The sequence below is a fragment of the Trabulsiella guamensis ATCC 49490 genome, from assembly GCF_000734965.1.
GTDB classification, from domain to species: Bacteria; Pseudomonadota; Gammaproteobacteria; order Enterobacterales; family Enterobacteriaceae; genus Trabulsiella; species Trabulsiella guamensis.
The window spans coordinates 57672-115342 of record NZ_JMTB01000091.1 but is presented as its reverse complement, the minus strand read 5'-3'; the positions used below and the strand labels follow the sequence as shown (position 1 = coordinate 115342).

The following is a 57671-nucleotide window of genomic DNA, read 5'->3' as shown; positions in this document are numbered from 1 at the left end:
CTGGAAGTTACCTCAGGCGCGCAACAGCGTTTTGAGCAAGCTGACTGGCACGCCGTGCAACAGGCCATGAAGCAGCGTATTAATCTCTATGATCACCACGTCGGTCTGGTGGTGGAGCAACTGCGTTGCATCACGGGTGACAGAAGCACGGATGCGAGCTTCTTACTGGAGGTAAAAGCGCATTACACTCGTCTGTTGCCCGACTATCCTCGCTTTGAGATTGCCGAGAGTTTTTTTAATTCGGTTTATTGCCGTCTCTTTGATCACCGTTCGCTGACCCCGGATCGGCTCTTTATTTTCAGTTCGCAACCCGAACGCCGTTTTCGCACCATGCCACGCCCGCTGGCAAAAGACTTCTTTCCCGATCGCGGTTGGGGGACGTTATTAACCAACGTCTTGTCCGATTTGCCGTTGCGGTTGCCGTGGCAAAATAAAGCGCGGGATGTGGAATATATCATCGCACATCTGACAGAAACCTTCGGTGCGCAGACGCTGCAACAGAGTTATTTGCAGATGGCAAATGAGCTGTTTTATCGCAACAAAGCCGCCTGGCTGGTCGGGAAACTTTTCACCCCGACGGCGACGTTGCCGTTTCTGTTGCCTGTTCACCGTAGCGATGACGGCGAGCTGTTTATTGATACGTGTCTGACTACCAGCGCTGAAGCCAGCATTGTTTTTGGTTTCGCCCGTTCCTATTTCATGGTTTACGCGCCATTGCCTGCCGCTCTGGTGGAGTGGTTACGCGAGTTGTTGCCAGGGAAAACCACGGCAGAACTGTATATGGCAATTGGGTGCCAGAAGCACGCAAAAACCGAAAGCTACCGTGAATATCTCAACTACATCCATAGTGCAACGGATGAACAATTCACCGAGGCACCGGGCATTCGTGGCATGGTGATGCTGGTGTTCACGCTGCCCGGGTTTGACCGTGTCTTCAAGGTGATTAAGGACCGTTTCGCTCCGCAAAAAGAGGTCACGGCGGCGCATGTTCGTGCCTGCTACCAGTTAGTGAAAGAGCACGACCGAGTCGGGCGCATGGCGGACACACAGGAGTTTGAAAATTTCGTACTGGAAAAACGGCAGATTGACCCGGCGCTGATGACGCTGTTGCTGACAGAGGCGCCGGAAAAAATCACTGATCTTGGCGACCGCATCAGCATCAGCCACCTTTACATCGAACGCCGCATGGTGCCGCTCAATATCTGGCTGGAACAGGTGGAAGGCCAGCAGTTACGCGATGCCATTGAAGAATATGGCAATGCCATCCGCCAGCTCGCCGCGGCCAATATTTTTCCGGGCGATATGCTGTTCAAAAACTTCGGCGTCACGCGCCACGGGCGAGTCGTGTTCTACGATTACGACGAAATTTGCTACATGACGGAAGTGAATTTCCGTGACATTCCACCGCCGCGTTACCCGGAAGACGAGCTGTCTGGCGAACCGTGGTACAGCGTCTCGCCCGGCGACGTCTTTCCGGAAGAGTTTCGCCACTGGCTGTGCGCTGACCCGCGTATCGGGCCGCTATTTGAAGAGATGCACGCCGATCTGTTCCGCGCCGACTACTGGCGTGGCCTGCAGACGCGCATCAAAAACGGTCACGTCGAAGATGTCTATGCTTACCGCAGGCGGCAGCGTTTCAGCGTCCGCTACGGTAAGCAACCACAGACCGATCAGGCGTAAAAATAGCGCACCACGTGAAAGAAGACCGGCGCGGCAAAGCACAGGGAATCAATGCGATCCATCATCCCGCCATGTCCTTCCAGCATCGCGCCAAAGTCTTTCACGCCACGGTCGCGTTTAATCGCAGACATGCACAACCCACCGGCAAAACCCAGCAGCGTGATCAGCAGAGAGATGAAAAAGGCTTCCACCACATTGAAGGGCGTTACCCAGAACAACGCGGCGCCGACGAGGCTGGCGCTCAGGATCCCACCGACAAAGCCTTCCACTGTTTTATTCGGGCTGAGTTTCGGCACGATAGCGCGCTTGCCCCACAGTTTACCGAACACATACTGCAGCACGTCGGAGATCTGCACGACAATCATCATAAACAGCACCAGCTTGATGTTTTCCCCCTCAAAACCGGGAATGGAGAGCATCAGCAACGCAGGCGCATGGCTGACACAATACACGGCGATCATCAGGCTCCACTGGATTTTGGCGCTGCGTTCCAGAAATTGCCGGGTATCGCTGGCGAGGGCAATGCGTGCAGGGATAAAGAGAAAAGCGTAGACCGGAATAAACACCACAAACAGGTTATACCACTCAATGCCGACCAGCAGGTATTGCAGCGGCAGAATGACGAAAAAGCACCAGAACAGCGCCTCGTGATCTCCACGCCGGGTGGGCGTCAGCGTAACGCATTCGCGTAATGCAAAGAAAGACATCAGCGCAAACAGGATAACGGAACCGATGGGGCCTACCAGCAACGCGATGACGGAGATGGTGCACATCACCCACCAGGCCCGAATTCGGGCGTTGAGATTGGCAATGGTGGCGTTTTGCTTTTTTCTCGCCAGCAGAAAGCCAATAAGACTCGCAATGATCAGCAGGCTAAATAACCCGGCGAGCAGGAGCATTAATTCATGATCGGTATTACGCATGGGAAAGCGCCTCCAGCGCGACTTTGGCGCGATCCAAAAATTCCGCTTTGGTTTCATGTTCTGCAGGGCCGCTTAGCGGGGAGCCAAACGTTGCGCTGCAAATAATGGGAACGACCAGTTTCGAGCCTTTTGGCAACACGCGATTCAGGTTTTCCAGCCAGACCGGGATCAATTGCGCCTCCGGGTAGCGTTGCATCAAATGATAGAGCCCGCTTTTGAATTCCCCCAGCGCTTCGCCGCTTCCCCGGGTACCTTCAGGAAAGAAAATCAGCGACTCCTGCTTTTCCAGCACGTCGATGAGCGGAACCAGGGGATTTTCGTCTGGCAGCGGTTTACTGCTCTTGCCGTTACGCGCGATCAGCACTGCGCCAAAGATGCGTGAGGAGAGATAACGGCGCAGGCGGCTCTTTTGCCAGTAATCGGCAGCAGCTACTGGATGGACCTTATCGCGCATCGCGGCGGGCATACTGGCCCAGATCACCAGTCCGTCAAGGTGGCTGCTGTGGTTGGCGAAGTAAATCGTTGGCCGTTCCGTTTGCGGAACGGATTGCCATCTGGCCTTAATGCCCGTCAGTAAACGGCAAAGACTGACCAGTAAAGCGCGCACGAGGGTTTTGTCCGGCGAGAAACTCATGAGCGTTCTCCTGCATGTAAATCGCGGATAATTTTCCGGGTACGATCAATACAGGTGATCACCGTGCCCGCCAGAATGATGATCAGCACCGTCAGGCCAATGTGCTGCCCCCACTGCGGCACCACCGCAGCGACCAGCGCGCCCACGGTCAGCAACGCCATACGATGCTGTTTGGCCATTGGGCCGCTGAAGCGCTGTGTCAGACCGCAGGTGCCTCCCAGCAAACGGATATACGCCGTCGCAATGGCGAACAGCGCGCAGGCCCAGCCCAGCACGACGCCAGACGGAAAGTGAAGAAGGCCATAACCCATGCCGAGTAACAGCAGGGTATCGGAGATGCGATCAGGAAGTTCGTTATATACCGCGCCTGCCGGGCTTCGTAAGCCACCTTCAACTGCCACCATGCCATCCAGCAGATTACAGATGAGCCGACCCTGAATACCGGCAGCGGCGATCACTAACAGAATGCGTTGCGTGAGCGGGTTGTCACTGTGCCAGACCAGCAAAAAGCACAGCGCCGCGACCGCAGCGAAAAGAATGCTGAAGAGTGAGATGCCGTTGGGCGTACAACCTTTACGGCGGAGAAAGCGGGCGGCGGATGCTGCCCAGCGCGTTTCGCGCGCCCGGATGGGGCGGCGGTCCTGGATATCCTTTTCCATCAAAAGTGCTCATTTTTGGCTGTTGTTGAGCACAGATTATACAGCGTTGGCGGGAGATTAACGAATCCCGCCGTAGGCCAGCGTGACCTCTTTTGCGGCTTTGATCACTAACGCGCCCAGTTCTGTCACCCGATCGTCAGTGATTCGGGAAATAGGTCCGGAAATGGATATTGCGGCGAATGGTTCACGGTGTTCGTCAAAGATACAGGCTGCAATGCAGCGCAGCCCCAGCGCGTGTTCCTCATCATCGAACGAATAGCCGCGTTTACGCGTTTGCGCCAGGTCTTCTTTCAGGTGTATCGGTGACACCAGCGTGGCGTGAGTATACGCGTGCAGCCCCTTGCGATGCAGCAATGCGCTGACCTGCTCTTCGCTCAGTTGTGATAAAAAGGCTTTCCCGGCACCCGACGCGTGCATTGGCAGTTTGCCGCCAATCGGCGCGGACATGCGCATCAGTTGGGTACACTGCACCTGGTCAATAATAATGGCCTGATGATCGCTCTGATCCAGCACCGCGAGATTGACTGTTTCGCCGGAGGTTTCCATTAGCGAGCGTAAAATGGGGTGCACAATGGCCAGCAGGTTGCGGCTCTGCAAAAAGCTGCTGCCGACGATAAACGCATGCGCGCCCACCGTCCAGTGCCCCAGATCGCCAGTCTGGCGCACGAAGCCGAGTTGCTGCATGGTGGTCAGCAGGCGGTGAGTGGTGGAATTAGGCAGTCCTGCCTGTTGCGCCAGTTCGGTCAGCGCCACGCTGCCGTGGGATTCCGCAATCCACTCCAGCAATTTCAGGCCACGGGTCAGCGACTGGACTTGTCCGGCAGGCTGAGCGGCGACAGGGGCGGCTTTTCTACCGCGTTTGGCGGGAACGGTGGCAACCATAGCGGACTCCTTTTCTGTATCGTGGAAATCATTTTCGTTTTATTTAATGATAATGCAACCTATATCCTTACTCATCGGATGAGTTATTGCAGGGAAAATGAACTTGTCTCATGTTAAGGCCGTGTGACTTTTCCGTACTGCCGGTTTATGCCAGTATGGACTGCTGGCCTGTCGGCCTGGTTGATCGTTGTCGGGAGCATGTGTGAGCAACAAAGTTGAACAGCTGCATCAGCAGTTAAAAGAACGCATTCTGATTCTGGATGGGGGCATGGGCACCATGATCCAGAGCTATCGTCTCGAAGAGCAGGATTTCCGCGGTGAACGCTTCGCCGACTGGCCCTGTGATCTGAAAGGAAACAATGACCTGCTGGTGATCACCCAACCGGAAACGATCGCCGCTATCCACTACGCGTACTTTGAGGCGGGTGCGGATATCATTGAGACCAACACCTTCAACTCGACGACCATCGCGATGGCGGATTACCAGATGGAATCCCTGTCGGCAGAAATCAACTTTGAAGCGGCAAAGCTGGCACGCGCCTGTGCGGATGAATGGACCGCGCGCACGCCGGAAAAACCGCGCTATGTGGCGGGCGTGCTCGGCCCGACCAACCGCACGGCCTCCATTTCGCCGGACGTTAACGACCCGGCATTCCGTAATATCACCTTTGATCAACTGGTGACGGCATATCGTGAGTCCACTCGTGCGCTGGTGGAAGGCGGCGCAGACCTGATTCTGATCGAAACCATCTTCGATACACTCAACGCCAAAGCGGCGATTTACGCGGTAAAAGAAGAGTTCGAGGCGCTGGGCGTTGAACTGCCGATCATGATTTCAGGCACTATTACCGACGCCTCCGGGCGTACGCTGTCCGGTCAGACGACTGAAGCGTTCTACAACTCGCTGCGCCACGCCGACGCGCTGACCTTTGGGCTGAACTGTGCGCTCGGCCCGGATGAGTTGCGCCAGTATGTACAGGAACTGTCGCGCATTGCCGAATGCTACGTCACCGCGCACCCAAACGCCGGGCTACCGAACGCCTTTGGTGAATACGATCTCGACGCTGAGACCATGGCAAAACAGATCCGCGAATGGGCTGAAGCCGGGTTCCTTAATATCGTCGGCGGCTGCTGTGGCACCACGCCGGAACATATCGCCGCCATGAGCCGCGCGGTAGAAGGTCTGGCACCACGCCAGTTGCCGGAATTACCGATAGCCTGTCGTTTGTCTGGTCTCGAACCGCTGAATATCGGTGATGACAGCCTGTTTGTGAACGTCGGTGAGCGTACTAACGTCACTGGCTCTGCGAAGTTCAAGCGCCTGATCAAAGAAGAGAAGTACAGCGAAGCGCTGGATGTCGCGCGCCAGCAGGTGGAAAACGGCGCGCAGATCATCGACATCAACATGGACGAAGGGATGCTCGACGCCGAAGCGGCGATGGTGCGTTTCCTCAACCTGATTGCCGGTGAGCCGGATATCGCGCGCGTACCGATCATGATTGACTCCTCGAAGTGGGAGGTCATTGAAAAAGGGCTGAAATGCATTCAGGGTAAAGGCATCGTCAACTCCATCTCGATGAAAGAAGGCGTTGAGGCGTTTATCCATCACGCGAAGCAGGTGCGTCGCTACGGTGCGGCTGTGGTCGTCATGGCGTTTGATGAAGTCGGCCAGGCCGATACCCGTGAGCGCAAAATCGCCATCTGCCGCCGTGCCTACAAGATCCTGACCGAAGAGGTGGGTTTCCCGCCGGAAGATATCATTTTCGACCCCAATATCTTCGCGGTAGCGACTGGCATTGAAGAGCACAACAACTATGCGCAGGACTTTATCGGCGCCTGCGAAGACATCAAACGCGAGCTGCCGCATGCACTGATTTCCGGTGGCGTTTCCAACGTCTCTTTCTCCTTCCGCGGCAACGACCCGGTGCGCGAAGCTATCCACGCAGTGTTCCTCTACTATGCCATTCGTAATGGCATGGATATGGGTATCGTCAATGCCGGTCAACTGGCGATTTATGACGATCTGCCTGCCGAGCTGCGCGATGCGGTCGAAGACGTGATCCTCAATCGTCGCGACGACAGTACCGAGCGCCTGCTGGAACTGGCGGAAAAATATCGCGGCAGCAAGGCTGACGATGGCGCGAATGCTCAACAGGCGGAGTGGCGCTCATGGGATGTGACCAAACGTCTCGAATATTCGCTGGTGAAAGGCATTACCGAATTTATCGAGCAGGACACCGAGGAGGCGCGCCAGCAGGCGGCACGGCCCATCGAAGTGATTGAAGGGCCACTGATGGACGGCATGAACGTGGTCGGCGATCTGTTCGGCGAAGGCAAAATGTTTCTACCGCAGGTGGTGAAATCCGCCCGTGTGATGAAACAGGCGGTGGCGTACCTGGAACCGTTTATCGAAGCCAGCAAAGAGAAGGGCTCCAGCAACGGCAAGATGGTCATCGCCACCGTGAAGGGCGATGTGCACGATATCGGCAAAAATATCGTTGGCGTGGTGTTGCAGTGCAACAACTACGAAATTATTGATCTCGGCGTGATGGTCCCGGCGGATAAAATCCTCAAAACAGCCAAAGAGGTTAACGCCGACCTCATCGGCCTCTCCGGACTTATCACCCCGTCGCTGGACGAAATGGTTAACGTGGCGAAGGAGATGGAACGTCAGGGCTTTACCATTCCGTTGTTGATTGGCGGCGCCACCACCTCGAAAGCGCACACGGCAGTGAAGATCGAACAGAACTACAGCGGCCCGACGGTTTACGTGCAGAATGCCTCGCGCACGGTTGGCGTGGTGTCATCATTGCTTTCTGCCACACAGCATGACGATTTTGTTGCCCGTACCCGCAAAGAATATGAAACGGTGCGTATCCAGCATGCACGCAAAAAACCGCGCACGCCGCCGGTGACGCTGGAAGCGGCGCGTGAAAATGATCTGGCCTTTGACTGGAGCAGTTATACCCCGCCAGTGGCGCACCGCCTCGGTGTGCAGGAGGTGACGGCCAGTATTGAAACGCTGCGCAATTACATCGACTGGACGCCATTTTTCATGACCTGGTCGCTGGCAGGTAAATACCCGCGCATTCTGGAAGATGAGGTGGTGGGTGAAGAGGCTAAACGCCTGTTCCAGGATGCCAACGACATGCTCGACCAGCTCGGCGCGGAAAAACGTCTGACACCGCGCGGCGTGGTGGGGCTGTTTCCGGCTAACCGCGTGGGTGATGACATCGAAATTTACCGCGATGAAACCCGTACTCATGTGCTGACAGTAAGCCATCATTTGCGCCAGCAGACGGAAAAAGTGGGGTTTGCCAACTACTGTCTGGCCGATTTCGTCGCGCCGAAACTGTCCGGCAAAGCTGACTATATCGGCGCGTTCGCCGTTACCGGCGGGCTGGAGGAAGATGCGCTGGCAGAAGCGTACGAAGCGCAGCATGATGATTACAACAAAATTATGGTCAAAGCGATTGCTGACCGTCTGGCCGAGGCGTTTGCGGAATACCTTCACGAACGGGTGCGCAAAGTTTACTGGGGTTATGCGGCGAACGAGAATCTCAGCAATGAGGATCTAATCCGCGAAAATTATCAGGGTATCCGACCGGCGCCAGGTTATCCGGCGTGTCCGGAACATACCGAAAAAGGCACTATCTGGCAGTTGCTGGACGTAGAAGCGCGTATTGGTATGAAACTCACCGAGTCCTTCGCCATGTGGCCTGGCGCGTCGGTGTCGGGCTGGTACTTCAGCCATCCTGACAGCAAATATTTTGCCGTGGCGCAGATCCAGCGCGATCAGGTAGAAGATTACGCACGTCGTAAAGGAATGGGCGTGGCAGACGTGGAGCGCTGGTTAGCGTCGCATTTAGGCTACGACGCTGACTGATTCATAAAACTGTCATCTTTCTTTACAACAAACAGGGCGCTCATGAGGCGCCTTGTCTCTTTATTAGTGGTAAACCCTTATACTAGAAGGAGACCTTACGTCTCAGAATCATAAGAATAAGGAGAACCTGCATCCGTGTTGACGTTGTTACACTTGCTCTCTGCTGTTTCCTTGCTGGTGTGGGGCACTCATATTGTCCGCACCGGCGTGATGCGTGTTTTTGGTGCGCGTTTACGTACCGTACTGAGCGGGAGTGTTGAAAAGAAACCGCTCGCCTTCTGCGCGGGTATTGGCGTGACTGCGCTGGTGCAGAGCAGTAACGCCACGACGATGCTGGTGACGTCATTCGTGGCGCAGGATTTGGTGGCGCTCACCCCGGCACTGGTGATTGTCCTGGGCGCGGACGTGGGGACGGCGCTGATGGCGCGGGTGCTGACCTTTGATCTTTCCTGGCTGTCGCCACTGCTGATTTTCATCGGTGTGATTTTCTTTCTGGGCCGTAAACAGACTCGTGCCGGGCAACTGGGGCGCGTGGGGATTGGCCTCGGCCTGATCCTGCTGGCACTGGAGCTTATCGTCCAGGCGGTGCACCCGATCACCGAAGCGAGCGGCGTACAGGTAATTTTTGCCTCGCTGACTGGCGACATTATGCTGGATGCATTGATTGGTGCCGTCTTTGCGCTGGTCAGTTACTCAAGCCTCGCCGCCGTGCTGCTGACCGCCACGCTCACCGCCGCGGGGATCATCGCCTTCCCGGTCGCGCTTTGTCTGGTGATTGGCGCCAACCTGGGCTCCGGCCTGCTGGCAATGCTGAATAACAGTGCCGCTAATGCCGCTGCCCGCCGCGTGGCGCTGGGCAGTTTGCTCTTTAAGCTGGTGGGCAGCCTGATTATCCTGCCCTTTGTTCACCCGCTCGCCAGCGTGTTGCATGAGCTACCGCTGCCTGAATCGGAACTGGTGATTTATTTCCACGTGTTTTACAACCTGATCCGCTGCCTGGCGATGGTGCCTTTCGCCGAGCCGATGGCGCGGTTCTGCAAACGCGTGATCCGTGATGAGCCTGAGCTGGATGCGCGCCTGAAGCCAAAACATCTCGACACCACCGCGCTGGATACCCCTGCGCTGGCGCTGGCCAATGCCGCGCGTGAGACCCTGCGCATGGGCGATGCCATGGAACTGATGTTAGGCGGCCTGCATAACATCATGCACGGCGAACCGCGCGAAGAGAAAGAGCTGCGTAAGCTGGCGGATGATATCAACGTGCTGTACACCGCCATCAAACTCTATCTGGCGCGGATGCCGAAAGAGGAGCTGGCGGAAGAGGAATCCCGCCGCTGGGCGGAAATTATTGAGATGTCGCTGAACCTGGAGCAGGCATCTGACATCGTGGAACGCATGGGCAGCGAGATTGCCGACAAGTCGCTGGCCGCCCGCCGTGCGTTCTCGATTGAAGGGCTGAAAGAGCTGGATGCACTGTACGAACAGCTTCTCAGCAACCTGAAGCTGGCGATGTCGGTTTTCTTCTCCGGTGATGTCCCCAGCGCCCGCCGTTTGCGCCGCAACAAACACCGCTTCCGTATTCTGAACCGCCGTTACTCACACGCACACGTTGACCGGCTTCATCAGCAGAATGTGCAAAGTATTGAAACCAGTTCACTACACCTGGGCCTGCTCGGCGACATGAAACGCCTGAACTCGCTGTTCTGTTCAGTCGCCTACAGCGTGATGGAGCAGCCGGACGAAGACGATGAGCGGGATGATTATTAATGCTGAAGTGATTAAACGCCCGCAACCTGCTGGCGTTTTTTTGGAAAACGTCTCGTAAAACTGACACCACACCAATGACCTGAACAGCCTTCTGAGATACCTTTTTGTCCGCAATAAATGTTTGTATAAAATTTTATACAAGGATGTGTTATGCTGGCAAAAACAGCGGAATTGAAATCGTTGATATGGATGGGAAGCTCGCTGGAGGATTTACGTGCCTTTCCTGAACAGATCCGTAAGGATGCAGTTTACATTCTTCATTGTTTCAACAAAAAGTGCCAACGAACCCGCCAACAGGATAAAACCATTGCCAGCGCCCGCTACCAGGTCGTTCAGCGATTCAGGAGTATGCAATGAAACAGAACATAGACTGCACTGTCAGGCATATCACTTCGGCGGAAGGCAATATTTTTACCGATCTTGGTTTTGATGCCGATGAAGCACAACGGCTCAAGCAAGAAGCCGAACATGACGTTGAGCAATTGCTCGCCATTAAACGTCAACTGATGCAGGAAATTTCAGGCTGGATTTCGGAGAATCAACTGAAGCAAGCTGATGCAGCCTCCCGACTGCAGATTTCCCGCCCCCGGGTCTCTGATGTCGTAAACCTGAAAACGAGTAAATTTACTCTGGATTCGCTGGTGATGATGCTCATGAAACTGGGAAAACCGGTATCGGTTCTGGTGGGATGAAAGCGATGTAGAGAGTGTGCTTTCAGGCTGGTCGCCAGGAAACAAGACCATTTGTGCCAGCGCCAGGGTAAGGTATATTTCGCTTTTACAGGAGAAACTATGCTGCCAACCCAATCAACCCGATTAAACAAATACATTAGCGAAAGTGGAATTTGCTCACGTCGCGAGGCTGACCGCTACATCGAACAGGGGAACGTGTTTATCAACGGTAAACGCGCCACCATTGGCGATCAGGTCGTTGCTGGCGATGTGGTGAAAGTGAATGGTCAACTCATCGAGCCAAGAAACGAAGAAGACTTGGTGTTTATCGCGTTGAACAAACCGGTTGGCATTGTGAGTACGACGGAAGAGGGCGAACGGGATAACATCGTCGACTTCGTTAACCACAGCCGCCGTATTTTCCCGATTGGTCGCCTGGATAAGGACTCGCAGGGGCTGATCTTTCTGACCAACCACGGTGATCTGGTCAATAAAATTCTGCGTGCCGGTAATGACCATGAAAAAGAGTATCTGGTGACGGTGAATAAACCGATTACGGATGACTTCATTCGCGGCATGGGCGCAGGCGTGCCGATTCTTGGTTCCGTCACAAAGAAGTGCAAAGTCAAAAAAGAGGCGCCGTTTACCTTCCGCATCACCCTCGTGCAGGGGCTGAACCGGCAAATTCGCCGCATGTGCGAGTATTTTGGTTTTGAAGTGACGAAACTGGAGCGTACGCGAATTATGAACGTCAGCCTGAGCGGGATCCCGCAGGGCGAGTGGCGTGATTTAACTGACGATGAGTTGATTGCGCTTTTTAAGCTTATCGAAGATTCGTCGTCGGAAGCGAAGCCGAAAGCAAAGGCGAAGGCCAAACCGAAAACACCATCCAGTGCGGCAAAAAAACCGGCCACCAGCGGCGGGAAAAACATGGCCAAAACGCCTGCAGAAATGGCCAATCGTAAGCGCTTTACCTCGCCGGGGCGGAAAAAGAAAGGGCGCTAATCAGCGCCTTCCACGGGTAGGGGTATTAGCAGACCAGGAGAATGTCGCGTTCTCATCCGGTTTATAAGCCTGCTGCTTTTTCAGCTTGCGGGCTTTTTTGGCTTCAGCGTCACGCTGTGCCATCAGCTTATCGATGTACTCTCTTTTGACCTGATTGGTTTCGGCGTTGGTCAAGGGACGGCCATGTGAGATGCGAGCGCGGTCGAGCAATGTTTTCAGCTCGCGCTGCTCGCTTTCCGTCATGTCTTTTTGGGTTAATCGTGCTGTGGACATCACTGAAGCCTCCAGGTGGGTAGGCTTCAGTGTAAAGCAAGCACGTTCAGCCGCGAAGCGAATTAGCCCTGTTTCGCCACTTCTTTTTCCGGTTTCTCATCAACCGGCTTACCGGACCAGTACCCCGCCAGCAGCGAGCCTGACAGATTGTGCCAGACGGAGAACAACGCGCCGGGGAGAGCCGCGAGCGGGCCGAAGTAGATTTTGCCGAGTGCGGCGGCGAGTCCGGAGTTCTGCATACCCACTTCAATCGCCAGCGTGCGGCAGGTGGATTCATCGAAACCGAACAGGCGACCGCCCCAGTAACCGCCAAGCAGGCCGATGCTGTTATGCAGAATGACAGCGACAACCACCATCAGACCCACAGACGCGATATGCGACGCGGAACCGGCCACTACAGCGCTGATGATCGCCAGGATGCAGATCATGGAGAACGCCGGGAGATAAGGCTCTACCGCTTTCACTACGCGCGGCAACAAATGGTGCACCACCAGCCCTAAGGCAATCGGGATCACCACGATTTGCAGAATGCTGAGCAGCATTCCCATCACGTCTACCTGAATATGGGCGTCGACGTACAGGCGGGTCAGCAGCGGGGTCGCGACAACACCCACCAGCGTTGATATCGACGAGATAGTCACCGACAGCGCGACATCGCCTTTTGCCAGGTAGATCATGACGTTTGACGCCGTGCCGCTGGCAACGCTGCCCACCAGTACCATGCCTGCGGACAACTCTGGCGGCATGCGGAAGGCCAGCGCCAGCAGCCAGGCAGCGAGCGGCATTACCAGATAGTGCAGGAAAATCCCTGCGGCAACCGGCGCCGGGCGTGACAGCACGCGTTTGAAATCATCCACTTTCAGATGCACGCCCATGCCAAACATGATCAGCATCAGCAGCGTGGTGACCCAGGGGCCGATTGGGGTAAAGGTCGAGGGCGTGTAATAGGCAAGAACAGAGAGCAGCAGCGCCCATAACGGGAACAGCCTGGTGAAGAGTCCTGACATGATGTATTCCTTGCGATCGTGTAATTGTCGTGTTGTGTTTTTATAGAAAAGCCGGGTTCGAGCCCGGCCATAGGTATGGTTTATCGCGTGTTCGAATTTTATTCAAACAAATTATGATGAAGTTTCTGCACGACTTTTTCTGATTCGTTACCCGGCACGAGGAAACACAAGTTGTAGCTGGAGGCACCGTAGCAAATCATGCGGATGTTGAACGGCTCCAGCACGCCAAACACCTCTTTACCAACGCCACAGGCTCTGGAGAGGTGATTACCAATCAGCGCCACCAGCGCCAGCCCCTCTTCGACTTCAACGCGGCACAGGGAAGAAAGCTCCGTCAGCAGCGCTTGCGTCAGCAGGGTATCGCCCGTTGACGTGGAGCCGGTGGTATCCAGCGTCAGCGCAATGCTGACTTCTGAGGTGGTGATAAGATCGACCGAAATATTGTGACGCGCCAGAATGCCAAACACCTCCGCCAGGAAACCGCGGGAGTGCAGCATATTCAGACTGTGCAGCGTTACCAGCGTCTGGTTGCGGCGCAACGCCAGCGCGCGGAACAGCGGCGGGTTCTCGGTTTTATTGCAGACCAGTGTACCGCCAGCTTTCGGATCTTTGCTTGATCCCACAAATACTGGAATTTCGCTGCGCACGGCTGGCAGCAGGGTCGCCGGGTGGAGCACTTTCGCGCCGAAGGTCGCCATCTCGGCAGCTTCCTCAAAGGCGATTTCATTGATGCGCCGTGCGGCAGGCACAATGCGCGGATCGGTGGTGTAAATGCCCGGCACATCAGTCCAGATATCCACACGTTTCGCTTTCAGGGCTTCGCCCAGCAATGCGGCGGTATAGTCGCTGCCACCACGGCCAAGGGTAGTCGTGCGACCTTTGCCTTCGCTGCCGATAAAGCCCTGGGTGATGACCATGTCTTGAGCCAGGCGTGGTGCAAGCTGCTGGATGCAAAGCTCAGACAGCGCTGCGACATCCGGCTCGGCGCGACCAAAACGATCGTTGGTGCGCATCACTTTGCGCACGTCAAACCACTGCGCCTGCACCCCGCGCTCGCGCAGAATTTCCACAAACAGCAGCGTGGACATCAATTCGCCGTGGCTGACCAGTTCATCGGTTAGCGCGTTAGACGTCGCCAGCGACGCGGCCTCTGCCAGGGTGGTGATATTTTCCAGCAGGCGCTCAATCTCTTCGCGGATCACATTGGGATTCTGCAGGCGATCGAGAATATCGAATTGAATTTGACGAATGGCGTCGAGTTTTGCGAAACGCCCGGTAGCGTCCAGGCCTTCCGCCAGCGCCACCAGTAGATTGGTAATGCCTGCGGAAGCGGAAAGCACCACCAGGCGGGTATTGGGATCGGTGAGCACGACATCCGCGCTACGGTTCATTGCGTCGAAATCTGCAACGCTGGTACCGCCAAATTTGGCGACGACTAAATCTGTCATAACAACCTCGTGTCAGGGAGTGAAAATAGTGACCTTGGCACAAGAGCAGAACAGTAATCGAACCAGGCGCAGGTACCGTATTCATAAATAAAATGTGAGGCCGGGGGCTGTCAACGCTTAGGTTATGCGGATTTTTTATGCTGAACCAGAATTCAGAAACCAGTCTTATAAAAGTGTGAGCGGCAGGCATTTTTTAGCCGCTTTTGCCCTCATCCTGAAAAAGCATCACAATTTTTGTCCGCAGGCGCTACAATCGAGCGAAGTCACAATTTTCAAATCAGATGAGTATTGCTATGAAAAATATCAATCCAACGCAGACTTCAGCCTGGAAGGCACTACAGAAACACTACGAGGAGATGAAGGACGTCACTATCGCGGAGCTGTTCGCGAAAGATAGCGACCGTTTTTCGAAATTTTCCGCGACCTTTGATGATTTGATGCTGGTGGATTTTTCCAAAAACCGCATCACGGCTGACACGCTGGCAAAACTGCAGGATCTGGCAAAAGAGACCGATCTGGCAGGCGCCATCAAATCCATGTTCTCGGGTGAAAAGATCAACCGTACGGAAGACCGTGCCGTGCTGCACGTTGCGCTGCGAAACCGTAGCAATACTCCGATCATGGTGGATGGCAAAGACGTGATGCCGGAAGTGAATGCCGTGCTGGAAAAGATGAAAGGCTTCTCGGAAGCGATCATCTCCGGTAGCTGGAAAGGCTACACCGGCAAACCGATCACCGATGTCGTGAACATTGGTATCGGTGGTTCTGACCTCGGCCCGTTCATGGTGACCGAAGCGCTGCGTCCGTACAAAAATCACCTCAACATGCATTTCGTATCTAACGTTGATGGTACACACATCGCTGAAGTGTTGAAAAAAGTGAACCCGGAAACCACGCTGTTCCTGGTCGCGTCTAAAACCTTCACTACTCAGGAAACCATGACCAATGCCCACAGCGCGCGTGACTGGTTCCTGAAAACTGCCGGTGACCAGAAACACGTGGCTAAACACTTTGCTGCGCTGTCTACCAACGCCAAAGCGGTCGGTGAATTTGGCATCGATACCGCCAACATGTTTGAGTTCTGGGACTGGGTCGGTGGCCGTTACTCGCTGTGGTCCGCCATTGGTCTGTCGATCATTCTGTCTGTGGGCTTCGACAACTTTGTGGAACTGCTCTCCGGCGCGCACGCGATGGACAAGCACTTCTCCACCACGGCACCAGAGAAAAACCTGCCGGTGCTGCTGGCGCTGATCGGTATCTGGTACAACAACTTCTTTGGCGCGGAAACCGAGGCCATTCTGCCGTATGACCAGTACATGCACCGTTTTGCTGCCTACTTCCAGCAGGGCAACATGGAATCCAACGGTAAGTATGTTGATCGTAACGGTAATAAAGTGACGCACCAGACCGGGCCGATCATCTGGGGCGAGCCGGGCACTAACGGTCAGCACGCGTTTTACCAGTTGATTCACCAGGGAACCAAAATGGTACCGTGCGACTTCATCGCGCCATCCATCACCCACAACCCGCTGTCTGATCACCATCCGAAGCTGCTGTCTAACTTCTTCGCCCAGACCGAAGCGCTGGCGTTCGGTAAATCCCGTGAAGTGGTTGAACAGGAATATCGTGACCAGGGGAAAGATCCAGCAACGCTGGAACACGTAGTACCGTTCAAAGTGTTCGAAGGCAACCGCCCGACCAACTCCATCCTGCTGCGTGAAATCACCCCGTTCAGCCTGGGGGCGCTGATCGCGCTGTATGAGCATAAAATCTTTACCCAGGGTGTTATCCTTAACATCTTCACCTTCGATCAGTGGGGCGTTGAGCTTGGCAAACAGCTGGCGAACCGCATTCTGCCAGAGCTGAAAGATGACAAACCCATCAGCAGCCATGACAGCTCAACTAACGGTTTGATTAACCGTTATAAGCAATGGCGTCGGTAATTAATATTTCATAAATAATGCCGGCGAAATGCCGGCATTTTTTTATCGGATAATTCCGGTTGTCCGTTACGTAGCGCAAATTTCTGTTCTGAGTTTAATCTGAAAAGACTATTTAACCTGTTAATCACCGCGGGTTATTTTAGGATTTTACGGAGAATGGAATGTACATATTTATATTATAATTGATTGAATTTTCGTGTTTTAATAAATTTCAAGTTGCCGCTTAATAACCCTTTCATCCATTAATCCGAAAACCGCCACGCTATTTTCCCCTGCGCTAATTCGCCTGCTTTAGTTGTGTATACTCGATCCCGTCTGAATTTCTTTTCAGGCATATCTCCATTCATTCAATGAAGGGAAGTAGTTATGAAGAAAATCCTGTATGGCATTTTTGCCATATCCGCGCTTGCGGCGACCTCAGCTTATGCAGCACCTGTGGAAGTGGGTGAGGCGGCTGGGTCGGCAGCGACGTCTGTGTCTGCGGGCAGTTCGACCGCAACCAGCGCCAGCACCGTAAGTTCGGCCGTGGGTGTCGCACTGGCGGCGACCGGTGGTGGTGATGGCTCCAATACGGGAACCACCACCACAACAACCACCAGTACCCAGTAACAGCGGGTGCTTTAACCATAACCACACTTCGGTGTGGTTATTTTGCCCCTTCGGAGAAGAGTCGTGAAGCGACCCATTATTATCCTTCTTTGCCTGCTGCTTCAGGCATGTTCAGCCAGTACAAAAGGACTGGGACAATCTCTCTGGGATAGCCTGTTTGGCACACCCGGTGTCCAGCTTACCGATGATGACATCCGGAACATGCCCTATGCCAGCCAGTATATGCAGCTCAACGGTGGCCCTCAGCTGTTTGTGGTGCTCGCTTTCTCGGAAAACGGACAGCTGAAATGGGTGACGCAGGATCAGGCCACCCTTGTGACCCGACACGGTCGCATCATAAAAACGCAGCTTGGCGGCGACAACCTCCTCGAGGTGAACAACCTGCAGGCCGACCCGCTGACGAAACCTCAACAGATTGTCGATGGTACCAGCTGGACGCGCACAATGGGCTGGACAGAGCACAAGCAGGTGCGCTACGCCACTGCGCGTTCCGAATTTCACTGGGAGGGCACCGATACCCTGACGTTAGCGGGTGAAGAGACACAGGTGCGAGTGCTGGAAGAGACAGTCAGCACTGATCAGGCCCGCTGGCGCAACCGCTACTGGATCGATGACGAGGGGCAAATTCGCCAGTCTGAGCAGTACCTCGGGGCGAACTATTTCCCGGTGAAAACCACCCTGATTAAGGCGGCAAAGTCATGAAAAATCGTTTAATTGCCGCGTTGATTGCCTCGTTCATCGCACCATTAACGGCTTTTGCCGCCGGCAATGTGGATGTCTATATCAACGGCGCGACGCAGCCGAAAAAACTCACCGATGCCGAACATCTGGCCGATCTGGTCGCGCAGCCACGGCTGGCAGACAGCTGGTGGCCTGGCGCGGTCATCAGCGAGCGTCTCTCCACCGCCACCGCGAAACAGCAGCATCAGGCGTTGCTTGCCCGGCTGGCGGCGCTTGCCGCCGAAGAGGGGGGTGACGACGGTGCGGCGATTAACGCGCTGCGCCAGCAATTACAGAGCATCAACGTAACGGGACGCCAGTTAGTGAGTCTCGACCCTGACGCTGTGCGGGTGAAACCGGGCGCAAACCCGCCGCTACAGGGAGATTACACCCTGTGGGTCGGCCAGCAACCTTCCACGGTGCGTCTGCTCGGTTTAATCAGTCGTCCGGGTACGCTGCCGTTCACGCCAGAGCGTGATGTGGCGAGTTATCTCGACGATCAAAGCCTGCTCAGCGGTGCCGACCGCAGCTACGCCTGGGTGATTTACCCCGACGGGCGGACACAAAAAGCGCCAGTGGCGTACTGGAACAAACGCCACGTGGAACTGATGCCAGGAAGCCTTATTTTTGTCGGTTTTGCCGATTCCCTGTGGACGAAGAAATACGACGAGCTGAACGCCGACATTCTTCACTCACTCACACAGCGGATACCTGAATAATGAAAAGAAGATTTCTCTATAGTCTGCTGGCGTTGGGTGTGAGCGCGGCCTGCCATGCAGAAACGTATCCGGCGCCTGTTGGACCGTCACAGTCGGATTTTGGTGGCGTGGGGTTGATGCAGACGCCTACTGCGCGTATGGCGCGGGAAGGTGAGATGAGCATCAACTATCGAGATAACGATCAGTATCGCTATTACTCCGGTTCGATACAGCTCTTCCCCTGGCTGGAAACCACTTTGCGTTATACCGATGTGCGTACCCGACAATACAGCAGTGTTGATGCCTTCTCCGGCGACCAGACTTACAAAGATAAAGCGTTCGATCTCAAACTGCGGTTGTGGGAAGAGGGCTACTGGCTGCCGCAGGTGGCGGTGGGCGCACGGGATATCGGCGGGACCGGTCTGTTTGATGCGGAATACATCGTCGCCAGCAAAGCCTGGGGACCGTTCGATTTCTCGCTGGGGCTCGGCTGGGGTTATCTCGGCACCAGCGGCAACGTGAAAAACCCGCTCTGTTCCTACAGTGATAAATTTTGCTACCGCGACAATAGTTATCGTGAAGCGGGCTCGGTGGATGGCAGTCAGATGTTCCACGGCCCGACCGCGCTGTTTGGCGGCGTTGAATATCAGACCCCGTGGCAGCCACTGCGCCTGAAGCTGGAGTACGAAGGTAACAATTACAGCGATGAATTTGCCGGAAAAATCGAGCAGAAAAGCAAGTTTAACGTCGGCGCCATTTACCGTGTCACTGACTGGGCCGACGTTAACCTGAGCTATGAGCGCGGTAACACCTTTATGTTTGGTGTGACGTTGCGGACCAATTTTAACGATCTGCGCCCGTCTTACAACGACAACGCCCGGCCGAAATATCAGCCGGAACCACAGGACGCGATCCTGCAACATTCCGTGGTGTCGAACCAGTTGACCCTGCTGAAATACAACGCTGGTCTGGCGGATCCACAGATTCAGGTGAAAGGCGACACGCTGTACGTTACCGGCGAGCAGGTGAAATACCGCGACTCGCGTGAAGGTATTGAGCGCGCTAACCGGATTATCATGAATGATCTGCCGGACGGGATCCGCACCATCCGCATTACTGAAAACCGTCTTAATCTGCCGCAGGTGACCACCGAAACCGATGTCGCCAGCTTGCGCAATCATCTGGAGGGCGAGCCGTTAGGTCACGAAACGCCACTGGCGCAGAAACGCATCGAGCCGGTGATACCGGAGAAAACGGAGCAGGGCTGGTATATCGATAAGTCGCGTTTCGACGTGCATATCGACCCGGTACTGAATCAGTCCATCGGCGGCCCGGAAAGCTTCTACATGTATCAGCTGGGCGTGATGGGTACTGCGGACTGGTGGGTGACCGACCACCTGATCACCACTGGCAGCCTGTTCGCCAATCTGGCCAATAACTACGACAAATTTAACTACACCAATCCGCCGCAGGATTCACATTTGCCGCGCGTCAGAACCCACGTGCGTGAGTATGTGGAGAACGATATTTACGTCAATAACCTGCAGGCCAACTACCTGCAGTACTTCGGCAACGGTTTCTACGGCCAGGTGTACGGCGGTTATCTGGAAACTATGTTCGGCGGTGCGGGCGCGGAAGTGCTCTATCGTCCGGTCGACAGCAACTGGGCGTTTGGTATTGATGCAAACTATGTGAAACAGCGTGACTGGCGTAGCGCGCAGGACATGATGAAGTTCACCGATTACAGCGCGAAAACGGGTCACCTGACCGCCTACTGGACGCCGCCGTTTGCACAGGATGTGCTGATCAAAGCCAGCGTCGGGCAATATCTGGCAGGCGATAAGGGCGGTACGCTCGAAGTGGCGAAACACTTCGACAGCGGCGTAGTGGTGGGCGCATACGCGACGATCACTAACGTGTCACCGGAAGAGTACGGGGAAGGGGATTTCACCAAAGGCGTGTATGTGTCTGTGCCGCTGGATATCTTCTCGTCAGGCCCGACCCGCAGCCGTGCCGCCATCGGCTGGACACCGCTGACGCGTGACGGCGGTCAGAAACTGGGACGCAAATTCCAGTTGTATGACATGACCAGCGATCGCAGCGTGAATTTCCGTTGATGTTTTATTGCCGGGTGGCGCTGTGCTTACCCGGCAATAAGCATAAATAAAAAATATAGATCTCCGTCACACTTTTGCGTTATACAGGAGGCTCGCCACTGCGATAAAGGTGCTGTTATGACATCACTCACTCGTCCCCGTGTTGAGTTCATCTCCACCATCCTGCAGACCGTGTTGAATCTGGGTCTGCTGACCCTTGGGTTGATTCTGGTCGTTTTTCTTGGCAAAGAGACGCTGCATCTGGCAGATGTTTTGTTCGCCCCCGAGCAAACCAGCAAGTACGCGCTGGTGGAAGGGCTGGTGGTCTATTTTCTCTACTTTGAATTTATCGCTCTAATTGTGAAGTATTTTCAGTCAGGCTTTCACTTCCCGCTGCGCTACTTTATTTACATCGGGATCACCGCCATCGTGCGGTTGATCATTGTTGATCACAAATCCCCGCTGGATGTGCTGATCTACTCGGCGGCGATCCTGTTGTTGGTGATCACGCTATGGCTTTGTAACTCTAAACGGCTGAAACGCGAATAAAAAAGGGCGGCCCGGAGGCCGCCTGAACAGTCACAATTATTCGCAATGAACAGCATTTGAGGGTTGCAGTGGCATAACAATGAAACTTATCCTTTCACGCCCCCCGACGTCAGACCGCTGACCAGCCAGCGCTGTGCCAGCAGGAACACAAGGGTGATGGGGATGGCGGACAGCACTGCCGCCGCGGCAAAATCGCCCCACAGGTAGTTTTGCGGGTTCAGGTATTGCTGCATACCTACCGCCAGCGTGTAGCTGTTGACGTCACGCAGCAGCAGCGAGGCGACTGGCACTTCAGTGATCGCCGCGATAAACGACAGAATAAACACCACCGCCAGAATCGGCACTGACAGGGGTAACAGCACCAGACGGAAGGCCTGCCACGGTGTCGCGCCATCCAGCGCCGCCGCCTCTTCCAGAGAACCGTCGATGGTTTCGAAATAGCCTTTAATAGTCCAGACGTGCAGCGCAATACCGCCCATATAAGCGAAGATCACCCCGCCGTGCGTGTTGAGGCCGATAAACGGAATGTACTGACCGAGACGGTCAAAGAGGGCATACAACGCCACCAGTGACAGCACCGCCGGGAACATCTGGAAAATCAGCATCCCTTTCAGCAGCGTGGCTTTGCCTGGGAAACGCATACGGGCGAAGGCGTACGCACAGGTGGTGGAGAGCGCCACAATGCCGATAGCGGTGATCCCGGCAATTTTCACCGAGTTCCACAGCCACAAGAGCACCGGGAACGGCGGCGGTGTGACGCGGCCGTCGGCATGCTCAACGCTGAATCCGAGCGCCAGCCGCCAGTGCTCCCAGGAGATATTATCCGGGATCAGGCTGCCAGTGGCGAAGTTGCCTTCACGCAGGGAGATGGCGATCACCATCAGCAGCGGAAACATAATTGCCGCGATGAAGACGAGCAGCAGCAGGTGCGTGATAAAGAGGCGCAGCTTCTGAGATTTCGGTTGTACCATTGCCATCGTCTGTCCCTCCTTAGTCAAATTTCATTCGTGTGGCTTTCAGGTTCACAATCGCCAGCGCGCCCACCAGCAGGAAGATGATTGTGGCGATCGCCGCCGCGAGTCCAAAGTCCTGCCCGCCGCCGCCTTCGAAGGCGATGCGGTAGGTGTAGCTCACCAGCAAGTCGGTATAACCCGCCGGGGTGGTGGTGCCGAGACGATCCGGCCCGCCATTGGTCAGCAACTGGATCAGCACGAAGTTGTTAAAGTTAAACGCAAAGCTGGCGATCATCAGCGGAGTCAGCGGTTTGATCAGCAGCGGCAGGGTGATCCTGAAGAAATTCTGGAATGGACCCGCGCCATCCATCGCCGATGCTTCATAGAGATCGTCCGGGATCGCCTTCAGCAGCCCCATGCAGAGGATCATCATGTACGGATAGCCCAGCCAGGTGTTGACGATGATGATCATCGCGCGGGCGGTGGTTGGGTCGCTGAACCACGCCGGTCGGATGCCAAACAACGTGCTCAGCATCATGTTGATTTCACCAAAGCTCTGGTTGAACAACCCTTTGAAAATCAAAATAGAAATGAACGATGGCACCGCATAGGGCAGGATCAGCAGTACACGATAAATCGCTTTGCCTTTCAGCGCTTCCCATTGCACCAGGCAAGCCAGTACCATGCCGACAGCCACCGTCAGCAACACGGTCAGTACCGAGAACACCACCGTCCAGACGAAAATTGCCAGGAACGGTTTCTGAATACCTTCGTCGGTAAAGACGCGGGTGAAATTATCCCAGCCAATGGTCACGGTATAGCCAGGGCTGAGTTTCTCGTCACCCCAGCCGCCATCGGCATTGATCGCCTGATAAAACCCGGCACTGTTGTTTGGGCGATATTTTGTGCCGCTTTGATTGTTGGTCAGGACACCATCGTCGCTAAGCGTATACAGCGGGCGCGTACCGGAAAATTGACGCAACGAGCTCATCACCACTTTGCTTTCATCGGGCAGGATCGCGGTCAGCTGGTTCAGCGCCTGGCGATTCTGGGTGATGACACGCAGATTTGCCCGCTCGCCTTCAGGCAGAGCATTGGCTTCTTTTACCGTCAGCTTTTGTTCGCCGCCCAGTGTAAAGGCGTCAGAGAGATAATTTTTCCCGCTTTCCCCGTCGGTCAGCGCCAGCTTCCACTCATTTCCCGACGGATATAAACCAAAGTTGAAGCTTTTCCCGGCCTGGTACACGCGGTCCATCAGTACCTGTTGCGCACGTTCAAACGTCAACTGGTTAGTGCTGCTGTAGTTGGTGAACGCAATAGCGATGGTACAGATCAGCGGAAACAGAACAAACAGACCCATCCCGGCGACGCCAGGGTACACATAGCGCCAGGCATAGGCTTTGCGATTCGCAAAGATATAAAGGCCAACAGCGCTTAGGATCAGCGTCATGATGGCGAACAGGTACTCTCCCTGGGCGTACATTAAAACAACAAGGTAACCAACCAGCAGGCCCAGCACGCCAATGATCAACCACTTCAGGGCGTCGCTTTGCCACCAGTGCTTCTTTTTAATGACATCCATGGGGATCTTCCTCTACAACGGTGAACATGTTCCTGAACGACAGCAGGCGGGTAAGCGAAGTGCTACCCGCCGTTTTTCTGATTTACTTCGTGATACGTCCCTGTGCGTCTTTCAGCGCCGCGTCGACGGTCTGACGACCGCTGGCTGCGTTGATCACCGCCGTGCGGGTGGCATACCAGAAGGCGGCCATCTGCGGGATATTCGGCATGATTTCGCCTTTCTGGGCGTTATCCATCGTTGCCGCAATGCGTGGATCCTTCGCTAATTGATCCTGATACGATTTCAGCGCCACAGCGCCCAGCGGTTTATCCTTGTTCACCGCTTCCAGACCCTGATCGGTCAGCAGGTAGTTTTCGAGGAACTCTTTCGCCAGCTCTTTGTTCGGGCTTGCCGCGTTAATTCCCGCGCTCAGTACGCCAACGAACGGTTTGGAGGGTTTGCCTTTGAAGGAAGGCAGCAGGGTGACGCCATAGTTGATCTTACTCTTATCGATATTCGACCAGGCCCACGGACCGTTGATGGTCATCGCGGTTTCGCCTTTGTTGAACGCCGCTTCTGCGATGGAGTAATCGGTATCAGCGTTCATGTGTTTGTTCTTGATGAGGTCAACCAGGAATGTCAGACCGGCTCTCGCGCCTGCGCTGTCGACGCCGACGTCTTTCACGTCATATTTGCCGTCTGCATATTTAAAGGCGTAACCGCCGTCAGCGGCGATCAACGGCCAGGTGAAGTACGGTTCCTGCAGGTTGAACATCAGTGCGGATTTGCCTTTCGCTTTCAGTTCTTTATCCAGCGCCGGGATCTCTTCCCAGCTTTTCGGCGGGTTCGGCACGAGGTCTTTGTTATAAATGAGCGACAGGGCTTCGACAGCGATCGGATAGGCGATCAGCTTGCCGTTGTAACGAACGGCATCCCAGGTGAAGGGATAAAGTTTGTCCTGGAAGGCTTTATCCGGCGAGACTTCCGCCAGCAGGCCAGATTGGGCATAGCCGCCAAAACGGTCGTGCGCCCAGAAAATAATGTCCGGACCGTCGCCCGTGGCCGCAACCTGCGGGAATTTCTCTTCCAGCTTGTCCGGGTGCTCAACAGTCACTTTAATGCCCGTATCTTTTTCGAATTTCTGACCAACCTCGGCAAGGCCGTTGTAGCCTTTATCGCCGTTAATCCAGATAACCAGCTTTCCTTCTTCAATCTTGGCGAGGGCAGAGGCGGAGAACATCATGGTGGTCAATGCGGACAGCGCGAGGATGCGAGCGCCAGTTTTAATTTTCATATATCCCGTCCTTTTTGGTGTGTGCTCGTGGATACACTTCGGTGGCTTAACGACGATGAGTTTCCTTATTTAGCAACCCCTTTCCATCCTCCCTTTGTCTACGCCCCAACCCCGGTTTGTGTGATCTCTGTTACATAAAAATGAGTTATGGGTGCCAGCGCACATAAAAACGTCCCCTTTTTTGTAATGACCATCACAAAAATCCTCTGCGCCTACTGTCTCCGGTGGCAGGGCCTGCTCTCTCATCCTCCCGCCTCCTCCCCCATAAAAAACCACGGGGGTGGAGGATTCACGCCCGTGATCAATGGCGCATAGTCAGCGCAACTTGAATGTGTCTGTTGGTGACAGGTTGTAACGAAGGGAGAAGGGCATGGCGAGCGTACAGCTGCGAAATGTAACGAAAGCCTGGGGCGATGTGGTGGTGTCAAAAAACATCAACCTCGACATTCACGAAGGGGAGTTCGTGGTGTTCGTCGGTCCGTCAGGCTGTGGTAAATCGACGCTGCTGAGAATGATCGCGGGACTCGAAACGATTACCAGCGGGGATCTGTTTATTGGCGATACCCGAATGAATGAGGTTCCCCCTGCCGAGCGCGGCGTGGGGATGGTTTTCCAGTCCTATGCGCTATATCCCCACCTTTCCGTCGCGGAAAACATGTCGTTTGGTCTCAAGCTGGCGGGCGCGAAAAGAGAAGTGATTCAACAGCGGGTGACACAGGTTGCTGAGGTGCTGCAACTGGCGCATCTGCTGGATCGTAAGCCAAAAGCGCTCTCCGGCGGCCAGCGCCAGCGTGTGGCGATTGGCCGGACGCTGGTGGCGGAGCCGAATGTGTTTCTGCTCGATGAGCCGCTGTCGAACCTGGATGCGGCGCTGCGTGTACAGATGCGCATCGAGATTTCCCGTCTGCACAAGCGGCTGGGACGCACGATGATTTATGTCACTCACGATCAGGTCGAAGCGATGACGCTCGCTGACACCATCGTGGTGCTGGATGCAGGGCGGGTCGCACAGGTGGGCAAGCCGCTGGAACTGTATCACTACCCGGCAGATCGTTTCGTCGCGGGTTTTATCGGCTCGCCGAAGATGAATTTCCTGCCGGTGAAAGTCACGGCCACCGCCATTGAACAAGTGCAGGTGGAACTGCCAAACCGTCAGCAAATCTGGCTGCCGGTAGACAGCGCGAACGTGCAGCCAGGCGCCAACATGTCGTTGGGTATTCGCCCGGAACACCTGTTACCCAGCGATATCGCGGACGTCACGCTGGAAGGCGACGTACAGGTCGTCGAACAACTTGGTCACGAAACACAGATTCATATCCAGATCCCCGCCATCCGACAGAACCTGGTGTACCGCCAGTCTGACGTGGTGTTGGTAGAAGAGGGAGCCACATTCGCCATTGGTTTGCCGCCAGAGCGTTGTCATTTGTTCCGTGAGGATGGCACAGCTTGTCGTCGGCTGCATAAAGAGCCTGGCGTTTAAATCCCATAAAAATCAAGAGAAAAGCAATGATCTCAGGAGATAGAATGATGATTACTCTGCGCAAACTTCCACTGGCAGTTGCCGTCGCAGCAGGCGTTATGTCTGTTCAGGCAATGGCCGTAGATTTCCACGGGTACGCCCGTTCTGGCATTGGCTGGACCGGCAGCGGCGGCGAGCAGCAATGCTTCCAGGCCACCGGTGCTCAAAGTAAGTATCGTCTCGGTAACGAATGTGAAACCTACGCCGAGCTGAAACTGGGACAGGAAGTCTGGAAAGAAGGCGATAAGAGCTTCTACTTCGATACTAACGTAGCTTACTCCGTTGCTCAGCAGAACGACTGGGAAGCCACCGATCCGGCGTTTCGTGAAGCGAACGTTCAGGGTAAAAACCTGATCGACTGGCTGCCAGGCTCCACTATCTGGGCTGGTAAGCGCTTCTACCAGCGTCATGACGTTCACATGATCGACTTCTACTACTGGGATATCTCCGGCCCGGGCGCTGGTCTGGAAAACGTGGATGTTGGCTTCGGTAAACTCTCTCTGGCCGCTACCCGTTCTTCTGAAGCAGGCGGTTCTTCCTCCTTCGCCAGCAACAGTATTTACGACTACACCACCCGTACTGCGAACGACGTCTTTGATGTGCGTTTAGCGCAGATGGAAATCAACCCGGGCGGCACACTGGAACTGGGTGTGGACTACGGTCGTGCAAACGAGCGTGACGGTTACTACCTGGTGGACGGTGCATCGAAAGATGGCTGGATGTTCACTGCTGAACACACTCAGAGCATGTTGAAGGGCTACAACAAGTTTGTGCTGCAGTACGCCACTGATTCTATGACCTCTCAGGGCAAAGGTCTGTCGCAGGGTTCCAGCATTGGCACCAGCGATAACATCAACTATGCCATGAACAACAACGGTAGCCTGTGGAGAGTATTGGATCACGGGGCAATCTCCCTCGGCGACAGCTGGGACCTGATGTACGTTGGTATGTATCAGGATATCGACCTGGACAGCAACAACGGTACCAAATGGTGGACCGTCGGTGTGCGTCCGATGTACAAGTGGACGCCAATCATGAGCACTCTGCTTGAAGTCGGCTACGACAACGTGAAATCCCAGGAAACTGGCGACACCAACAATCAGTACAAAATTACCCTGGCGCAACAGTGGCAGGCAGGCGACAGCATCTGGTCTCGTCCGGCTATCCGTCTGTTCGCTACCTACGCCAAGTGGGATGAAAAATGGGGCTATGCACCGGCCGGTAATGGCACTATCGCGGGTTACACCCCGGGGCAGGCCTATGCTGACACCGCTGCACGCACCTTTAGCCGTGGCGACAACGACGAGTGGTCCTTCGGCGCCCAGATGGAAATCTGGTGGTAATAGTAAGTTAACCCGATGTAATGACCTGAAGAGGGGCGCAAGCCCCTCTCTCCTTAGGTTCAGCGCGCCATTGCCTGGCTACCGACTGGACCCTGTTTGAGGGAATAACGATGAAAATGAAAAAAAGTCTCGTCGCACTGAGTCTCTGTGCAGGTTTACTGGCCAGCGCTCCGATGATGACGCTCGCTGATGTGAATATTGTGCCGCAGAATACCTCTGCCGCACCCACCATCCCGACTGATGCACTCCAGCAACTGACCTGGACGCCAGTCGATCAATCCAAAACGCAGGCGACCCAACTTTCCACGGGCGGCCAGCAGCTTAATGTTCCAGGCATCAGTGGTCCGGTCGCCGCGTATAGCGTACCGGCTAATATCGGTGAGCTGTATTTGACGCTCAGTAGCGAAGTGGATAAGAGAACGCAGGTCTTTGCGCCGAACGTACTCATTCTTGATCAGAACATGACGCCTTCTGCGTTTTTCCCGAGCAGCTATTTTACTTACCAGGAGCCAGGCGTCATGAGCGCCGACCGTCTGGAAGGCGAAATGCGCCTGACGCCAGCGCTGGGTCAGCAGAAAATTTACGTGCTGGTCTTCACTACGCCACAGGATCTCCAGCAGACCACCACGCTGCTTGATCCGGCAAAAGCCTATGCGAAAGGTACCGGCAACGCGGTGCCTGACATCCCGGATCCGATTGCCCGCCACGTGACTGACGGCACGGTGAAACTGAAAGTGAAAACCTCTTCCGGCTCCAGCGTGCTGGTCGGCCCGCTGTTCGGCGCCTCTAAACCTGGCCCGGTCACTGTCGGCAACACGGCAGCACCGGCCTATGCCGCACCGGTTGCGGCAGCGCCTGTAGCACCAGCGAAACCGAGCGCACCGGTACTCAATGATACGGAAGCCTATTTCAACAACGCCATTAAGCAGGCGGTTGCCAAAGGTGATGTTGATAAAGCCCTGAAACTCCTGGACGAAGCTGAACGCCTCGGCTCGACATCTGCTCGTTCCACCTTTATCAGCAGTGTAAAAGGCAAGGGGTAACCGTTTCCCCGCAATGCTGATGTTTAGGCGAAGCCTTTCGGTGCGTCCACCCCGGGCGCACCTTTTTTATTATTAAGGTTCGTTACATGCCTGTTACGCTAATGATCGTATATTGACGTTTCCCCGCCCCCGAAATCGCTTTTCTGCGTTACAATGCCACAAAGTTATGTATTGGAGACGTCAGGCATGACACATCCGGCACTCACGCAACTGCGTGAGCTACGCTATTACGACGCAATTCCCTCTCTGGATCCGCAACTGCTGGACTGGCTGCTGCTGGAAGATTCCATGACCAAACGTTTTGAGCAGCAGGGCAAAACCATCACTGTGACGATGATCCGCGAAGGCTTTGTGACACGCGATGCCATCGAAGAAGAACAGGCATTGTTACCCGACGAGCCGCGTTACTGGTTGCGGGAAATTCTGCTGTGTGCTGATGGCGAACCGTGGCTGGCGGGGCGCACCGTGGTGCCTGAATCCACGCTGACCGGCCCGGAGCTGGCGCTGCAGCAGCTCGGGACCGTGCCGCTGGGTCGTTACCTGTTTACGTCGTCATCGCTGACCCGGGATTTTATTGAAATCGGTCGCTATGCAGAGCTGTGGGGGCGTCGTTCCCGCCTTCGCCTGAGCGGGAAACCGCTGTTACTGACAGAGCTATTTTTGCCTGCATCGCCGCTGTATTAAGAGGTACAAAAAAATGGAGTGGAGTCTTACGCAGAATAAGCTTTTGGCATTTCATCGCCTGATGCGTACCGACAAACCAATTGGCGCGTTGCTGTTGCTATGGCCGACGCTGTGGGCGTTGTGGCTGGCGGCGCCCGGTCTGCCGCCGTTGTGGATCCTCGCCGTCTTTGTCGCTGGCGTCTGGCTGATGCGTGCGGCAGGTTGCGTGGTCAACGATTATGCCGATCGCAAATTCGATGGCCACGTTAAACGTACTGCGCATCGTCCGTTGCCCAGCGGTGATGTCACTGAGAAAGAAGCGCGTACGCTGTTTGTCGTACTGGTTATGCTCTCATTTTTGCTGGTGTTGACGCTTAACACCATGACCATTCTGCTCTCTGTGGCAGCGCTCGCGCTCGCATGGGTTTACCCCTTTATGAAACGCTACACTCATCTGCCGCAGGTGGTGCTGGGCGCAGCGTTTGGCTGGTCCATTCCGATGGCGTTTGCGGCGGTCAGCGAATCGCTGCCGCTGAGCTGCTGGCTGATGTTCCTCGCCAACATTCTGTGGGCAGTAGCTTACGACACGCAGTATGCGATGGTTGATCGCGATGACGACCTGAAAATCGGCATTAAATCGACGGCGATTTTGTTCGGGCAATACGACAAGCTGATCATTGGTATTTTGCAGGTCGCGGTATTGGCGCTGATGGTCGCTATCGGCATAATGAATCATCTCGGCTGGGCGTTTTACTGGTCGGTGGCCGTCGCTGGTGCGCTGTTTGTATATCAACAGAAGCTGATTAAAGATCGCGAGCGCGATGCCTGTTTCAAAGCGTTTATGAACAATAACTACGTCGGTCTGGTGCTGTTTCTTGGGCTGGCGATGAGCTTTATGGCATAAAAAAAGCCCTCTCCAGGGAGAGGGCTCTGTCATGAAAGGCGTGTTATGCGTCCTGACTGACGCTTTCAATCGTCAGGCGAACATCCGAAGTAATCAAATCCGCCAGAAGCTGGTACACCTTCATCGTCTCTTCCGGCTCGGCGTCACCCGTGTCGCTGATATAGCCTTCATCACGCAGCGTCAGCACCAGTGTACTGAATACTGCCTTGTCAAAGAATTCCGGTGCATTAATGCCGTGTAGCACCGACAGCCGCTGTGCCACGGTGCGGCTCTCTTTTTCCAGCGTACTACGGTTAATCGACGGATTCGAGCTGAGCAACCAGAAGGTGATGGCATAGCGCTGCAGCGTTTCACGTGCGCCTGCTGCCAGCAGTTGCAGCGTCCGGGAATGTGACGGATTGATAGCGATCTCGCCGTCGTGTTGGGTGATCAGCGCCTGACGCTGCATTTCCGCCATCAGCGCATCAATGACATCAACTACGTCATCGTTTTCCCAGCGCAGGAACAACTCTGCTTTCAGCAGCGGGTAAAGGATTTGGACATGACGCAGAATATCGTCGCGGGAAATGTGGCGATGCTGCGTGACGATAGCCGCCAGCAGCGACGGCAGCATCAACATATGGGCGATGTTGTTGCGGTAGTACGTCATCAGCACCGCCTGCTCGCGCGGCAGAATGATGATATCGCCGATGGTGTCTTGCTCGACTTCGAACTTGTTCATCTGCAACGCGTGGTCGATCAGCGCGCTGGCGGATACAGACGGCACGGTTGAATCCGGCGAATAGGGCACGTTGCGCATCAGTTCAAGGTAGCAATCCAGCTGTTGCGTTAACTGCTCACGGGTCAGAGAACGCTGACGAGAAGCCAGCAGCGCCGTACAACACAGGTTCATGGCGTTGGCGGCCCCGGCGTTGTTAATGCGCACCATCAGGTCAGCGGCGATATCGTTGACTGTTGGCGTCAGCCAGGCCGGACGCACCGCTTCGATAGGATCGATAGCCTCGCGCCAGTTTGGCACATGGTGATTCAGGTATGTCATCAGCGGTAGCGGCTCGCCAAAGTTGACATAGCCCTGACCGAGATTACGCAGCTTACTTAAGCCTCGTATCATCTGCGGCAGACTCTCTTTCTCTTTGGTGGCGCCGCGTAACTCTTTCGCATACGTACCCACTTCCATCACATGCTCGTAGCCGATGTAGATCGGCACCAGCGTGATCGGACGTGTTCCGCCGCGCAGCATTGCCTGAATGGTCATCGACAGAGTGCCGGTTTTCGGATCCAGCAAACGGCCGGTACGCGAACGCCCGCCTTCCACGAAGTACTCCACGGAATAGCCACGGCTGAACAGCTCGCCCAGATATTCGCGGAACACGGTGGAGTAGAGCTTGTTGCCCTTGAAGGTACGGCGGATGAAGAACGCACCGAGGCGACGGAAAATCGGCCCGGCAGGCCAGAAGTTAAGGTTAATCCCCGCAGCGATGTGCGGCGGCACCAGCCCCTGGTGATAAAGCACATACGAGAGCAGCAGGTAATCCATGTGACTGCGGTGGCAGGGCACATAGACGATTTCGTGCCCGTCATGCGCCAGCTGACGCACACGCTCAGCATTATGAACGTTAATCCCCTGGTACAACCGGTTCCAGGTAAAACCGAGGATGCGATCGGTCAGGCGAATCATCTCATAGGAGAAGTTTGCAGCAATTTCTTCCATCAGGGCGATGGCATTCTGTTGGGCTTTCTCGTGGGATATTTTTTTGCTGCGCGCTTCGTCTTCCACTGCGCGGGCGATCGCTTTCGAGGCCAGCAGCTTATTGAACAGATCCTGACGCGCCGGCAGACGCGGGCCGACGGCCGCCAGACGCTGACGGGCAAAGTGCATCCGCGCCACGCGCGCCAGTTTCTGAGCGATGGTTTTATCCGTGCCGTGCTCCGTGGCCATCCGGCGCAGGGAGACGGAAGGGGAGAAACGCACGAAGCTGTCGCGACCAAGCCAGGTGACGGCGAAAAATTTCTGAATGCCATTCAGCATACGCAGTGGTGGGTTCTCTTCACCCTTATCACGCCCTGGCGAACGACCAAACATCACCGAAACCGGCACCATCTGCACGTCGAGATCCGGATTGCTGCGATGCAGATCCAGATAGTTATGGAACAGTTTGATGGACTCTTCTTTCGGCGCGTAATAGGTGAAGACGCGCGGACCACCGTGGATGAACACATAGCGCGGCAGCACGGTGCCGTCGATTTCAAGCGGCTCCAGCGGATCGGGGAGATCATGCGCCAGACATTGAGCGCGCAAGGTCAGCAAGTCTGCCTTAGAGTTATAAGGTAAAACGTACATAATAGGGCGCGATGTATCGAGCCCTAACTCCTGAGCAGGTTCTGCCGGAATCGACTTGCTTTTTACCAGTACGCTTAATGGTAAGTTCAGTAATTTGTAGTAAATTCGTGGCCAGCCGGACATAAACGATGTAAAGCCTCTGGTTAATAATGCAAATGCGCGGCAAGAATAACAGAAAGCGTACAGAATATCTGTGGTAAGCCGTCATACTTCATGCCGCGATAGTGTAGGCCGAAGCGTGAATTATTCCGGTTAATACCCGTACTTGTCATTGACGCACATAACAAAAGGTTCTTTTTGATGGCTAATAATACCACCGGGTTAACCCGAATCATCAACGCAGCTGGATATTCCTGGAAAGGGATACGCGCTGCGTGGGTCAACGAAGCCGCGTTTCGTCAGGAGGGCGTTGCCGCCATCGTTGCGATTATCATTGCCTGCGTACTGGATGTCGATGCCATCACGCGGGTATTACTGATTAGCTCTGTTCTTCTGGTGATGATAGTGGAAATCATCAACAGCGCGATAGAAGCAGTGGTGGACCGCATCGGAACGGAACGCCATGAGCTCTCTGGCCGGGCAAAGGATATGGGCTCGGCGGCGGTTCTGCTGGCGATTATTATCGCGCTCATCACCTGGGTCACGCTGTTGTGGTCACATTTTCGATAATGCTTCCAGAATTGAAGAAGACTCTGGTTTTTGTGCTTTTTGTGGTTTCAAATTGGGCGTTAACTGTATATACTCACAGCATAACTGTATATACACCCAGGGGGCGGAATGAAAGCGTTAACGACCAGGCAGCAAGAGGTGTTTGATCTCATCCGGGATCACATCGGCCAGACGGGCATGCCACCGACGCGTGCGGAAATCGCTCAGCGTTTGGGGTTCCGTTCCCCAAATGCCGCTGAAGAGCACTTGAAAGCGCTGGCGCGTAAAGGCGTCATTGAGATTGTCTCTGGCGCCTCTCGCGGCATTCGCCTGCTGGTTGAAGAGGAAGAAGGGCTGCCGCTGATTGGCCGTGTCGCAGCAGGTGAGCCGCTGCTGGCGCAGGAGCACATCGAAGGCCATTATCAGGTGGATCCGTCCATGTTCAAACCGAGCGCGGATTTTCTGCTCCGCGTCAGCGGAATGTCCATGAAAGACATCGGTATTATTGATGGCGACCTGCTGGCAGTTCATAAAACGCAGGATGTCCGCAACGGCCAGGTGGTTGTCGCGCGCATTGATGACGAAGTCACCGTTAAACGCCTGAAAAAACAGGGCAACACGGTTGAGCTGTTGCCAGAAAACACCGAGTTTTCCCCTATCGTGGTGGATCTTCGCAACCAGAGCTTTACCATTGAAGGGCTGGCCGTCGGCGTGATTCGCAACGGCGATTGGCTGTAACCTCCCTTTTCCTACTGCGGCGCACCCGGTGCCGCAGTATACGTATTGTTTTACCTCAGGTTTTCCCCATGCAACTTTTCAACGCAGCTGACAAGGCGCTGTGGCGTCTGGCGTTGCCGATGATCTTCTCTAATATCACCGTGCCTTTGCTTGGGCTGGTAGATACCGCCGTGATCGGTCATCTCGACAGTCCGGTTTACCTCGGTGGTGTGGCGGTCGGGGCGACAGCGACCAGTTTCTTGTTCATGCTGCTGCTGTTTCTGAGGATGAGTACCACGGGTCTCACTGCGCAGGCGTTTGGCGCGAAAGATCCACTGGCGCTGGCGAGAGCACTGGTGCAACCGTTGTTGATGGCGCTGGGTGCCGGGGCATTAATCGTCGTGTTGCGCGGGCCAGTCATTGAACTCGCCTTGCATATTGTCGGTGGCAATGATGCAGTGCTTGAACAGGCGCGGCGATTCCTGACGATCCGCTGGCTAAGTGCGCCTGCGTCGCTGGCGAATCTGGTATTACTGGGCTGGTTGTTAGGGGTTCAGTATGCCCGCGCCCCGGTGATCCTGCTGGTGGTTGGCAATATACTGAATATTGTCCTCGATCTCTGGCTGGTGATGGGCCTGCATATGAACGTCCAGGGCGCGGCGCTGGCAACGGCCATTGCCGAATATGTCACGTTCATCATCGGCCTGCTGATGGCGCGCCGGGTTCTGGCGCTGCGTGGCGTCTCGCTGGCATTACTGAAACAGGCGTGGCGCGGCAATTTTCGGCGGCTGCTGGCACTCAATCGCGACATCATGCTGCGCTCCCTGCTGCTGCAACTGTGCTTTGGCGCCATCACCGTTTTCGGTGCGCGTCTGGGAGGCGAAATCGTGGCGGTCAATGCGGTGTTGATGACCATGCTGACCTTCACTGCCTACGCGCTGGATGGCTTCGCCTATGCCGTGGAAGCCCATTCCGGGCAAGCGTACGGCGCGAGAGACAGCAGCCAGTTGTTGCACGTCTGGGGCGCGGCGTGTCGTCAGTCCGGGCTGGTGGCACTGGCGTTTGCGCTGGTTTATCTGGTGGCGGGCGAGCAGATCGTTGCCATGCTTACGTCTTTACCCTCCCTGCAACAGCTGGCTGATCGCTATGTCATTTGGCAGGTCATCTTACCGGTGATCGGTGTCTGGTGTTATCTGCTGGACGGCATGTTCATCGGCGCCACTCGCGGCGCAGAGATGCGTAACAGCATGGCTGTAGCGGCGGCAGGGTTTGCTTTAACGCTGCTGACGGTACCGACGCTGGGCAACCATGGTTTGTGGCTGTCGCTGGCAGTCTTCCTGGCATTGCGCGGATTGTCACTGGCGTGGATCTGGCGGCGTCACTGGAAACACAACACATGGTTTGCCTGACGGTTAAAAATTCTGAATATCGAATCGGGTGTAGCAGTCTCGTCTAAACTTATTATTACGTTCAGCAGAAAGCGAAGGTCAGCAGAAAGCGAAGGGCTGACGAGAATTTTTTAACAACCGAACGATGAGGATTTGACGATGAATAAAGACGAAATCGGCGGTAACTGGAAACAGCTGAAAGGTAAAGCGAAAGAGCAGTGGGGTAAACTCACTGATGATGACTTCACGGTGATTGAAGGTCGTCGCGATCAGCTGGTTGGTCGTATTCAGGAACGTTATGGCTACGCGAAAGACCAGGCTGAGAAAGAGGTTAGTGACTGGGAAACCCGTAACGACTATCACTGGTAATAGGGCTCTTACCCGAGCGTACACGGATGTACAACCCTCAGGGCGGCTTTTTGCCGCCCGCTCTGTTTTTAGCGTGGTTTTTTCTTCACCTGAATGGAGTGATCGTGCCCGCATTCGCCAGGGTGACGGCAGGCTTCAACTTCAACGCAGTCCGCGCACAAGCCATGGGCTTCAATGACGTTATGACGCAATGCGAACCCCATTCTGGCCGCCAGCGTATGCAGAATATCTTCGACCCCTTCCGCCCCTTCTTCTTTAACGACGCCGCATCTGTCGCAGATAAACATCGCTGAGGTGTGTGTTGGCTGATCGAACAGATGGCACAGCACATAGCTGTTGGTAGACTCGACTTTGTGCACGAAGCCCTGCTCGAGTAGAAACTCCAGCGCCCGGTAGACGGTCGGTGGTTTTGCCTGCGGTTCAGCTTCACGCAGCAGATCCAGAAGATCGTAGGCACTGATGGCACCGGGTTGCAGGCTCATCAGGCGTAGCACCTCAAGGCGCTGCGGAGTCAGGCGCACGCCGCGTTGCGCGCAGGCTTTCTCTGCATGGGCTAACAGCGCTTGCGAAGTTGTCTTGTCCATGAGCACCCTCTGGTTGCGTGGATTTTAATCCCTTACTTTACCATGTAATACCAAAAACACCGAGATCTGCACGGAACGTCTGCGAAGATCCTTCTGCGTTTGAGATTTCCAGTAATCCGAAACTTTCCAGAAAAGAATATTCTCATCTATAAATAGTGAGGGGTGACACAGAATATAACAAATACAGTGGTTCCCCCTGTGGCTAATCCCGCGTGAAACCCGTTTTTTCATCGTTATTCACAGCAATAGTTCACCCCTTTTCAGGTGATAACTGGAAAGGGATAAACATTCATCTGCCTATAACGAGCATACTGTGAAAAAAAACGTCAAAATGTCGGTGTTACCCGTCGCACTCTCCTTTCTTGTGGCAAATCAGGCAAGTGCAGCGGGTTTTGGTGCGGAAACGCGAAATAATGCAATGGGTGGAACAGGTGTCGCTGCTTCCCAATATGGCAGTGCCGTGTTCAGTAACCCGGCGCTGCTGGCGAAAGCGAAACCTGAGGATGACATCACGGTAGTCTTCCCGTCCATTGGCGCGCAGATCAGCGATCAGGACAACCTACGCGATAAAATCGATGATATCAGCGACGACGTGGATAACTACCGCGATACCCTGGATAACCTGAATCTGGCTGATCTCTTTATTCCAGGTTCGCCGGGATATCGTCAGGTCTCGTCGGCGGCCGGTTCGCTTGCCAATCAACTGGAATCGCTGAAAGGGAAAACCGCTACGGGTAAAGCCGCAGGCGGGATCGCAGTAAGTATCCCGAACGACACCCTGTCGGTGGCGTTTGTGGCGAAAGCCAACGCCCGTGCGCGGGTCAGTTCTTATATCGATCAGGGTGATATCGACCAGTTACGGGTAATTGAGGCGGTGCCTGCTACTGCCCTGACCGTCGATCCTGATAACCTGAAGTCTACCGGCTTTGGTCGCGCAGCCATCGTTTCTGACTACGGTGTGGCCGTCGCCCGGCAGTTTGATATTGGCGGCGTGCCGGTCTCGGTGGGCATTACCCCTAAGCTGCAAAAAACCTGGCTCTATAACTACACGGTGTCGATTTACAGCTATAACAGCGGCGATCTCAAAAACAGTCGCTACCGTAATGACGACACCGGGTTTAACGTGGATGCCGGGCTGGCCGCCGATTTTGGCGAAAACTGGACAGTCGGTTTAAGCGGTCAGAACCTGATGTCGCGCGATATCGACACCAAAGAGGTAGGCGGCGTGCGCGATACCTACCAGATCAGCCCGCTGGTAACAGCCGGTGTCGCCTGGCATAACGATCTGGTGACGCTCACCGCCGATGGCGATCTGACTGAAACGAAAGGTTTTAAAAGCGAAGAGAACTCGCAGTATGTTGGCGTAGGTGCGGAAATTCAGCCGCTGAACTGGCTGGCAGTGCGTGCTGGTTACCGGGCGGATGTGAAGAGTAACGACAGCAACGTCTTTACCGCTGGTGTCGGTTTTGCGCCATTCAACCGTGTCCACCTCGATCTGATGGGGCTGTACGGCGAAGACGAAACCTGGGGGGCCGGCGCGCAGTTGAGCGTGACATTCTGATGTTGACCGGAGGTTCACGCCTCCGGTTTATCTTTATGCTATAGTAGCGCCCCTTTTTACCCGGATGCTTAATTATTCGCCATGCTGCAAGAGACCTCGTCATCTGTTTTCCCTGCTCACCGTTTCTCCATCGCGCCAATGCTCGACTGGACGGACAGGCACTGCCGTTATTTTTTGCGCCTGCTGTCACGCCACACATTGCTGTATACGGAAATGGTCACTACCGGGGCGATTATTCATGGCAAAGGTGACTATCTGGCGTACAGCGACGAAGAGCACCCGGTCGCGTTACAACTCGGTGGCAGCGATCCGGCGCAGCTTGCGCACTGCGCAAAACTTGCGCAGGCGCGTGGTTATGACGAAATCAACCTCAACGTTGGCTGCCCGTCCGATCGTGTACAGAACGGCATGTTTGGCGCCTGCCTGATGGGCAACGCGCAACTGGTCGCCGACTGCGTAAAGGCGATGCGCGATGTGGTGTCGGTGCCTGTGACGGTTAAAACCCGTATCGGGATAGACGACCAGGACAGCTACGAATTTCTTTGCGATTTCATCAGCACCGTTTCCGGTCACGGCGAGTGCGACACGTTCATCATTCATGCGCGCAAAGCCTGGCTTTCCGGCCTGAGCCCGAAGGAAAACCGCGAGATCCCGCCGCTGGATTACCCGCGCGTCTGGCAGCTCAAGCGTGATTTCCCGCAACTGACGATGTCGATCAACGGTGGCATTAAGACGCTGGAAGAAGCGAAAGTGCACCTGCAACACATGGACGGTGTCATGGTCGGACGTGAGGCGTATCAGAACCCAGGCATTCTTGCGTCGGTCGATCGCGAGATTTTCGCGGTGGACGCAGCAGATGCCGACCCGGTGGCCGTGGTACGGGCGATGTATCCTTACATTGAGCGTGAACTCAGCAATGGCACATATCTGGGCCACATCACCCGCCATATGCTCGGTCTGTTCCAGGGCATTCCGGGTGCGCGCCAGTGGCGTCGCTACCTCAGTGAAAACGCGCACAAAGCGGGGGCTGACATTAACGTTCTTGAGCAGGCGCTGCAGCTTGTGGCGAATAAGCGTTAATTTTTCACTACTATTTCGTCAAATTCACCACACCCTGAAATGATTTTCAGGGCGTTTTGCTTTCTGTTCAATGAGTTAACTTCTGGCACGCTTCTTGAAATACCCCCGCAAAGAAACAACAATTCTTTGGGGAGAGCACCATGCTGGAACTGTTATTTGTGATTGGATTTTTCGTCATGCTGCTGGTGACGGGTGTGTCATTACTGGGGATTCTGGTGGCTATCGTCGTGGCGACGGCACTGATGTTCGTTGGTGGTCTGCTCGCGATGATGCTGAAATTGCTGCCCTGGCTGTTGCTGGCGGTAGCAGTGGTGTGGGTGATTCGGCTTATCAAAGAGCCGAAAATCCCGCAGTACCGCCGCAGTGACCGCTGGCGTTACTGATTGATTGTGCAGGGGATCACAACCTGAGAAGTTTTGCATAAAAGTACTTAGGTTTTGCGAAATAAATCTGTCACTATCCCGCAGTAACGAATTCATCGCGCTGTACCCTACAGACAGCCGAATAAAAAAAGGGCTTCCACCGCGGTGGAAGCCCAAATTTTTTTTAGGGAATCAACAGGCTGGAGCCTTGCGTTGCGCGGCTTTCCAGCACCTCGTGTGCTTTCTGCGCATCGTGCAGGGTGTACTTCTGATTATCCGCGACATCAACTTTAATCACGCCGCTGGCAATCAGCGAGAACAGCTCATTGCTTGCTTCTTCCAGCTCTGCGCGGGTGGTGATATAGCCCTGCAAAGATGGACGCGTGACGTACAGTGATCCTTTCTGATTGAGGATGCCGAGGTTAACGCCGGTAACCGCACCTGATGAGTTACCGAAACTGACCATCAGCCCACGGCGCTGCAGGCAATCCAGCGACGCTTCCCAGGTATCTTTCCCCACGGAGTCGTACACCACGCGCACTTTTTTGCCGTCGGTGATCTCCTTCAGCCGTTCAACAACGCTCTCTTCCCGATAGTTAATCACCTGCCAGGCGCCCGCCTGTTTCGCCCGCTGCGCTTTCTGCGCGCTGCCAACAGTGCCAATCAGCTTTGCACCGAGCGCTTTAGCCCACTGGCAGGCAATCAGCCCCACGCCGCCAGCTGCCGCGTGAAACAGAAACTGTTCATCCGGTTTGATTTCATAGGTTTTGCGCAGCAGATAAAAGACGGTAAGACCTTTAAGGAATGAGGCGGCGGCCTGCTCGAAGGAGATGGCTGATGGCAGGATGGCGGCTTTCGCGGCGGGTACGTTGTGTACTGAACTGTAAGCCCCCAGCGCGGACTGCGCATACACCACGCGATCGCCTGCTTTAATATGTGTCACATTACGACCCACTTTGCTGACGATACCCGCGGCTTCGGTACCGATGCCACTTGGCAGGGATGGCGGCGGGTAAAGTCCCCCGCGAATATAGGTGTCGATATAGTTAATGCCGATGGCTTTATTTTCCACCTGGATCTCATCGTCGGCAGGGTCTGTAGGGGTAAATTCGACCGCTTTCAGTACCTCAGGACCCCCATGTTTGTGAAATTCAATTCGTGTTGCCATGCTTCCTCCTGAACTCTGTGATAATCTTACGACCCAATATCAGGCTCGGTAACTCCATTCACTATGGCAGGAAATAAACCCTTCAACAAACAACAGACTGAACCTCGCGACCGCGATTTGCAGGTGGCTGGTTTAAAAGTGCCGCCGCACTCGATTGAAGCGGAACAGTCGGTGTTGGGCGGTTTGATGCTGGACAACGAACGCTGGGACGATGTCGCCGAGCGGGTCGTGTCGGATGATTTCTATACCCGTCCGCATCGCCACATTTTTACCGAAATGGCGCGTCTGCAGGAGACCGGCAGTCCGATTGATCTGATCACCCTCGCGGAATCGCTGGAGCGACAGGGTCAGCTCGACAGCGTCGGCGGTTTCGCCTACCTGGCCGAATTATCAAAAAACACGCCAAGCGCCGCGAACATCAGCGCGTATGCAGACATCGTGCGCGAACGTGCCGTTGTCCGCGAAATGATTTCCGTTGCCAACGAGATTGCTGAAGCGGGTTTTGATCCGCAGGGTCGCACCAGCGAAGATCTGCTCGACCTCGCCGAATCCCGCGTGTTTAAAATTGCGGAAAGCCGCGCTAATAAAGACGAAGGGCCGAAAAATATCGCCGATGTGCTTGATGCGACCGTGGCACGTATCGAGAAATTGTTCCAGCAGCCGCATGATGGCGTAACGGGCGTCAATACCGGCTATGACGATCTGAACAAGAAAACCGCCGGTCTGCAGCCGTCGGATCTGATCATCGTGGCGGCGCGTCCATCAATGGGTAAAACGACATTTGCGATGAACCTCGTCGAAAACGCGGCGATGTTGCAGGATAAACCGGTCCTGATTTTCAGCCTTGAAATGCCCTCTGAACAGATCATGATGCGTTCTCTGGCGTCGCTGTCCCGTGTTGATCAGACCCGTATCCGTACCGGGCAACTGGATGACGAAGACTGGGCGCGCATCTCCGGTACCATGGGCATTCTGCTGGAAAAACGCAATATTTATATTGATGACTCCTCGGGTCTGACGCCCACGGAAGTGCGCTCCCGTTCGCGGCGTATCGCCCGTGAGCATGGCGGTCTCGGTCTTATCATGATCGACTACCTGCAACTGATGCGCGTGCCGTCGTTATCCGATAACCGTACGCTGGAAATCGCTGAGATTTCGCGCTCGCTGAAAGCGCTGGCAAAAGAGTTGCAGGTCCCGGTCGTGGCGCTGTCGCAGCTTAACCGCTCACTGGAACAACGTGCCGATAAACGCCCGGTCAACTCTGACTTGCGTGAATCCGGCTCCATTGAGCAGGATGCTGACCTGATCATGTTCATCTATCGTGATGAGGTGTATCACGAGAACAGCGACCTGAAAGGCATCGCAGAAATTATTATTGGTAAGCAGCGTAACGGCCCTATTGGCACCGTGCGTCTCACCTTTAACGGTCAGTGGTCGCGTTTCGATAACTACGCCGGCCCACAATACGACGACGAATAAATCACTGTCATCCTTGTCGCCTTCCTGCAACGCGAATGATTCAGGTGATTATTTTATTAAGGAATTCAAATGCAAGCGGCAACTGTGGTAATTAACCGCCGCGCTCTGCGACACAACCTGCAACGTCTGCGTGAACTGGCGCCCGCCAGCAAACTGGTTGCAGTCGTGAAAGCGAACGCCTACGGACATGGTCTTCTGGAGACCGCGCGAACGCTCACTGATGCGGATGCTTTCGGCGTCGCTCGCCTTGAAGAGGCGCTACGACTGCGGGAAGGGGGCATCAATCAGCCGATTCTGTTGCTGGAAGGTTTTTTCAATGCCAGCGACCTGCCAGTAATTTCTCAGCAGCATCTGCACACGGCGGTGCATAACCAGGAACAGCTGGAAGCGCTGGAACGGGCCGATTTGCCTGAGCCGGTCACCGTATGGATGAAACTGGATACCGGCATGCATCGCCTGGGGATCCGCCCGGAGCAGGCCGACGGGTTTTATCAGCGCCTTTGCCAGTGCAAAAACGTTCGCCAGCCGGTCAACATCGTCAGCCATTTCGCCCGCGCTGATGAGCCCGAATGCGGCGCGACAGAACAGCAACTGGATATCTTCACCACCTTCACCGAAGGGAAGCCGGGGCAGCGTTCCATAGCTGCCTCCGGCGGGATTTTGCTCTGGCCGCAGTCGCATTTTGACTGGGTACGCCCAGGCATCATTCTGTATGGTGTTTCGCCACTGGATCAAAAACCATGGGGGCCGGATTTTGGCTTCCAGCCAGTGATGTCGCTGACCTCCAGCCTGATTGCGGTACGCGAGCATAAAGCGGGCGAGCCGGTGGGTTACGGCGGTACCTGGATAAGCGATCGCGATACGCGTCTTGGCGTGGTGGCGATGGGCTACGGTGACGGGTACCCACGCGCGGCGCCGTCGGGCACGCCAGTGCTGGTGAACGATCGCGAAGTGCCGATTGTCGGGCGCGTGGCGATGGACATGATTTGCGTAGATTTAGGCCCGCAGGCGCAGGATAAAGCGGGCGATCCGGTAGTGATGTGGGGCGCAGGGTTGCCCGTTGAGCGCATCGCCGAAATCACAAAAGTAAGTGCTTACGAACTTATTACGCGTCTGACCTCACGGGTCGCGATGCAGTACGAAGGCTAAATCCTTTTGCTTCACGAAAAACGAGAGCGGCGTTCAGGCCGCTCCCGTTTTCTCCCGCATCCCCTCGATCTTCTCTGACTTCCGGTTTATTGTTGTTATTCCTGCCCGTCTATAATCCGGAGAAGCATCGCGTGTTTCAGAAAGTTAACGCCTACGCTGGCGACCCCATCCTCTCCTTAATGGAGCGTTTTAAAGAAGATCCGCGCAGTGACAAAGTGAACCTCAGCATTGGCCTGTATTACAACGAAGACGGGATTATCCCGCAGCTACAGGCCGTCGCGAGTGCAGAAGCACAGCTCAACGCACAACCGCATGGCGCGTCACTTTATCTACCGATGGAAGGTCTGAATACCTACCGTAACAGCATTGCGCCGCTGCTTTTTGGCGCGGAGCACCCGGTGTTAATACAACAGCGTGTGGCGACAATCCAGACCCTGGGCGGTTCCGGAGCGCTGAAAATCGGCGCTGATTTCCTGAAACGATACTTCCCCGATTCTGGCGTATGGGTCAGCGACCCGACGTGGGAAAACCATGTGGCAATTTTTGAAGGCGCTGGCTTCGAAGTAAGCACTTACCCGTGGTTTGACACAGAAACCAACGGCGTGCGCTTCGACGCGCTGCTGGAAAAACTGAACACGCTCCCGGCGCAAAGCATCGTGCTGCTGCATCCGTGTTGCCATAACCCGACGGGAGCTGATTTAACCCCTACTCAGTGGGATGCGGTGGTGGAAGTGGCGAAGCGCCGCGAGCTGATCCCGTTCCTCGACATTGCCTATCAGGGCTTTGGGGCTGGCATGGAAGAAGACGCGTACGCCATTCGCGCTTTTGCCAGCTCTGGTCTGCCGCTGCTGGTCAGCAACTCCTTCTCGAAAATTTTCTCGCTCTACGGCGAGCGTGTTGGTGGGTTATCGGTGGTCTGTGAAGACGCCGAAACGGCCGGGCGCGTACTGGGGCAACTGAAAGCGACCGTTCGCCGCAACTATTCCAGTCCGCCGAATTTTGGTGCGCAGGTTGTCGCGACAGTGCTGGGTAACCCGCAACTGAAAGCGTCATGGCTGGAAGAAGTAGAGACGATGCGCACCCGCATCCTGGCAATGCGTCAGGAACTGGTCAACGTACTGAAAACAGCGATGCCGGGCCGCGATTTTGATTATCTGCTCAGGCAGCGCGGCATGTTCAGTTATACCGGACTTAGCGCAGCACAGGTGGACAGATTGCGTGACGAGTTTGGGGTTTACCTCATCGCCAGCGGGCGTATGTGTGTTGCGGGTCTGAATTCGCGCAATGTTCACCGCGTTGCGGAGGCGTTCTGCGCAGTAATGTAAGTACTTACTTGCTATTTTCTTAAACTTTTCTTAAACCGGGGTGATGAGTGTGATCACCCCCCTTTTCTCCGACTTTTTCCCTTCCGTCAAAACCCTGTCGAGAGTAAGGTCAGGTAGACAACTCGATCAGAAATATAAAATCCCAAAAATCTTTAGCACATCCAGGGAATAATATGCGTAAGATCACCATGGCGTTTAGCGCCGTCTGCCTGCTATTCACGCTCAACAACCCGGTTGTTGCCCGAGCTTCATCACCTTCTCCCGTCTATCCCGGCACTAACATTGCCCGCCTTGCTGAACAGGCTCCTGTCCGTTGGGTTTCTGTGGAGCAAATTGAAAACAGTCTGTTAGGTCGCCCACCGATGGCAGTGGGTTTTGATATTGATGACACCGTACTGTTTTCCAGCCCGGGTTTCTGGCGGGGGCAAAAAACATACTCGCCCCGCAGCGAAGCGTATCTGAAAAATCCCGAATTCTGGCAAAAAATGAATAACGGCTGGGATGAGTTCAGCATTCCCAAAGAAGTCGCGCGGGCGCTGATCACCATGCACATCAAACGCGGCGACAGCATTTATTTCGTCACGGGCCGCACCCAGACCCGCACGGAAACTGTCACGAAAACACTGCAGGATGATTTTCTTATTCCTGCGGCGAACATGAATCCGGTCATTTTTGCCGGCGACAAGCCGGGGCAAAATGCCAAAACGGCCTGGTTGCAGAAAAAGAACATCCGGATGTTCTACGGGGATTCTGATAACGATATTACTGCCGCGCGCGAAGTGGGTGTGCGGGGGATCCGCGTGCTGCGTGCGTCAAATTCGACATACCGACCATTACCCATGGCAGGAAAGTTTGGGGAAGAGGTGATTGTCAATTCTGAATACTGACGCTTCGGTAAAACCAGACTATCCCACCATTTTTTGTTACGGCAGCCTTCAGGTTGCCATTTTTTTGTGCTGGTTGTGTGGTGAAAGTTTCACCTTTCGTCATCTTGCTGCACACTTAAACAGATCCTCTCTACATTACATTGGAACTGCCTGAGTGGGCACGGAGAACAGAAATGACCATTTCGGAGCTTTTACAGTATTGCATGAAGAAACCCGGCGCTGAGCAAAGCGTTCACAGTGACTGGAAGGCCACGCAGATCAAAGTCGCCGACGTGTTGTTTGCTATGGTGAAGGAAGTTGAGGGGCGCCCGGCGACATCATTAAAAACCAGCCCGGAACTTGCTGAACTGCTGCGTCAGCAGCACAGCGACGTGCGGCCCAGCAAACACCTCAATAAGGCGCACTGGAGCACGGTCTACCTCGACGGCACACTGCCGGATTCGCAAATCTATTATCTTGTCGATGCCTCATGGGAGCAGGCGCTGACGTTGATACCGGAAGAGACCCGGAAAAGCATCCTCGGCGAATAACTTCCGGCGAATAACTACAGTGCGGTGACCAGCACTGACAGCGACAGGTCAAGCAGTCGCTCAACAATACTCTGCATGCGGGATCGCACGGCGATCTGCGCGTTAGTCATGTGTATCGTTAATTGCTCCTGCATCCCGACGAGCATTACCCTGATATCTTCCTCTTCCAGGTCGCCGCGCGCTCTGTCGCGTAACGCTTCCGCCAGTGTCTCGCAGGTTTCGCGGATAAACGCGTCGTTGTCCGTCAGACCCTGTTGAAACAGCGCCAGACACTCTCCTCCGACAATCTCCCCGGCCTGCTGGCGAAATGCCGGGCTGGCAAACGCTGCTTCCAGATCGTTTAAAATCGACATCGTACCCCTCTACTGACAAACAGAATGCGGGCGTAAGCATTCGCCATGAATGGCTTGTTGGTATGCGGCGCTCGCCTGGCGGCTGAACAGCCGGGCCTGTGCGCTGTTGAATGGCCGTTGCTGCTGCTGGAAGCGATCAGACTGCGCCTGCCAGATGTTATGCAGCGACTGAAGGTTATTCAGACGCAACGGATCGCCCAGATTTTCCGCGAACAGCCGCGCGGCGCGGTACTGCACGCGGTAATCGCGTTCGTCCAGTATTGCGTCACGGGTATCGCTCATTGTCGCGTCATCAATAAATTGCATATGCAGCGCCTGCAACATCACCAGCTGACGATGGGCATCTCCGTTATAGCTTCCCGTCATGGAACAGGCGGCCAGCAACAGCAGGGGAAATAAGAAAGCAATTCGGATATAGCGGATAACAGGCATGACCGTGGCTCAGGCAAGCGGTGGATGACGTCCAGAATAGCGCAAGCCAGGAGTGATAAGTGAGTAAAAAAGAGGCAAAGTTATGCGCCCTGAAGAGAATCGACAGGGCGCAGGGGGATTATTTCAGCATCGGCTTCAGGAAGCGCGCGGTGTGCGAGGCTTCGCACTCCGCTACTGTTTCTGGCGTGCCGGAAACGAGGATTTCGCCGCCGCCGCTACCACCTTCCGGACCGAGATCGACAATCCAGTCCGCCGTTTTAATGACGTCCAGGTTGTGCTCGATCACCACGATGGTGTTGCCCTGATCGCGCAACTGGTGCAGTACGTCCAGTAACTGCTGGATGTCGGCAAAGTGCAGACCGGTGGTTGGTTCATCGAGAATGTAGAGCGTCTGACCCGTGCCACGTTTCGACAATTCACGCGCCAGCTTAACGCGCTGCGCTTCACCGCCGGAGAGCGTGGTTGCCGACTGACCAAGGCGGATGTAGGTCAGACCCACATCCATCAGCGTTTGCAGCTTCCGCGCCAGCGCCGGAACCGCGTCAAAAAATTCACGCGCTTCTTCGATGGTCATATCCAGCACTTCGTGGATCGTCTTGCCTTTATATTTAATCTCCAGCGTTTCGCGGTTATAGCGTTTGCCTTTGCACTGGTCACACGGTACGTAGATATCCGGCAGGAAGTGCATTTCGACTTTGATCACGCCATCGCCCTGGCAGGCTTCGCAACGTCCGCCACGCACGTTAAAGCTGAAACGTCCTGGCGTATACCCGCGCGAACGGGCTTCCGGCACCCCGGCGAAAAGTTCGCGTACCGGTGTGAAAACACCGGTATAAGTCGCCGGGTTGGAACGTGGCGTACGGCCAATCGGGCTCTGGTCGATATCAATGACTTTATCAAAATGCTCCAGCCCCTGGATTTCGCGATACGGCGCCGGTTCTGCAATCGTCGCGCCATTGAGCTGGCGCTGGGCGATCGGGAACAGCGTATCGTTGATCAGCGTCGATTTACCGGAACCGGAGACTCCGGTGATACAGGTAAACAGGCCGACGGGCAGTGTCAGTGTGACGTCTTTCAGATTGTTGCCGCGTGCGCCGCTCAGCTTCAGTACTTTTTGCGGATCCGCCGGTACCCGATTTTTCGGGATTTCAATCTGGCGTTTACCGCTCATGAACTGACCAGTCAACGATTCCGGCACTGACATGATGGCGTCCAGCGTCCCTTCGGCCACCACCTGACCGCCATGTACGCCGGCACCAGGACCGATATCAATGATATGGTCTGCCGCACGTATGGCATCTTCATCATGCTCAACGACAATCACCGTATTGCCCAGGTTACGCAGATGGATCAGCGTACCGAGCAGGCGTTCGTTGTCGCGCTGATGCAGGCCGATAGAAGGCTCATCCAGCACGTACATCACGCCGACCAGCCCTGCGCCGATCTGGCTTGCCAGACGAATACGCTGCGCCTCGCCGCCAGACAGCGTTTCCGCTGAGCGGGAAAGCGTCAGGTAGTTCAGCCCGACGTTGACCAGAAACTTCAGGCGATCACCAATTTCTTTCAGTACTTTTTCGGCAATTTGCGCGCGTTGACCGGACAGCTTCAGGTTATTGAAGAAGTCCATCGCATGGCCGATGCTCATGTCGGAAATGGTCGGCAGCGGCGTGTTTTCAACAAATACGTGGCGTGCTTCACGGCGCAGGCGCGTACCATCGCAGGTGGCGCAAGGGCGGTTGCTGATGAATTTCGCCAGCTCTTCGCGAACGGCGCTGGATTCGGTCTCTTTATAGCGGCGTTCCATGTTATGCAGAACGCCTTCGAACGGATGGCGGCGAATTGAGGTGTCGCCACGGTCGTTCATGTATTTGAATTCAATAGACTCTTTACCGGAACCGAACAGCACCACTTTATGTACGGATGGGTTCAGGCTGCCCCATGGCGCGTCCACATCGAATTTGTAGTGGTCCGCCAGTGACTTCAGCATCTGGAAATAGTAAAAGTTACGGCGATCCCAGCCGCGGATCGCGCCACCTGCCAGTGACAGCTCCGGGTTCTGGATCACGCGATCCGGATCGAAATATTGTTGTACGCCGAGGCCGTCACAAGTCGGGCAGGCGCCCGCCGGGTTGTTGAACGAAAACAGGCGAGGCTCCAGCTCACGCATGCTGTAACCGCAAATTGGGCAGGCGAAGTTGGCAGAGAAGAGCAGTTCTTCCGCTTTTTCATCGTCCATGTCGGCGACGACCGCTGTGCCACCGGACAGTTCCAGTGCGGTTTCGAATGATTCAGCCAGACGCTGCGCCAGATCGCCACGAACTTTAAAACGATCAACTACCACTTCGATAGTGTGTTTCTTTTGTAATTCCAGTTTCGGTGGATCAGAAAGATCACACACTTCGCCGTCGATACGGGCGCGGATATACCCCTGGCTCGCCAGGTTTTCCAGCGTTTTGGTGTGTTCGCCTTTACGTTCTTTAATGATTGGTGCCAGCAGCATCAGGCGTTTGCCTTCTGGCTGCGACAGCACGTTATCCACCATCTGGCTGACGGTCTGCGCAGCCAGCGGCACGTCGTGATCCGGGCAGCGTGGCTCCCCGACGCGGGCGTACAGCAGACGCAGATAATCGTGGATTTCCGTGATCGTCCCCACTGTCGAGCGTGGGTTGTGCGAGGTCGATTTTTGCTCAATGGAGATCGCGGGCGACAGGCCTTCGATATGATCGACGTCCGGTTTTTCCATCAACGACAGAAACTGGCGCGCGTAGGCTGACAGCGACTCAACATAGCGTCGCTGCCCTTCGGCATACAGCGTGTCAAAAGCCAGTGAAGATTTGCCTGATCCCGACAGCCCGGTGACGACAATCAGTTTGTCGCGGGGGATGACGAGGTTGATATTCTTGAGATTATGGGTGCGGGCGCCCCGAACTTCGATCTTATCCATTCACCTTTCCCGGTAGAGACTCGGAATGCCTGGTTTGCTTGAAGGACAAACGGCAGAAACGGCTAATTATGACACAATTAAACCTGTTTGAATATACAGTATTGGAATGCATCTTCCCCGATTATGTGCAAAAATGATTAATGGCGCGAGATTTCTGGAATCATGCTCGCAGCTATCAAAATGTCGCTTTGTGGTGGTACAATCGCGCGTTTACACTATTTCAAAACGTATTCAGGAGACACGATCATGGCCAGCAGAGGCGTAAACAAGGTGATTCTCGTCGGTAATCTGGGCCAGGACCCGGAAGTACGCTACATGCCGAATGGTGGTGCAGTTGCCAACATTACGCTGGCTACTTCCGAATCCTGGCGTGACAAGCAGACCGGGGAAATGAAAGAGCAGACGGAATGGCACCGTGTTGTGCTGTTCGGCAAACTGGCTGAAGTTGCCAGCGAATATCTGCGTAAAGGTTCTCAGGTCTACATTGAAGGTCAGTTGCGCACCCGCAAATGGACCGATCAGTCTGGCGTCGAAAAATACACCACGGAAGTAGTGGTGAACGTTGGCGGTACCATGCAGATGCTGGGTGGACGTCAGCAGGGTGCTGGCGCACCGGCAGGTGGTGGTCAGCAGCAACAGGGCGGTTGGGGTCAGCCTCAGCAGCCGCAGGGTGGCGCACAGTTCAGCGGTGGCGCGCAGTCTCGTCCGCAGCAGCAATCTGCTCCGGCGCCGTCTAACGAACCGCCGATGGATTTCGACGACGACATCCCGTTCTGATACCGTTATTGCGGTCACCAGACAAAAAAAGCGCTTCCATCGGGAAGCGCTTTTTTTATCAGGTTAATACCATCGGCCATTCCGGTGGCGCCTGGTTCATCACTTCAATCATCACATCTTTAATGTTGCCCCAAATGGTGACGATATCCACCAGTGTAATGCCCAGCAAACCCGTTGCAAACCAGCAGGCGGCGGCAACGCCGAGACCGCTGCAAATGACGGCCAGCCCGGCATAGTCGGATTTACGTAACTGAATGTTGAGCGTACTGGCTAAGAACATTAACACTGCACTGAAAAGCGGCCAGCGCAACAGCACAACGCCGGTAGTGATCGATGCCATGAATCTTTCCTCAGAAGAACGGTTGCCTTTGACAGCGCGAACGTCATTGCAGGCTGGCTATCTCAGGGCATTTAGTGACTAAATGAAACGGAATTTCTTTTGCATTATGATGTGTGAACTATATCACATTTGTTGTTTTATTCGCCAGTTCAAAAAGTGACTTTTTTTGCCGGTTAAATTTGCGAGGCGTCACGGGAACAGAGAATATATTCTCCGTTGACTATTGCTTTTATTTACCTCCCTTTCATGCCAATTCAGAGAGATAGCCAAATCTGTACACGCGCAGTGCCGTTGTACAATATTTACAGGGCCAGTCGGCTGGATTATGCTGTCGTGGACAGTTATTTTTACTTGCAATAAGGCAATCAGCGGCTGGATTTACTGGGTTGTTTTGATTTCTTGTAAGTATTGCTGAACACCTTTCTCGTGGTTGTATTAACTCCTGAACATTTGCTGCGCAAATACTTTGCGTAGGCTGGATCGACGTCTGATTTTCATTGCAGGTTTATTCCGTTCCTTCAACCTGTGATTGATAAAATGAATAATGACACACTGCACACCGCAATAAATGATGCCGCTTTAGGGCTGCATATGCTGGCGCAACTGATGCCTGGATTATCCACGCATCAACCGCTGCGCCCGTTACTTTTTACCATCAACACCGCGCTGGGCGCATGCCTGACGTGGACGATGATCGACGATGGCAAGGAGCCACGGCTGGAGGTCGCCGGTGACCTTGAGTGTAACCATCATCACGTCGTGCGCCTGCTGGCGTTATCCAGGCTTGAAGCCGAACGTAGCTGGCGCATCCGTTACTGGCGAAACGAGGCAGGCAGGCTGCTTTATCCGGACTCTCATCCTGACGCCGGAATAATAAAAAGCGCGGCGTTATGCAAAATTCCTTTACAGAGCGCCAGCCACAGTAATTATTTATTTGTCGCCTTTCCTTATTCGCAGACATCCTCCTCAGTGATTAAAAGCATTGCTATTATTCTGGCGGAAAAACTGAAAGGCTACCTTTCTGATGTAATTCTTAAAGAGCGTACTGCCAGTGAATTAAATGCCATCATGGTGAGATATAAAGTCATGTTAGACTGCGCACCAATTTTATTAAATTCATTCGATGCCCGTCGGCGATGCATATTATGGAATCGGGCCTGCGAGCGATCGTTTGGCTGGACACAAAATGACATTAATTGTTACGCCGATCCGCTGGAATTATTTTACCCTGACCCGGCTATGCGTGAGCAGGTACGACTTTCCTTTAGCCCGTTCAATGACACGCCAGTGACGGAAATGCACACCCGCTACCCGGTACGGCGTGATGGCGCAACGCTGACAACGCTCTGGTCTAATATTACGATGGGTGACGGTACGATACTGAATATTGGCGTGGATGTGACAGGTTTAAAAAAAGCTAACACGCCACGTCTTTAACGTAAATGAGATTTGACCCTTAATAAAAACGTCAGCCTGTCTCCCTGTTTGCCTTACGGTGGAATAAAATCGTCATAACGGAATATCAGGAATATGGAACAAAAAGACGGTTGCTAATGTTGTTTGATTCATGCAACGTAATCACCTGCAATTGAAGCCATGGGCCTGATCTTCAGGCGTACTGAAAACAGGGATATCGGGCTGGATGAATCGTAGGGTGCGAGACAAGGTGCTGCGTGTTGTCGGCGTTATCATGGTGGTATTGTTACCCGTGATGCTGGCGCTTTGGTTTGCGCAAATACGCGCCATGTCAGAAACCACCGGTCAGCTACAGACGTTTGCGCAGCTTGCGCTCGATAAAACCGATATTGTTATCCGCGAGGCAGAAGAGACCCGTAGCGAAGCGGAAAAATATCGTGGCGCTGCCTGCACGCCGCAGCATCAACAGGCGATGCTTAATCTTGTTCGCGGACGGTTGTACGTAACGGATTTAATCTATGCCCGGGGCAATCAGTTCCTGTGTTCGACCGTCTTTCGTCCGGCGCAGCCGTTTGTCATGCCGCAGCCGAATTATCAGAAAAAGCCTAATCTCTCGGTTTATTACTATCGCGATACGCCGTTTTATTCCGGTTATTCGATGATCTACATGCAGCGGGATAATTATGTCGCGGTGGTAAACCCGCTGTCTTATAGCGAAGTGATTTCAGAAGATACCTCGCTGAGCTACGGCGTTTACGACACTAAAACCCATTCCTTTTTCTCAGTCAGCGCCACGTCGGATCCGCTGACATTACGCCCGTTAATTCGTGACAGTAATGCGTCATTCCGCAAGGAGGGGCGTTTTTATACGGTCGTGCATTCTGATCGTCGTCCCGTTGCGGTTATCGTCTCGACGCAGGATCGTCGTTATTACGAAAACCTCTGGCATCAGGTGACGTTAACGCTGCCATTAGGGGGAATCTGCAGCATACTCATTTTACTGGTCTGGTCGCGCACTCGTCGGCAAATAAATTCGCCACGGCGCAAACTCCAGCGTGCGCTTAATAAGCGTCAGTTGCGCCTGCATTATCAGCCGATCATGGATATTAAAAATAACTGCTGTGTGGGTGCCGAAGCACTGTTGCGCTGGCCGGGATTCAATGGCCAGGTAATGAGCCCGACAGAATTTATTCCGCTCGCCGAAAAAGAGGCGTTGATAGAGCAGGTGACTGATTACGTGGTAGAAGAGATGTTTGCGGAGATGGGGCAATTTCTGGCAACACACCCGCAGCTTTATGTCTCCATTAATCTTTCCGCGTCGGATTTTCACTCTTCACGACTGATTGCGCTGATCTCAGAAAAAGCACAAGCCCATAACGTGCGTGCGCAACAAATTAAAATCGAAGTTACCGAGCGCGGGTTTATTGATGTGCCGAAAACCACACCGGTGATCCAGGCGTTTCGCCAGGCGGGTTATGAAGTGGCGATCGATGACTTTGGTACCGGTTATTCCAACCTGCACAACCTCTATTCGCTGAACGTTGATATTCTTAAAATCGATAAATCATTCATCGATACGCTTACCACTAACAGCACCAGTCATCTGATCGCGGAGCATATCATAGAGATGGCGCAAAGCTTGCGACTGAAAACCATTGCTGAAGGCGTCGAAACCGGAGAGCAGGTCTCGTGGCTGGCAAAGCGGGGCGTGCAGTTCTGTCAGGGGTGGCATTTCGCGAAAGCGATGCCACCGCAAGAATTTATGCAGTGGCTTGATGTTTCGACGTGTCAGGTCAGCCGGATGATGCCTCAGGCAGAGATCTGATGGCGGTAGTCGCTCGGCGTGCGATCGAACTCGCGACGAAACACCCGGGAGAACGTTTGTTGCGAGACGTAGCCTAAATCCATCGCGATATCAAAGATAGGGCGTTGCGTGGTGCGCAGTGCCTCCGCCGCCAGCAGCAGCCTGCGCTGGCGTATGTAATCCCCCAGCGTCTGGTGCGTCACGGTGCGGAACATTCGTTGCAGATACCACTTCGAGTAACCTGATTTTTTTGCGACTACATCAATGTTAAGCGGTTGATCGATATGTTCATCAATCCATTCAATAAGCGTTTGAATAATATCCTGATGGGACATACAGGGCCTCTTTTTGCATTTTTCGATTCGTCGTACTGTCTGAAGGCGAGTATAATTCCTCAAGTTAACTTGAGGTAAAGCGCTTTATGGAAAAGAAATCACCCCGCATAAAATCTCTGCTGACACCCGGCGAAGTGGCAAAGCGAAGCGGTGTTGCCGTTTCTGCGCTGCATTTCTATGAAAGCAAAGGGCTTATCAAAAGTACGCGCAACGCCGGAAACCAACGCCGATACCGTCGTGACGTGCTGCGTCATGTGGCCATCATCAAGATTGCGCAGCGCATCGGCATTCCGCTATCGACCATCGGCGAGGCGTTTGGCGTCCTGCCGGAAGGGCACCGACTGAGCGCCAAAGAGTGGAAGCAGCTTTCTTCACAATGGCGTGAGGAACTAAACAGTCGCATTCACACGCTGGTGGCGCTGCGTGATCAACTGGACGGCTGCATTGGTTGCGGTTGCCTGTCGCGCACTGACTGCCCGCTGCGAAACCCTGGCGATAAACTCGGCGAGAAGGGGCCGGGCGCGCACTTTCCGGAAGACGAATAAAAAACTAAAGCGCCACGAAGGGCGCTTTAGTCGTTCCGGTCTTTGTCTTTCGCTCTATCCCGTTGAGTCACGGGAGGGTTTCCCCCGACATCAGCACCCCTCATCGTCTCATCAGGGGTTGGAGGTTCCGGTTTGTGCTGACACTTTAAGTCTATGCCATGGCAGCTTCCTCGCCATAAAAACGGGCAACTTTTTCGCCGAAAATTTTCCGCCATTCGCTCGCTGTTTCTATAGTTAATTTGAACGAATTTTCTAAGAGGCTGTGAGACATGTTGATTGTGCACCATCTGAATCAGTCGCGTTCGCAACGAGTACTCTGGGCGCTGGAAGAGTTGAATATGCCTTACCAGATTGTCCGCTACCAGCGTGAGCCGGATATGCAGGCACCAGCCGCACTGAAGAAAGTTCATCCGCTGGGAAAATCCCCGGTACTGGAAGATAACGGGCATATCATTGCCGAATCCGGCGCGATCCTTGAATACCTTCAGGAGCGTTACGACAAAAGCCACCAGTTCCGGCCACAGGAAGAGATTGAGAAGTTGCAGTATCGCTTCTGGCTTCACTACGCGGAAGGGTCGCTGATGCCGCTCCTGCTGATGAAACTGATCTTTAGCCAGTTGGGTAAACCGCCGGTGCCGTTTGGTCTGCGTTCCCTGGGCAAAGTGCTCGGGCAGGGTGTACAGAAAGCCTATCTCAACAAGCAAATCGCCACTCACGCCAGTTTTATTGAATTGCAGCTTGCCAGCCGCCCGTGGTTTGCCGGAGAGCAACTCAGCATGGCGGATATTCAGATGAGCTTCCCGCTCTTTGCGCTCCTGTCACGTGGCGGTATCAATGCGCTACCCAACATTGCGGCATGGAAAAAACGCATTGAAATGCGTCCGGCATGGCAGCGGGCTATTCAACAGGGAGGTCCGTTTGAGATCCCCGGCGAGTAATTTTTGCCTGAAAAGCAGGCAGAAATGTTGCCAGATTGCGCATCAACGATAACGTTTGCGCATCTTCTGGCGGTTTCTTCAACAGCGGCGGGGATTTTTGGCGAAATGGCGCAAACTTCTGTTGAAAATGGCCTGCTAAAAGCCAGATAATCGTTTGCCTTTTTTGACTAGCCGTTTTGTCAGCGCGGAGTTAAACGTTTGCGTTTTCCCGGCACCCCTTGCCGCGAGGCTGCACATGGACAACGTTTAACTGGCAGTGGATGTTCCACCACGCCGACAGACGAACGATAAGATAAAAACTCTTAGGGGATGTTTTCTATGTCTACGCCTTCTGCGCGTACCGGCGGTTCACTTGACGCCTGGTTTAAAATTTCTGCTCGTGGCAGTACCGTGCGTCAGGAAATCGTTGCCGGTCTGACGACCTTTCTGGCGATGGTGTATTCCGTGATTGTGGTGCCGGGCATGCTCGGCAAAGCCGGTTTCCCGCCTGCCGCGGTGTTTGTCGCTACCTGTCTGGTTGCCGGTGTCGGTTCGCTGGTGATGGGGTTGTGGGCGAATCTGCCGCTGGCTATTGGCTGCGCTATTTCGCTGACAGCGTTTACCGCGTTCAGCCTGGTGCTGGGGCAGCAAATCAGCATTCCGGTGGCGCTCGGTGCTGTCTTCCTGATGGGGGTGCTGTTCACCATCATTTCTGCCACCGGTATTCGTAGCTGGATCCTGCGCAATCTGCCGCAGGGGATCGCGCACGGCACCGGTATCGGTATCGGCCTGTTCCTGTTGCTGATCGCAGCGAACGGCGTAGGTCTGGTGATCAAAAACCCGCTGGATGGTCTGCCAGTTTCTCTCGGCCATTTCGCCAGTTTCCCGGTGATCATGTCGCTGGTTGGTCTGGCGGTGATTATTGGTCTCGAAAAAATGAAAGTGCCTGGCGGCATTCTGCTGACCATCATCGGCGTTTCCATCGTCGGTCTGATTTTCGATCCAAATGTGCATTTCTCTGGCTTCTTCGCCATGCCATCGCTGAGCGATGAAAGTGGTAAATCACTGATTGGCAGCCTGGATATCATGGGTGCGCTGAGCCCGGTGGTGTTACCGAGTGTACTGGCGTTGGTGATGACGGCGGTATTTGACGCGACGGGCACCATCCGTGCAGTGGCGGGTCAGGCGAATCTGCTGGATAAAGACGGTCAGATAATTAACGGTGGCAAGGCACTGACTACTGACTCCCTGAGCAGCGTGTTCTCGGCGGTTGTCGGCGCAGCGCCAGCAGCGGTGTATATCGAATCCGCAGCCGGTACGGCAGCGGGTGGTAAGACTGGTCTGACGGCGATTACTGTCGGCGTGCTGTTCCTGCTGATCCTGTTCCTGTCTCCGCTCTCTTATCTGGTGCCGGCTTACGCAACGGCGCCTGCACTGATGTACGTTGGTCTGCTGATGCTGAGCAACGTAGCGAAAATCGATTTCAATGA

General features: G+C 54.6%; 54 protein-coding genes (2 of these 54 cut by a window edge). 36 read left to right on the top strand and 18 right to left on the bottom strand.

Annotation, left to right across the window (positions count from 1 at the left end):
* On the top strand, window positions 1-1680 hold the 3' portion of the coding sequence (aceK, locus tag GTGU_RS14700; RefSeq protein ID WP_038158444.1) for a bifunctional isocitrate dehydrogenase kinase/phosphatase. 72 nt of this gene lie to the left of the window's left edge; only the last 1680 of its 1752 coding nucleotides appear in the window; its start codon lies beyond the left edge, outside the window; it ends in the stop codon at window positions 1678-1680.
* Here the strand turns inward: aceK and GTGU_RS14695 are convergent.
* From GTGU_RS14695 to iclR, 4 genes are read right to left on the bottom strand one after another with little or no spacing between them, the layout of a single operon-like run.
* A complete protein-coding gene (locus tag GTGU_RS14695) occupies window positions 1671-2603 on the bottom strand; it encodes a phosphatidate cytidylyltransferase (protein WP_038158442.1) in 933 nt (310 codons plus the stop codon). The two genes, aceK and GTGU_RS14695, sit on opposite strands and share 10 nt — an antisense overlap.
* Complete coding sequence (locus GTGU_RS14690) at window positions 2596-3237, bottom strand: lysophospholipid acyltransferase family protein (protein ID WP_038158440.1); 642 nt, start codon at window positions 3235-3237, stop codon at window positions 2596-2598. The genes GTGU_RS14695 and GTGU_RS14690 overlap by 8 nt, the downstream gene beginning before the upstream one ends.
* Window positions 3234-3896 carry a CDP-alcohol phosphatidyltransferase family protein gene (locus GTGU_RS14685; RefSeq protein WP_038158438.1) on the bottom strand — a complete coding sequence of 221 codons (663 nt, stop codon included), beginning with the start codon at window positions 3894-3896 and terminating at the stop codon, window positions 3234-3236. Before GTGU_RS14685 ends, GTGU_RS14690 begins: the two co-directional genes overlap by 4 nt.
* Window positions 3897-3953: 57 nt before the next feature.
* Window positions 3954-4778, bottom strand: a complete 825-nt coding sequence (gene iclR / locus GTGU_RS14680) for a glyoxylate bypass operon transcriptional repressor IclR (protein WP_038158436.1) — start codon at window positions 4776-4778, stop codon at window positions 3954-3956.
* A gap of 202 nt (window positions 4779-4980) precedes the next feature.
* Here iclR and metH point away from each other — a divergent pair, with 202 nt between their 5' ends.
* The 5 genes from metH (at window position 4981) to rluF (ending at window position 12107) form a co-directional block, all read left to right on the top strand.
* A complete protein-coding gene (gene metH, locus GTGU_RS14675; protein ID WP_038158435.1) occupies window positions 4981-8664 on the top strand; it encodes a methionine synthase in 3684 nt (1227 codons plus the stop codon).
* Window positions 8665-8799: 135 nt separating this feature from the next.
* Window positions 8800-10431 (top strand): Na/Pi cotransporter family protein, encoded by a 1632-nt coding sequence (locus tag GTGU_RS14670; protein ID WP_038158432.1) that lies wholly within the window; start codon window positions 8800-8802, stop codon window positions 10429-10431.
* Window positions 10432-10581: 150 nt separating this feature from the next.
* Window positions 10582-10788, top strand: a complete 207-nt coding sequence (locus tag GTGU_RS14665) for a type II toxin-antitoxin system RelE/ParE family toxin (protein WP_038158431.1) — start codon at window positions 10582-10584, stop codon at window positions 10786-10788.
* Window positions 10785-11123 (top strand): helix-turn-helix domain-containing protein, encoded by a 339-nt coding sequence (locus GTGU_RS14660; protein ID WP_038158429.1) that lies wholly within the window; start codon window positions 10785-10787, stop codon window positions 11121-11123. Before GTGU_RS14665 ends, GTGU_RS14660 begins: the two co-directional genes overlap by 4 nt.
* 99 nt (window positions 11124-11222) lie before the next feature.
* Window positions 11223-12107 carry a 23S rRNA pseudouridine(2604) synthase RluF gene (gene rluF / locus GTGU_RS14655; protein WP_038158427.1) on the top strand — a complete coding sequence of 295 codons (885 nt, stop codon included), beginning with the start codon at window positions 11223-11225 and terminating at the stop codon, window positions 12105-12107.
* On the opposite strand, the gene GTGU_RS14650 is transcribed toward rluF, so the two are convergent.
* The 3 genes from GTGU_RS14650 to lysC all read right to left on the bottom strand — a co-directional run bounded on the left by GTGU_RS14650 (window position 12108) and on the right by lysC (window position 14835).
* Window positions 12108-12380 (bottom strand): YjbD family protein, encoded by a 273-nt coding sequence (locus GTGU_RS14650; protein ID WP_038158425.1) that lies wholly within the window; start codon window positions 12378-12380, stop codon window positions 12108-12110. It lies immediately after the preceding gene.
* Window positions 12381-12442: 62 nt separating this feature from the next.
* Window positions 12443-13387: a ketopantoate/pantoate/pantothenate transporter PanS gene (panS, locus tag GTGU_RS14645; RefSeq protein WP_038158423.1), complete on the bottom strand. Its 945-nt coding sequence runs from the start codon at window positions 13385-13387 to the stop codon at window positions 12443-12445.
* Window positions 13388-13485: 98 nt separating this feature from the next.
* A complete protein-coding gene (lysC, locus tag GTGU_RS14640; protein ID WP_038158422.1) occupies window positions 13486-14835 on the bottom strand; it encodes a lysine-sensitive aspartokinase 3 in 1350 nt (449 codons plus the stop codon).
* 293 nt (window positions 14836-15128) lie between these two features.
* Here lysC and pgi point away from each other — a divergent pair, with 293 nt between their 5' ends.
* The 6 genes from pgi to psiE all read left to right on the top strand — a co-directional run bounded on the left by pgi (window position 15129) and on the right by psiE (window position 21450).
* Window positions 15129-16778 carry a glucose-6-phosphate isomerase gene (pgi, locus tag GTGU_RS14635; RefSeq protein ID WP_038158420.1) on the top strand — a complete coding sequence of 550 codons (1650 nt, stop codon included), beginning with the start codon at window positions 15129-15131 and terminating at the stop codon, window positions 16776-16778.
* A gap of 366 nt (window positions 16779-17144) precedes the next feature.
* Window positions 17145-17387 carry an exopolysaccharide production protein YjbE gene (gene yjbE / locus GTGU_RS14630; protein ID WP_038158418.1) on the top strand — a complete coding sequence of 81 codons (243 nt, stop codon included), beginning with the start codon at window positions 17145-17147 and terminating at the stop codon, window positions 17385-17387.
* A 63-nt stretch (window positions 17388-17450) separates the two neighbouring features.
* Window positions 17451-18089, top strand: coding sequence for a YjbF family lipoprotein (locus GTGU_RS14625; protein ID WP_038158416.1), 639 nt, complete (start codon window positions 17451-17453; stop codon window positions 18087-18089).
* Window positions 18086-18826 carry a capsule biosynthesis GfcC family protein gene (locus GTGU_RS14620; RefSeq protein WP_038158414.1) on the top strand — a complete coding sequence of 247 codons (741 nt, stop codon included), beginning with the start codon at window positions 18086-18088 and terminating at the stop codon, window positions 18824-18826. The genes GTGU_RS14625 and GTGU_RS14620 overlap by 4 nt, the downstream gene beginning before the upstream one ends.
* The gene (locus tag GTGU_RS14615) at window positions 18826-20922 is read left to right on the top strand and encodes a YjbH domain-containing protein (RefSeq protein WP_038158411.1); all 2097 of its coding nucleotides are present in this window, start codon (window positions 18826-18828) and stop codon (window positions 20920-20922) included. The genes GTGU_RS14620 and GTGU_RS14615 overlap by 1 nt, the downstream gene beginning before the upstream one ends.
* A 117-nt stretch (window positions 20923-21039) precedes the next feature.
* Window positions 21040-21450: a phosphate-starvation-inducible protein PsiE gene (gene psiE / locus GTGU_RS14610; RefSeq protein ID WP_038158408.1), complete on the top strand. Its 411-nt coding sequence runs from the start codon at window positions 21040-21042 to the stop codon at window positions 21448-21450.
* Window positions 21451-21536: 86 nt separating this feature from the next.
* On the opposite strand, the gene malG is transcribed toward psiE, so the two are convergent.
* From malG to malE, 3 genes are all read right to left on the bottom strand, one after another.
* Entirely contained in the window at window positions 21537-22427 is an 891-nt protein-coding gene (gene malG, locus GTGU_RS14605) for a maltose ABC transporter permease MalG (RefSeq protein ID WP_038158406.1), read from the bottom strand.
* 13 nt (window positions 22428-22440) lie between these two features.
* A complete protein-coding gene (gene malF, locus GTGU_RS14600; RefSeq protein ID WP_038158404.1) occupies window positions 22441-23985 on the bottom strand; it encodes a maltose ABC transporter permease MalF in 1545 nt (514 codons plus the stop codon).
* An 82-nt stretch (window positions 23986-24067) separates the two neighbouring features.
* A complete protein-coding gene (malE, locus tag GTGU_RS14595) occupies window positions 24068-25258 on the bottom strand; it encodes a maltose/maltodextrin ABC transporter substrate-binding protein MalE (RefSeq protein WP_038158402.1) in 1191 nt (396 codons plus the stop codon).
* Window positions 25259-25628: 370 nt separating this feature from the next.
* Between malE and malK the strand changes: the two genes are divergently transcribed.
* From malK to ubiA, 5 genes are all read left to right on the top strand, one after another.
* Entirely contained in the window at window positions 25629-26738 is a 1110-nt protein-coding gene (gene malK / locus GTGU_RS14590) for a maltose/maltodextrin ABC transporter ATP-binding protein MalK (protein ID WP_038158400.1), read from the top strand.
* A 44-nt stretch (window positions 26739-26782) separates the two neighbouring features.
* Window positions 26783-28120 (top strand): maltoporin, encoded by a 1338-nt coding sequence (locus GTGU_RS14585; protein ID WP_152958523.1) that lies wholly within the window; start codon window positions 26783-26785, stop codon window positions 28118-28120.
* A 110-nt stretch (window positions 28121-28230) separates the two neighbouring features.
* Complete coding sequence (gene malM, locus GTGU_RS14580) at window positions 28231-29163, top strand: maltose operon protein MalM (protein ID WP_038158398.1); 933 nt, start codon at window positions 28231-28233, stop codon at window positions 29161-29163.
* Window positions 29164-29349: 186 nt separating this feature from the next.
* Complete coding sequence (gene ubiC / locus GTGU_RS14575) at window positions 29350-29847, top strand: chorismate lyase (RefSeq protein WP_038158396.1); 498 nt, start codon at window positions 29350-29352, stop codon at window positions 29845-29847.
* Window positions 29848-29860: 13 nt separating this feature from the next.
* Window positions 29861-30730 (top strand): 4-hydroxybenzoate octaprenyltransferase, encoded by an 870-nt coding sequence (gene ubiA / locus GTGU_RS14570; protein WP_038158394.1) that lies wholly within the window; start codon window positions 29861-29863, stop codon window positions 30728-30730.
* A 43-nt stretch (window positions 30731-30773) separates the two neighbouring features.
* On the opposite strand, the gene plsB is transcribed toward ubiA, so the two are convergent.
* Window positions 30774-33194, bottom strand: a complete 2421-nt coding sequence (gene plsB, locus GTGU_RS14565; protein WP_038158392.1) for a glycerol-3-phosphate 1-O-acyltransferase PlsB — start codon at window positions 33192-33194, stop codon at window positions 30774-30776.
* A gap of 177 nt (window positions 33195-33371) precedes the next feature.
* On the opposite strand from plsB, the gene GTGU_RS14560 reads away from it, so the two are divergent.
* From GTGU_RS14560 to GTGU_RS14545, 4 genes are all read left to right on the top strand, one after another.
* A complete protein-coding gene (locus tag GTGU_RS14560; protein ID WP_038158390.1) occupies window positions 33372-33740 on the top strand; it encodes a diacylglycerol kinase in 369 nt (122 codons plus the stop codon).
* A gap of 108 nt (window positions 33741-33848) precedes the next feature.
* Window positions 33849-34457: a transcriptional repressor LexA gene (gene lexA / locus GTGU_RS14555; protein WP_038158388.1), complete on the top strand. Its 609-nt coding sequence runs from the start codon at window positions 33849-33851 to the stop codon at window positions 34455-34457.
* Between the two features lie 68 nt (window positions 34458-34525).
* On the top strand, window positions 34526-35845 hold the full coding sequence (gene dinF, locus GTGU_RS14550) for an MATE family efflux transporter DinF (RefSeq protein ID WP_038158387.1): 1320 nt from the start codon (window positions 34526-34528) through the stop codon (window positions 35843-35845).
* A gap of 138 nt (window positions 35846-35983) precedes the next feature.
* Window positions 35984-36193, top strand: coding sequence for a CsbD family protein (locus tag GTGU_RS14545; RefSeq protein WP_038158385.1), 210 nt, complete (start codon window positions 35984-35986; stop codon window positions 36191-36193).
* A 68-nt stretch (window positions 36194-36261) separates the two neighbouring features.
* Here the strand turns inward: GTGU_RS14545 and zur are convergent, their stop codons facing one another.
* Window positions 36262-36777, bottom strand: a complete 516-nt coding sequence (zur, locus tag GTGU_RS14540; RefSeq protein ID WP_038158383.1) for a zinc uptake transcriptional repressor Zur — start codon at window positions 36775-36777, stop codon at window positions 36262-36264.
* Window positions 36778-37090: 313 nt separating this feature from the next.
* Between zur and GTGU_RS14535 the strand changes: the two genes are divergently transcribed.
* The 3 genes from GTGU_RS14535 (at window position 37091) to pspG (ending at window position 39801) form a co-directional block, all read left to right on the top strand.
* A complete protein-coding gene (locus tag GTGU_RS14535; RefSeq protein WP_038158381.1) occupies window positions 37091-38338 on the top strand; it encodes a conjugal transfer protein TraF in 1248 nt (415 codons plus the stop codon).
* 81 nt (window positions 38339-38419) lie between these two features.
* Window positions 38420-39418 (top strand): tRNA dihydrouridine(20/20a) synthase DusA, encoded by a 999-nt coding sequence (gene dusA, locus GTGU_RS14530; protein WP_038158379.1) that lies wholly within the window; start codon window positions 38420-38422, stop codon window positions 39416-39418.
* 140 nt (window positions 39419-39558) lie between these two features.
* The gene (gene pspG, locus GTGU_RS14525; RefSeq protein WP_038158377.1) at window positions 39559-39801 is read left to right on the top strand and encodes an envelope stress response protein PspG; all 243 of its coding nucleotides are present in this window, start codon (window positions 39559-39561) and stop codon (window positions 39799-39801) included.
* A 163-nt stretch (window positions 39802-39964) separates the two neighbouring features.
* Here the strand turns inward: pspG and GTGU_RS14520 are convergent, their stop codons facing one another.
* Entirely contained in the window at window positions 39965-40948 is a 984-nt protein-coding gene (locus GTGU_RS14520) for a quinone oxidoreductase (RefSeq protein ID WP_038158376.1), read from the bottom strand.
* A gap of 63 nt (window positions 40949-41011) precedes the next feature.
* Here GTGU_RS14520 and dnaB point away from each other — a divergent pair, with 63 nt between their 5' ends.
* From dnaB to GTGU_RS14495, 5 genes are all read left to right on the top strand, one after another.
* Complete coding sequence (gene dnaB, locus GTGU_RS14515) at window positions 41012-42427, top strand: replicative DNA helicase (RefSeq protein WP_038158374.1); 1416 nt, start codon at window positions 41012-41014, stop codon at window positions 42425-42427.
* 69 nt (window positions 42428-42496) lie between these two features.
* Window positions 42497-43576 carry an alanine racemase gene (gene alr, locus GTGU_RS14510; protein ID WP_038158372.1) on the top strand — a complete coding sequence of 360 codons (1080 nt, stop codon included), beginning with the start codon at window positions 42497-42499 and terminating at the stop codon, window positions 43574-43576.
* 131 nt (window positions 43577-43707) lie between these two features.
* The gene (gene tyrB, locus GTGU_RS14505) at window positions 43708-44901 is read left to right on the top strand and encodes an aromatic amino acid transaminase (RefSeq protein ID WP_038158370.1); all 1194 of its coding nucleotides are present in this window, start codon (window positions 43708-43710) and stop codon (window positions 44899-44901) included.
* A 173-nt stretch (window positions 44902-45074) separates the two neighbouring features.
* The gene (aphA, locus tag GTGU_RS14500; protein WP_038158368.1) at window positions 45075-45788 is read left to right on the top strand and encodes an acid phosphatase AphA; all 714 of its coding nucleotides are present in this window, start codon (window positions 45075-45077) and stop codon (window positions 45786-45788) included.
* A gap of 173 nt (window positions 45789-45961) precedes the next feature.
* The gene (locus GTGU_RS14495; protein ID WP_038158366.1) at window positions 45962-46318 is read left to right on the top strand and encodes an MmcQ/YjbR family DNA-binding protein; all 357 of its coding nucleotides are present in this window, start codon (window positions 45962-45964) and stop codon (window positions 46316-46318) included.
* Between the two features lie 14 nt (window positions 46319-46332).
* Here the strand turns inward: GTGU_RS14495 and GTGU_RS14490 are convergent, their stop codons facing one another.
* From GTGU_RS14490 to uvrA, 3 genes are all read right to left on the bottom strand, one after another.
* Window positions 46333-46671: a hypothetical protein gene (locus GTGU_RS14490; RefSeq protein ID WP_038158364.1), complete on the bottom strand. Its 339-nt coding sequence runs from the start codon at window positions 46669-46671 to the stop codon at window positions 46333-46335.
* A 9-nt stretch (window positions 46672-46680) separates the two neighbouring features.
* Entirely contained in the window at window positions 46681-47103 is a 423-nt protein-coding gene (locus GTGU_RS14485; protein WP_038158362.1) for a hypothetical protein, read from the bottom strand.
* A 118-nt stretch (window positions 47104-47221) separates the two neighbouring features.
* Window positions 47222-50047: an excinuclease ABC subunit UvrA gene (gene uvrA / locus GTGU_RS14480; protein WP_038158360.1), complete on the bottom strand. Its 2826-nt coding sequence runs from the start codon at window positions 50045-50047 to the stop codon at window positions 47222-47224.
* 246 nt (window positions 50048-50293) lie between these two features.
* Between uvrA and ssb1 the strand changes: the two genes are divergently transcribed.
* Window positions 50294-50824 (top strand): single-stranded DNA-binding protein SSB1, encoded by a 531-nt coding sequence (gene ssb1 / locus GTGU_RS14475; RefSeq protein WP_038158358.1) that lies wholly within the window; start codon window positions 50294-50296, stop codon window positions 50822-50824.
* A 58-nt stretch (window positions 50825-50882) separates the two neighbouring features.
* Here ssb1 and GTGU_RS14470 read toward each other — a convergent pair whose 3' ends face one another.
* On the bottom strand, window positions 50883-51164 hold the full coding sequence (locus GTGU_RS14470) for a YjcB family protein (protein WP_038158356.1): 282 nt from the start codon (window positions 51162-51164) through the stop codon (window positions 50883-50885).
* Window positions 51165-51701: 537 nt separating this feature from the next.
* Between GTGU_RS14470 and GTGU_RS14465 the strand changes: the two genes are divergently transcribed.
* Both GTGU_RS14465 and GTGU_RS14460 read left to right on the top strand, forming a co-directional pair.
* Window positions 51702-52601: a PAS domain-containing protein gene (locus GTGU_RS14465; RefSeq protein WP_156964185.1), complete on the top strand. Its 900-nt coding sequence runs from the start codon at window positions 51702-51704 to the stop codon at window positions 52599-52601.
* A 205-nt stretch (window positions 52602-52806) separates the two neighbouring features.
* Complete coding sequence (locus GTGU_RS14460) at window positions 52807-54405, top strand: EAL domain-containing protein (RefSeq protein WP_038158354.1); 1599 nt, start codon at window positions 52807-52809, stop codon at window positions 54403-54405.
* On the opposite strand, the gene soxS is transcribed toward GTGU_RS14460, so the two are convergent.
* A complete protein-coding gene (gene soxS / locus GTGU_RS14455; RefSeq protein ID WP_015368734.1) occupies window positions 54390-54719 on the bottom strand; it encodes a superoxide response transcriptional regulator SoxS in 330 nt (109 codons plus the stop codon). The genes GTGU_RS14460 and soxS overlap by 16 nt on opposite strands.
* 86 nt (window positions 54720-54805) lie before the next feature.
* On the opposite strand from soxS, the gene soxR reads away from it, so the two are divergent.
* The 4 genes from soxR to GTGU_RS14440 form a co-directional block, all read left to right on the top strand.
* A complete protein-coding gene (soxR, locus tag GTGU_RS14450; RefSeq protein ID WP_038158349.1) occupies window positions 54806-55264 on the top strand; it encodes a redox-sensitive transcriptional activator SoxR in 459 nt (152 codons plus the stop codon).
* Between the two features lie 269 nt (window positions 55265-55533).
* Entirely contained in the window at window positions 55534-56202 is a 669-nt protein-coding gene (locus tag GTGU_RS14445; protein WP_038158348.1) for a glutathione S-transferase family protein, read from the top strand.
* A 3-nt stretch (window positions 56203-56205) separates the two neighbouring features.
* A complete protein-coding gene (locus GTGU_RS25795; RefSeq protein WP_156964184.1) occupies window positions 56206-56352 on the top strand; it encodes a hypothetical protein in 147 nt (48 codons plus the stop codon).
* Between the two features lie 168 nt (window positions 56353-56520).
* On the top strand, window positions 56521-57671 hold the 5' portion of the coding sequence (locus GTGU_RS14440; protein ID WP_038158346.1) for an NCS2 family permease. Its footprint extends 199 nt past the window's final position; the window shows 1151 of its 1350 coding nt (coding positions 1-1151); the start codon lies at window positions 56521-56523; the stop codon falls past the right edge of the window.

Excerpts from the sequence above, each read along its gene's own strand:
- yjbE (WP_038158418.1), top strand. The coding sequence starts at position 17,145 with ATGAAGAAAATCCTGTATGGCATTTTTGCCATATCCGCGCTTGCGGCG.
- dusA (WP_038158379.1), top strand. The coding sequence starts at position 38,420 with ATGCTGCAAGAGACCTCGTCATCTGTTTTCCCTGCTCACCGTTTCTCC.
- alr (WP_038158372.1), top strand. The coding sequence starts at position 42,497 with ATGCAAGCGGCAACTGTGGTAATTAACCGCCGCGCTCTGCGACACAAC.
- GTGU_RS14615 (WP_038158411.1), top strand. The coding sequence starts at position 18,826 with ATGAAAAGAAGATTTCTCTATAGTCTGCTGGCGTTGGGTGTGAGCGCG.
- GTGU_RS14495 (WP_038158366.1), top strand. The coding sequence starts at position 45,962 with ATGACCATTTCGGAGCTTTTACAGTATTGCATGAAGAAACCCGGCGCT.
- plsB (WP_038158392.1), bottom strand. The coding sequence starts at position 33,194 with ATGTCCGGCTGGCCACGAATTTACTACAAATTACTGAACTTACCATTA.
- panS (WP_038158423.1), bottom strand. The coding sequence starts at position 13,387 with ATGTCAGGACTCTTCACCAGGCTGTTCCCGTTATGGGCGCTGCTGCTC.
- GTGU_RS14485 (WP_038158362.1), bottom strand. The coding sequence starts at position 47,103 with ATGCCTGTTATCCGCTATATCCGAATTGCTTTCTTATTTCCCCTGCTG.
- dinF (WP_038158387.1), top strand. The coding sequence starts at position 34,526 with ATGCAACTTTTCAACGCAGCTGACAAGGCGCTGTGGCGTCTGGCGTTG.
- GTGU_RS14545 (WP_038158385.1), top strand. The coding sequence starts at position 35,984 with ATGAATAAAGACGAAATCGGCGGTAACTGGAAACAGCTGAAAGGTAAA.
- iclR (WP_038158436.1), bottom strand. The coding sequence starts at position 4,778 with ATGGTTGCCACCGTTCCCGCCAAACGCGGTAGAAAAGCCGCCCCTGTC.
- GTGU_RS14660 (WP_038158429.1), top strand. The coding sequence starts at position 10,785 with ATGAAACAGAACATAGACTGCACTGTCAGGCATATCACTTCGGCGGAA.
- GTGU_RS14470 (WP_038158356.1), bottom strand. The coding sequence starts at position 51,164 with ATGGCATCGATCACTACCGGCGTTGTGCTGTTGCGCTGGCCGCTTTTC.
- GTGU_RS14620 (WP_038158414.1), top strand. The coding sequence starts at position 18,086 with ATGAAAAATCGTTTAATTGCCGCGTTGATTGCCTCGTTCATCGCACCA.
- ubiC (WP_038158396.1), top strand. The coding sequence starts at position 29,350 with ATGACACATCCGGCACTCACGCAACTGCGTGAGCTACGCTATTACGAC.
- malK (WP_038158400.1), top strand. The coding sequence starts at position 25,629 with ATGGCGAGCGTACAGCTGCGAAATGTAACGAAAGCCTGGGGCGATGTG.
- GTGU_RS14695 (WP_038158442.1), bottom strand. The coding sequence starts at position 2,603 with ATGCGTAATACCGATCATGAATTAATGCTCCTGCTCGCCGGGTTATTT.
- GTGU_RS14460 (WP_038158354.1), top strand. The coding sequence starts at position 52,807 with ATGAATCGTAGGGTGCGAGACAAGGTGCTGCGTGTTGTCGGCGTTATC.
- psiE (WP_038158408.1), top strand. The coding sequence starts at position 21,040 with ATGACATCACTCACTCGTCCCCGTGTTGAGTTCATCTCCACCATCCTG.
- zur (WP_038158383.1), bottom strand. The coding sequence starts at position 36,777 with ATGGACAAGACAACTTCGCAAGCGCTGTTAGCCCATGCAGAGAAAGCC.
- malF (WP_038158404.1), bottom strand. The coding sequence starts at position 23,985 with ATGGATGTCATTAAAAAGAAGCACTGGTGGCAAAGCGACGCCCTGAAG.
- GTGU_RS14560 (WP_038158390.1), top strand. The coding sequence starts at position 33,372 with ATGGCTAATAATACCACCGGGTTAACCCGAATCATCAACGCAGCTGGA.
- lexA (WP_038158388.1), top strand. The coding sequence starts at position 33,849 with ATGAAAGCGTTAACGACCAGGCAGCAAGAGGTGTTTGATCTCATCCGG.
- malM (WP_038158398.1), top strand. The coding sequence starts at position 28,231 with ATGAAAATGAAAAAAAGTCTCGTCGCACTGAGTCTCTGTGCAGGTTTA.
- GTGU_RS14520 (WP_038158376.1), bottom strand. The coding sequence starts at position 40,948 with ATGGCAACACGAATTGAATTTCACAAACATGGGGGTCCTGAGGTACTG.
- rluF (WP_038158427.1), top strand. The coding sequence starts at position 11,223 with ATGCTGCCAACCCAATCAACCCGATTAAACAAATACATTAGCGAAAGT.
- pgi (WP_038158420.1), top strand. The coding sequence starts at position 15,129 with ATGAAAAATATCAATCCAACGCAGACTTCAGCCTGGAAGGCACTACAG.
- GTGU_RS14585 (WP_152958523.1), top strand. The coding sequence starts at position 26,783 with ATGATGATTACTCTGCGCAAACTTCCACTGGCAGTTGCCGTCGCAGCA.
- GTGU_RS14445 (WP_038158348.1), top strand. The coding sequence starts at position 55,534 with ATGTTGATTGTGCACCATCTGAATCAGTCGCGTTCGCAACGAGTACTC.
- pspG (WP_038158377.1), top strand. The coding sequence starts at position 39,559 with ATGCTGGAACTGTTATTTGTGATTGGATTTTTCGTCATGCTGCTGGTG.
- malG (WP_038158406.1), bottom strand. The coding sequence starts at position 22,427 with ATGGCAATGGTACAACCGAAATCTCAGAAGCTGCGCCTCTTTATCACG.
- malE (WP_038158402.1), bottom strand. The coding sequence starts at position 25,258 with ATGAAAATTAAAACTGGCGCTCGCATCCTCGCGCTGTCCGCATTGACC.
- soxS (WP_015368734.1), bottom strand. The coding sequence starts at position 54,719 with ATGTCCCATCAGGATATTATTCAAACGCTTATTGAATGGATTGATGAA.
- uvrA (WP_038158360.1), bottom strand. The coding sequence starts at position 50,047 with ATGGATAAGATCGAAGTTCGGGGCGCCCGCACCCATAATCTCAAGAAT.
- GTGU_RS14690 (WP_038158440.1), bottom strand. The coding sequence starts at position 3,237 with ATGAGTTTCTCGCCGGACAAAACCCTCGTGCGCGCTTTACTGGTCAGT.
- dnaB (WP_038158374.1), top strand. The coding sequence starts at position 41,012 with ATGGCAGGAAATAAACCCTTCAACAAACAACAGACTGAACCTCGCGAC.
- soxR (WP_038158349.1), top strand. The coding sequence starts at position 54,806 with ATGGAAAAGAAATCACCCCGCATAAAATCTCTGCTGACACCCGGCGAA.
- GTGU_RS14490 (WP_038158364.1), bottom strand. The coding sequence starts at position 46,671 with ATGTCGATTTTAAACGATCTGGAAGCAGCGTTTGCCAGCCCGGCATTT.
- lysC (WP_038158422.1), bottom strand. The coding sequence starts at position 14,835 with ATGACAGATTTAGTCGTCGCCAAATTTGGCGGTACCAGCGTTGCAGAT.
- aphA (WP_038158368.1), top strand. The coding sequence starts at position 45,075 with ATGCGTAAGATCACCATGGCGTTTAGCGCCGTCTGCCTGCTATTCACG.
- GTGU_RS14665 (WP_038158431.1), top strand. The coding sequence starts at position 10,582 with ATGCTGGCAAAAACAGCGGAATTGAAATCGTTGATATGGATGGGAAGC.
- GTGU_RS14650 (WP_038158425.1), bottom strand. The coding sequence starts at position 12,380 with ATGTCCACAGCACGATTAACCCAAAAAGACATGACGGAAAGCGAGCAG.
- GTGU_RS14465 (WP_156964185.1), top strand. The coding sequence starts at position 51,702 with ATGAATAATGACACACTGCACACCGCAATAAATGATGCCGCTTTAGGG.
- ubiA (WP_038158394.1), top strand. The coding sequence starts at position 29,861 with ATGGAGTGGAGTCTTACGCAGAATAAGCTTTTGGCATTTCATCGCCTG.
- ssb1 (WP_038158358.1), top strand. The coding sequence starts at position 50,294 with ATGGCCAGCAGAGGCGTAAACAAGGTGATTCTCGTCGGTAATCTGGGC.
- GTGU_RS14685 (WP_038158438.1), bottom strand. The coding sequence starts at position 3,896 with ATGGAAAAGGATATCCAGGACCGCCGCCCCATCCGGGCGCGCGAAACG.